This window comes from Pseudomonas sp. Pdm06, assembly GCF_014851795.1.
In the GTDB taxonomy this organism is placed as follows: domain Bacteria; phylum Pseudomonadota; class Gammaproteobacteria; order Pseudomonadales; family Pseudomonadaceae; genus Aquipseudomonas; species Aquipseudomonas fluorescens_AA.
The window spans coordinates 1-49,158 of record NZ_JACVAH010000028.1 but is presented as its reverse complement, the minus strand read 5'-3'; the positions used below and the strand labels follow the sequence as shown (position 1 = coordinate 49,158).

Below are 49,158 nucleotides of genomic sequence, written 5' to 3'. Positions count from 1 at the left end.
CGGCCACTGCAAATCCCTGTGGGAGCAAAGCTTGCTCGCGATAGCAGTGGATCAGCTTGCATCTGCGTTGAATGTACCCTCGCCTTCGCGAGCAAGCTCGCACGCATTGGGTCGCTGACGATCTACAGATTTTCGGCCACTGCAAATCCCTGTGGGAGCAAAGCTTGCTCGCGATAGCGGTGGATCAGCTTGCATCAGCGTTGGATGTACCGCCGTCTTCGCGAGCAAGCTCGCTCCCACAATGGGATCGCACTAGGACCGGAAGAGCCAGGTCGGCTATAAGGCCGCCTCGCGAGCAAGCTTTGCTCCCACAGATCTGACAGGTGTACGAGCGGGAGAGCCAGGCCGGCTGTCAGGCCGCCTCGCTTTTGATCTTGATCTGGGGCGCCCCGTTAACCACGCTGGCCGAACGCAGGCATTGTGGAGTGGGCATCCCGGCATGCATGCCGGGATAGCCGTGGCATTACTCCACAATCCGACTAGAACAGATAACCGATGTAAATCGCAGCGCCACCACCGGCCTGCAGGCCAGCGTTTATACCGGCCATGACCACCGCCCCCTTGGCCGACTTCGCCAGCCGCTGGTTGACCAGGGTGGCAGCGATGAGCGAGGTCGCCGGATTGGAACTCAGTGCCATCGACAACGCCAGCAACTTGGGATCAAGCCCGAACAACAGCGCCGTGGCCGAGCCGCCGATTCCCAGGCCCACCCCTACTTCGGTGTACATGCAAGGTCCGGTGATGTCGTCACTGGTCAGGTCGCGAGCGACCAAGGCATCGCTGACAAACACCTTGCCGGTGCTGGGAAACGCCTCCGCCGCGCCGGCCGCAGCCACACCCTTGCCCTTGATCTGGATATTGATCTTGCCGAAACGCGGCAGCCGCGCGCCAAATCCGGCACCTACTCCAACGCCGCCGTAGCGGTAGCTGACGTCCTCGCCCTCGGGCGAACGCAGGATGATCGAACCGCCACTGCCCGCCACCATGACCACGGTCAGACCGCCGCCGCTGGCGGTCTGATACTGCCAGCGACTTTCATTGACCGGGATCGGGATGTTGTAGCTCATACGTTAAAGTCCTTTATGTGAATGAACCGCACCGCGACCGCGCTGACGGATAGCTTTTGCCAGACCAACAAGCGTGAACACCAGACCGATAAGACCCAGGACCCCGGAAGTGCCCCACAGCGCGGCCGAGTCATCGACGATGGCGCTGTTGGCAGGCTGCTCGGGCAGGTAGTGCACCCGCACCGGCTGACCCTGCTGATAGCCGAAAATGAAGCCGCCCTGGGGGTAGGAGATTTTTTCACCACTGCTCGTAGTGAAGGCGATCTCAGGATGCGAACCACCGGCATTCAAGTGGCTGACGATGCCATCGGCGGTCTGTGCGCGGTCGAGAAACTCGCGTCGCTCAAGCGTGAGATTGATGGCAATGCTCAACAAACCGATACCAATCAGGGCAAACAGCAGGCCCAGCAATATCTTCCCGATGTGTGACGGGGTGTAGTTAGCCATGGTTTGTCTCAGTGTTCGTCCATGAAGAGGGCGACCAGAATAGCAAGAAGCGGCGCTATGCCGCACCTCCCGAAAATCATTCCCGCAATCGTACGATGCCAGGGGAAGGCCTCCCAGTGGCGAGTGGTGATAAACACCCTGATCGACTACCATGCCCAGCGCCGGTTCCCCCACGGGACTAATAGGGAATCCGAGATGCCTCGCACGGCATCAAACGGAACTGCCCCCGCAACTGTAGGTGCTGAGTCTGCTCCTCAATGGCCACTGGGATCGCCCCGGGAAGGCTGGAGCCAGGCGATGACGCATCAGTCAGGAGACCTGCCGGCCAAGTCAATCACTAACCGGCGGGGTGTCCGGGAAGGGCATCCTTGCGTTGCGCGTCACTGGGCCGATCGGCACTTCAGTGCTTCAGCGGCAACGTTCGATGATGTGTTTTCCAGTCCGTCCCCTGCTCCGTGTACGGTCAACTGGAGTTTGCATCATGCTGCTGCCCCGCCTTACCTCCCTCGTCATTGCCCTGGGTCTGCCGAGCCTCGCCCACGCGGCCCCGACTCAATACCCCCTGACCCTCGAGAACTGCGGCAGCACGCTGACTTTCGAGCAATCGCCCAGTCGCACCGTGACCATCGGCCAGGCCGGCACTGAAATGCTCTATGCCATGGGGTTGAGCGACAAGGTGGTCGGCACTTCGCTCTGGTTCAACGATGTGCAGATGAAATACAAGGCGCAGAACGACAAGATCGAACGCCTGGCCGATAACGAGCCGAGCTTCGAGGCGGTGATCGGCAAACGTCCGCAACTGGTGGCGGTGGAACTGGAATGGATGGTCGGGCCGCAAGGCGTGGTCGGTACCCGCCAGCAGTTTCACGAACTGAAGATCCCGACCTACCTGATGCCCTCCGATTGCGAAGCCAAGGATAATCTGGTCGGTGCGGACGGCACGCGGCTGGAGGCGTTTCGCATCGACAGCATCTACAAGAGCATCAGCCAGTTGGCTGAAATCTTCGACGTACAGGAGCGTGGCCAGCAGTTGAACGCCCAACTCAAGGCCAGCCTGGCGAAGTCTATCGCCACGGTGCAGGCCAAGGATCTGAAGCAGACGAGTGCGCTGTTCTGGTTCTCCAGCGCCAGTCTGGACATCGACCCCTATGTGGCCGGGCACAAGGGCATTCCTGACTTCATGCTCAGTACCCTGGGCGTGCGCAACGTGGTCGAGTCCGATGAGGAATGGCCGACCGTCGGCTGGGAAACCATCGCCAAGGCCAACCCAACCTTCCTGGTCATCGCCCGCATGGATCGCCGACGTTTTCCGGCTGATGACCATGAAAAGAAGCTGCAATTCCTGCGCAGTGACCCGGTGACCCGCAATATGGACGCGGTGAAAAACAACCGCATCATCATTCTCGATGCGATGGCCATGCAAGCCAGCATCAGAATGTTCGACGGCCTGGAAACCCTGGCGACGGCCATCAGCGGCTACGACCTGCCGAAATGATTCCGACGCTGATTCGAACGTTGCTGGCGTTGGCGGCGCTGCTCCTGGCAGTGATTGCCGGCGTGGCCATCGGCGAGACGAGTATCGAGCCGAGTGTGGTGTTCCAGGTGCTGGCCAACAAACTGTGGGCCGCAGGTTATGCCCTCGACCCGATAGACGAAGGCATCGTCTGGAACTACCGGCTGACCCGTGCGCTGGTGGCGGCGGCCTGCGGTGCGGGCCTGGCGACCTGCGGGGTGATCTTGCAATCGCTGTTGCGTAACCCGTTGGCCGATCCTTACCTGCTCGGCATCTCCGCCGGCGCCTCGACAGGCGCGGTACTGGTGGCGCTGCTGGGCATTGGGGCGGGGCTGATTTCGTTGTCGGTCGGGGCCTTTGCCGGGGCCGTTGCCGCGTTCGCCGTGGTCGTTTTGCTGGCCCGTGCCAGTCGCTCACCCGCTGGCACCGGGCAGATCATCCTGGCCGGGATTGCCGGCTCGCAGTTGTTCAATGCGCTCACCGCGTTTCTGATTACCAAGTCCGCCAGTTCCGAACAAGCTCGCGGCATCATGTTCTGGTTACTGGGAAATCTCAGTGGGGTCCGTTGGCCGTCGGTGTGGTTGTCGGTGCCCGTGGCATTGATCGGTCTCGCGGTGTGCCTGTGGCACCGGCGGGCGCTGGACGCCTTTACCTTTGGCGCCGACTCGGCCGCCTCCCTTGGCATTCCGGTACGCCGGGTGCAATTTCTGCTGATCAGCTGCGCGGCACTGGTGACAGCGGTGATGGTGTCGATTGTGGGCTCCATCGGTTTCGTCGGGTTGGTCATTCCCCATGCCGTGCGTTTGTTGCTGGGGACCCGGCATGCGCGCCTGTTGCCAGCAAGCGCGTTGGGTGGCGCGGTGTTCCTGATCGCCGCCGATGTCTTCTCGCGAACGCTGATCAAAGGCCAAGTCATCCCGGTCGGCGTCATCACTGCACTGGTGGGTGCTCCGGTGTTCGCGTTGATCCTGATCGGTCGGAGAAATGCCCGATGAATGCCGTCACCTCTGTTATCGGCGAATCCGTGCTGAGTTGTTCCGCCCTCGGGTTCCATGTGCGGGACGCCGAGTTGTTGCACGATATCCACCTGGACATCCGCCGAGGCGAAACCCTGGGCCTCGTCGGGCCCAACGGTTCGGGAAAATCCACACTGCTCAAACTGCTGGCGGGCGTGCGCGCCCCCAGCCGGGGCGACATTCAGCTCAACAACCAGCCCCTCAAGACGCTGGCACGGCGAACCGTCGCGCAGACCCTGGCCGTGGTTGAGCAACAGGCCGACACACTGGATGCGATCAGCGTGTTCGACGCCGTTGCCTTGGGCCGAACGCCGTGGCTATCAGCCTTGAGTCCGTGGTCAAACGAAGACGCCGCCATCGTCCAGCAGGCGCTGTGGGACGTCGATGCGGCGCACTTGAAAAACCGCACCTGGCACAGTCTGTCCGGCGGTGAACGCCAACGCGTTCACATCGCTCGGGCCCTGGCCCAACGCCCGCAGATTCTATTGCTGGACGAACCCACCAATCACCTGGATATCCAGCATCAGCTCGCCATCCTGAAAGTAGTGCAAGCGCTACCTGTCACGACGGTCATCGCCCTGCATGACCTGAACCAGGCGTTGACCTGTGATCGCCTGGCGGTACTGGAACGGGGCCGGCTGGTGGCCCTCGGCAAACCACTGGAGGTGCTGACCCCGCAACGCTTGCAGGATACGTTCGGCGTGCACGCCCATTACCTGATCGACCCTTTCGACGGCGCGCAGATCCTGCGATTTCGTTCCGTTTGACTGAATCTCGGGGTTCGGAAAAAACCGAACCCTATGCAAGTGCTCAGATTCAGCCAAGCGACGGGGCGAGCCCGGAAGATAAAGCCGACACATTGGCCCGCGCCGCGTGCAGTTTTTTGTAGCTGTCGATCAGGCGCAGGTGTCTATCGAGACCCTCCAGCTTCATGCTGGTCGGCGTCAAGCCATGGAAGCGCACGCTGCCGTCCACCGAGCCGATCGCCGCATCCATCCGCTCGTTGCCAAACATCCGACGGAAATTGGCCTCGTAGTCTTCCAGTTCCAGGTCTTCGTCCAGCTTCATCTCCAGCACCACATTCACGGCCTGGTAGAACAACCCGCGCTCAACCGTGTTGTCGTTGTACTGCAAGAAGGTTTCCACCGCTTCCTTCGCCTCTTCGAACTGCTGCAGGGCCAGATAGATCAGCAGCTTCAACTCCAGGATCGTCAACTGGCCCCAAGCCGTGTTGTCATCGAACTCGATGCCGATCAAGGTGGTGATGTCGGTGTAGTCGTCCAGCTCGCTTTCCACCAGACGCTCGACCAGCGCTTGCAGTTCGTCTTCGTCCAGGCGATGCAGGTTCAGGATGTCGGCGCGGAAAAACAGCGCTTTGTTGGTGTTATCCCAGATCAGATCGTCCACGGGATAGATTTCCGAATAGCCCGGCACCAGGATGCGGCACGCTTTCGCGCCGATATGCTCGTAGACCGCCATGTACACTTGCTTGCCCATGCCTTCGAGGATGCCGAACAAGGTCGCGGCCTCCTCGGCATTCGAGTTTTCACCCTGGCCGGAGAAGTCCCACTCCACGAATTCGTAATCTGACTTGGCGCTGAAGAAGCGCCACGACACCACGCCGCTGGAGTCGATGAAGTGCTCGACGAAGTTATTCGGCTCGGTCACCGCATGACCTTCAAACGTCGGCTGGGGCAAGTCGTTGAGGCCTTCGAAACTGCGGCCCTGCAACAATTCGGTCAGGCTGCGTTCCAGCGCCACTTCCAGGCTCGGGTGTGCGCCGAACGAGGCAAACACACCGCCGGTACGCGGGTTCATCAACGTGACGCACATCACCGGGAATTCGCCCCCCAGGGAGGCATCCTTCACCAGGACCGGGAACCCCTGCTCTTCCAGCGCCTGAATACCGGCCATGATTCCCGGGTACTTCGCCAGCACGTTGGCCGGTACATCCGGCAGTGCGAATTCACCTTCGATGATCTCGCGTTTGACCGCGCGCTCGAAAATTTCCGACAGGCATTGCACCTGAGCTTCGGCCAGCGTGTTACCGGCGCTCATGCCGTTGCTCAGGAACAGGTTTTCAATCAGGTTGGACGGAAAATACACCACCTCGCCGTCCGACTGGCGCACGTACGGCAGCGAGCAGATGCCGCGCTCTTCATTACCCGAGTTGGTATCGATCAGGTGGGAGCCTCGCAGCTCGCCGTCGCGGTTGTAGATGTTCAGGCAGTACGCGTCGAGGATTTCCGCTGGCAGCGCATCTTTACGGCCAGGCTTGAACCAGCGCTCGTCCGGGTAATGCACAAACGCCGCGTTGGCGATGTCTTCGCCCCAGAACTGATCGTTGTAGAAAAAATTGCAGTTCAGTCGCTCGATAAACTCGCCCAACGCCGACGCCAGTGCGCTCTCTTTGGTCGCGCCCTTGCCATTGGTAAAACACATCGGCGAGTGGGCATCGCGAATATGCAGCGACCACACATTGGGCACGATATTGCGCCACGAAGCGATCTCGATCTTCATGCCCAGGTCCGCCAAAATGCCCGACATATTGGCGATGGTCTGCTCCAGCGGCAGGTCCTTGCCGGCGATATAGGTGCCGGCTTGGGAAACCAAGTTCGGCATCAGCAACGCCTGGGCATCGGCGTCGAGGTTTTCCACCTCTTCAATGACAAACTCAGGCCCGGCTTGCACGACCTTCTTCACCGTGCAACGGTCGATGGAACGCAAAATGCCTTGGCGGTCTTTGTCGCTGATATCCGCCGGCAGCTCGACCTGGATCTTGAAGATCTGGTTGTAGCGATTTTCGGGATCGACAATATTGTTCTGCGACAGGCGAATGTTATCGGTGGGAATATTGCGTGTCTGGCAATACAACTTCACAAAGTAAGCCGCGCACAACGCCGACGAAGCCAGGAAGTAATCGAACGGCCCGGGGGCCGAGCCGTCGCCCTTGTAGCGGATAGGTTGATCGGCCACCACCGTAAAGTCATCAAACTTGGCTTCAAGTCGAAGGTTGTCGAGAAAGTTGACCTTGATTTCCATACGGGATTACCAGCATCACGAGCAAAAAATAGGCGGCCATTATCCGCTTTTTCAATCGGAAGTCTTGTGCTTTAGCCCACCCCTTTTGACTTTGAAACGTCCCAACACACGCTGCATCAGTGAGGCTCGCTCCGAAAGATCCTTGGCCGCCACCGCGCACTCTTGCGAGTTGGACTGGTTTTTCTGCGTGACTTCATCGATCTGTTCCAAGCCGATGCTGGCCTGCTGCAAACCCGAAGCCTGCTCGCTGGAGGCCTGGTAGATCAGCGAAACCAGGTTGGAAACCGCGCTGGTTCCATGAACGATGTTTTTCAGCGATTCGGCGGTCCGGCCGGCGATGATCATGCCGCGCTGGGTCTTGCTCGATGAATCGGCGATCAATGCCGCCGTCTGCTGGGCGGCCTCGGCGCTGCGGGCGGCCAGGCTGCGTACTTCGTCGGCGACGACGGCAAAACCGCGCCCAAGCTCACCCGCCCGGGCGGCTTCGATGGCCGCGTTCAGCGCCAACAGATTGGTTTGAGCGGCAATATTGTCGATGGTGGTGATGATCGCGGTGATGTCCTTGCCCGAGTTATCGATTTCAGCCATCGCGGCAATCAGCTCGCTCATCAACTTATCGCTCTCCCCCGCATCGGCCCGTGATGCCTGGGATTGCTCATCGGCTTTCTTGGCGTTGGCGGCGTTATCCCGGGTCTGCGCAGCCATTTGCGTCATCACCGCGCTGATTTCGGTAATGGACGACGCGGAGTTCGACGCACCATCGGACAACGACTGGCTCAGATCGGTGACCTGCGCCGAGCTGCCGGTAATCTGGGTGGCGCTGGTCTGCACCTCGGAAATCAGTTGGTTCAGGTTGCTGACCATCTTCTCCAGTGACTTGCCAAGGGTATCGTGGGGCGACGACAAGCGGACCTCCAGGTCCAGATCACCTTCGGAAATACGCTCGGCCACCCTCACCTGCCGTTGCAGGCTTTCGGACATGTCATTGAGTGCGGCAGATAGTTGCCCGACCTCATCCTCGGATTGCTGCACCAAGCGGCGCGAAAAATCGCCCAGGCTGATGTTGGCGGCCAACGCAGCGGCCTCGCGGATCGGCCCGACGATTTTCGCCGTGGCGAACCAGAGGGCGACCAACGCCAACAGGGAAATGCCCAGCCCTACCGACACTTGCCAGATGCTGTTGCTGATACTGCGCGCTTGCAACTCCTGCTCCAAGGCGATGGCCTGGGCCATGACCACGGCCTTGGGCAAACGAATCAACACCGCCCAGGGCTTGCCTGTGCGACCGAGGGCAATGGGCATCAGCACTTCGATATTCTGGGTTTGCGGATTGAGCAGGCCGTCACCCCGACCGCCCTGGATATCGCTGAGCACTTTTTCCCAAGACTCAGGCAACAGAGCCTTGATGGATTGCCCGATCAGGTCGGTGCGCTGGCTGTCCGCGACCACCAAGCCCTGGTTACTCAGGATCGAAACCGTGCCTTTGCCGCCGTAGAGCTCGGCAGACATCTGTTCGCTGAGTTTCTGGATAAAGGCGATATCGAAGTCAGCCCCGACCACACCGTAGAATTTGCCGTTGGCCACAATTGGCACCGACAGGGTGGTCAGCCAGACGTTCTTGCCCTGGACCACATAGGGAATGGGATCGAGCACGCTCTCCTTCAGGGTGTCGCGCGGGCCGCTGTACCAGCCGCCCTTGGGCACGCCGTTGGGATGACGATCCGGGGAGTCATACTCGACCAATGGCTGCACCGCGACATGACCGTCGGCGCTGCGAGTCCAGTAAGGCGTGAAGCGTCCCGTCAGGGGATTATTGCCATCGGTAGCATTACGGAACGCCGGATCCTGGCCGTCCAACGCATTGGGTTCCCAGCAGGAGTAGGTGCCGTTGAAGTCCGGGTTATCCTTGAGGACGCTGAGCAATACGCTGTTGATCTGCTCACGCCCCAACGCCAAGGGACTTTGCGCGGCCTTGCTGGCGGCAAAGGTGTTGGCCATGGTGCGGGCGGCGTCCAGCGCATTCTGCAGCTTGGCCTGGATGGCATTGGCACGGGACTCGGCCAGGTTCTGGATTTCCCGGATCGTTGATTTTTCAACCAGCCCCGAGACTTCGGAAGCGACGAATTGCTCATTGGTTCGAGCGGTAAAGAGCCCGTAGACAACCAGGCTGATGGATGAAACAAACAGGCAAATGCCTGCCGTGACACAAATGCGTGCCTGCAATGACTTGAACTTCATATCATCCCCTGCCTGATTCTATTTATTGCCAACGCTAAAGACGACGGTCTCTAACTTGTGCACGACGCGGCAAATAACAATCGATCACGGCTGTTTACGCTGTCCACAAGACAATCGCCTTGAAAGGGCACAGCGATACAGCGCTTTATAAGTATTTGAATCGTGGCAGGTTGGGGCGTAAATCCGCTCTATCCGCCTGAAAAGCAGCTAGAGGTATTCAAATCAAGAACCGAAGGCCTTAGGTGCCAGGGCAATAAGGGCGATAGGTGGAAAGAATGCGCGATCCCTGCTTTTCCAGTAACCCTGGGGTTACGCTTGAACAATTTCGCAGAATCCATTCAGACCAATAACCACAGCCACAAATTAACACGGTCGAGTTTTATACAAAATCGAACTTAGGCGTTATACAAAACAGTACTTTGGTCGTAATTCAACATCGACGCACGAGGTGTCACGCCGGGCTATTCGCTCCTGAAAAGGCGGGACGCGCCGTCGCGTCACCTGCTGTAGGAAGGTGCCGCCAATGGCACCGGTTGCGGGTTGGCGATGACCCAACGCACGGCCAACTCACAGAGACGATCAGTCTGCTCGGCGTTATCGTTGCCCCCCCGCAAAACAGCAGCCATCGCCCGGGCTTCCGCGAGGTCGGCCTCAGGCAAGGGCACGGCGCTGCCCAGATGGTCAACCAGAGCCACCAACATCGCTTTGAAATCGGCGTCCCAGTTGGCCGATCCGTTGTGGTGAATCTCTCGGGAGATACGGCCACTGATGCGGATCACCTCACCCTGCACCGTCGCTGCGGCACCAGAGGATGGCACCAGCAGCTCCCACAATTGTTGATGCTGGTCTGGCCAACCACTGGCCGTCACGACGATGGCGGCCTGACCGTCGTGAACCTTGCGAGAAGCAACGGGCGCGACGTCGAAAAGGCGATAGAGACGGGTCAGGGCAGCGTCCGTTGCTTCGAGGTAATCCGGGTTGAAAGAGGCCCGGTGAAATTCGAATTCACGGCCGATGCGCTGCACTTCAGCGAGCATACCGTCATCGCATTGCAGCCCTGCCGCCAGCAGCGTCTGGGCGATTTTCGCGGTGGCTTCGATATCGGCATTGCGGGTAGTGGCCAGGGCAATATGCAGGACTCCGTGCCCCTGTCGACTCTTGGCATCGACATTGGCGCCACGGCGGATCAGGGCCGCGATGGCCTCGGCTTTGTGGCTGTTGGCCGCGGCATGCAACGGCGTGTAGCCCTGGTAATCCTGCGCCTCGATATCGGCACCCAGATCCAGCAGCAGGTCGATGCCCCCGATCCAACTCGAACTGCGATGGTGCAGGGGCGTTCGTTGGTAAGTGTCACGGGCATTGATATCGGCGCCCTGCTCCACCAACCAGCGGGCCAGTGCGTCGGGACAGTTGTAAAAGCCCAGCGCGGTGCTTTTGCTGTAGCCGCCAGTGGCTTCAAGCTCGCACGCATCGAACACGGCGACCAGCTCGGCAAACGAGGCCTGTTCCAGCAACTGACCGAAATCCTTCGGCAGTGTCTTGCGTTTACGCTTACCCATGGCGGCGGTCACCGTTCTGATCAAAAGATTTTTCAGCATAAAACCCAGCGGCCATCTGGAGGCGGATCAGACTTTTTTAGTCCTCGGCAAGAAAATCGCCAACACCCCGAGTAACGGCAAGAACGAGCACAACCAATACACGTACTCAATGCCACGGATGTCCGCCAGATGCCCCAGCAGCGCGGCGCCAATCCCGCCGAAGCCGAACATCAGCCCGAAGAACACGCCGGCGATCATCCCGACATTGCCCGGCACCAGCTCCTGGGCGTACACGACGATGGCCGAGAACGCCGAAGCGAGGATGAAGCCGATGACCACGCTGAGGATGCTGGTCCACAGCAGGTCGACGTGAGGCAGAATCAGGGTGAACGGTGCCACACCGAGGATCGAGAACCAGATCACCGCCTTACGCCCGATCCTGTCGCCAATCGGTCCGCCAAAAAAGGTCCCCGCCGCCACTGCGCCGAGGAACAGGAACAGGTGCAACTGCGAAGAGGCCACCGACAGGTCGAACTTCTCGATCAGATAGAACGTGAAGTAGCTGGTAAAACTGGCCATGTAGAAGTACTTGGAAAACACCAGCAGCCCCAGCACCACCAGCGCACTCAAGACCCGGCCCTTGGTTAGGCCATGGGTGGCCGCCTGGCCTTGCTTGAGCTTGAACAGGTTCAAGTGGTTGGCGTACCAGCGGCTGATGCGGTACAGCACGAACAGCGCAAACAGGGCGAACAACCCGAACCAGGCCACATTGCCTTGCCCGTAGGGAATGATGATCGCCGCCGCCAGCAGCGGGCCGAAGGCAGAGCCGGCGTTACCGCCCACCTGGAACGTCGATTGCGCCAGCCCGTAGCGCCCACCCGAAGCCAGTCGTGCCACCCGCGATGCTTCCGGGTGGAAGGTCGACGAGCCGATACCGATCAATGCCGCCGCCAATAGGATCAAGGCAAAACTGCCAACCATGGACATCATCACAATGCCGATCAACGTGCACACCGTCCCGGCCGGCAGCAACCAGGGTTTGGGGTGGCGATCCGTGTGATAGCCGACCCAGGGCTGCAACAAAGATGCGGTCAACTGGAACGTCAGGGTGATCAGGCCAACCTGGGTGAAGGTCAGGCCGTAGCTGTCCTTGAGCATCGGATAGATCGAGGGCAGCACGGCCTGGATCAAATCGTTGATCAGGTGCGCCAGCGCCACGGCGCCGATGATGCGCATGACCAACGGGCTGCTTTGCGTCGGGGCGGCAACGGATGGGGTGGCAGCCTGGGTATTGCTGATAGCCATGGGAGTTTCCATACGACAGAGGGTGCACATGGGCAGGTACGTCAATGTGCCATTTTTCGGTGCGACAAGGATATCCCCTTAGCTTGCTATCGACCTTGAAAAATTTGTCGAATTCCAAAGTGATAGCCCAACGCCATGGTCTGAATCTTGCCTTGTTAATGGGCTACAACGCGGCTCCTTACAAAGGAGACCGAGAATGGGAAGTTTCGCTACAGAGCTGGCCTACCAAGCCGATTTGGACAAACTTTCGAGGCCTTTTAAAAGGGCACCCGTTTTAGCACTGTGTAAAAAACGCACAAAAACAGTGCAGGGGTGTCCAGGGGAGTATGGGCATGCAGGCTTTTCTATCACCGGGAATCAGGTTGTTGGGGCGTTTCGGCTTCGCCCGCAAATTCCAATTGCTGTTCCTGCTTTTTATCCTGCCGCTCATGGGCAGCCTGTGGCTCATCGGCCAGGACTATCGCGACAAGCTCAGCCTGATTTCCGGAGAACGCGCCGGGGTTCGCCAATTGCTGGCCTTGGATAATCTCGACAATCTGCTCGCCGCCCAGCGCAACCGCGCCGCCCGCTGGCGTGCCACCGAGACCAATCGGCAGCCGACACCCGCGACACTGGCTGCGATGGCGGCGTACGAAGCAGTACAACCCACCCTCAACCAGGCCGCCAGTGACCTGGCCAATACCCTGCAAACCGAAGGAGCCGAACCCGATACCCTCGCCCGCTATCAAACCCTGCAAACCAGCCTCAACGGTCTGGATTCGAAAAGCCTGGGCGGCGTGGGCTGGTGGCCAGATGGCTACGACCGCTTCACCACAGCCCTCAGCGCCCTGCAGGCGTTGCGCGAACAGATGGTCATGGACAACCGCCTGACCCTCGCCTCTTGGCTGGAGACTTATCTGCTGACCCAGATTTCCACCCAACAAACACCGGACCTGATCGAACGGGTCGGCCGCCTGGCCAGCGTTGGCCAGGCCTCCGTGGTGTCGGGCCAGTTCACGCTGCAGAGTCGCCTGCAACTGCGGGACCTGCGCAGCCGTATCGGTGACGCCCGGGATCAACTGGTCAAGACCGGCGCATTGCTGGAAACCCGCCTGCCCAGCGATTTGCAAACCTGGGCCGGACAATTCCAAGGCAGCCTCAAGCACTTGGACGCCGGCCTGAAAGTGCTGGATGACGGCGTGTTCGGCGGCGCCATCAACCTGAAGCCGGAAGACTTCGAAAAACACATGGACGCCCTCCTCACCGACCTGGCGACCCTGCGACAACAATCACTGGTGGCACTGGACACGCGGCTGGATCACTACCACGGTTCGGCGATTCGTCAGTTCAGCCTGGTAGCGACGGTGCTGGGCTGCCTGCTGCTGGCGGCGCTGTATCTTTTTGTGTGCCTGCAAGCGTCGATCCGGCGCAGCGCCAGCGGCATCACCCTGCTGGCCGAGGCCCTGCGCGACGGCAATCTCAGCCTGCAAGTGCCGGTACAAGGGCGCGATGAACTGGCGGCCATCAGCACCGCTCTCAATGTCGCCGTGGTGCAGTTGCGCAACAGCCTGCTGGGGGTGGACCACGAAACGTTGCAGTTGAGCAATGCCGTGCGCACCCTCAATACCCACTCCAGTGGCGCCTTGGGAGAAGTCGAAGCCCAGCAGATGCAAATCAGCCAGATCGCCGCCGCCGCGACGCAACTGGCCGCCACCTCCCAGGGCGTGGCCAAGAGTTGTGAACAGGCCTCCGATAGTGCCCAGCAGACCCGCCGCATCGCCGCCGACAGCAGTCGCGACAGCCAGCGCACCACGGCGAGCATCCAGCAGCTCAACCAGCGACTCAACGAAACCGCCGCCGCACTGGGACGCGTCAGCGAACAAGGGCAGCAGATCCAACTGGTGGTCGATACCATTCGTGGCGTGGCCGAGCAGACCAATCTTCTGGCCCTCAATGCCGCCATCGAAGCGGCTCGCGCCGGGGAACAGGGCCGTGGTTTCGCCGTGGTGGCCGATGAGGTGCGCAGCCTGTCGCAACGCACCCAGTCCTCCACGCAACAGATTGCCGGCACCGTCGACAGCCTGCGTGCCACAGTCAACGAAGCGGTCAGCCTGATGGAAGCCGCCTGCGGCCAGGCCCAGACCGACGCCCAAGCTGTCACCGGCCTGGGCGAACGGCTGGGAGAAATTGCCAGCGCCGTGCAAAGTGTCACCGACACCCTGGCGCAAATCGCCACCGCGGTGGATGAACAAGCCAGCACCGCCGACGAGGTCAGCGGCAATATCCAGCAGGTCGACCAGGCGGCCATGCGCTTGCTCGAAGGCGCACGGGCCGTGAACGTGGCGGCGGATACCCTGAGCCAGGGAAGCAAGGCCTTGAGTGCCAACACAGGGAGATTTCAGCTCAACTGACAGGGATTTGCGGCGGGGATTGTTAAGCGGTTGAAAGCGCAGAGAAATATTTCAGATTTACGCTTGACACATCTTCGTTACCGGCGAATAATGCGCGCCACTTGGCTACATAGCTCAGTTGGTTAGAGCATAGCATTCATAATGCTGGGGTCCGGGGTTCAAGTCCCTGTGTAGCCACCAAGTACTAAAAACGGCCTATCGAAAGATAGGCCGTTTTTTTATGCCTCAAAAAAATGGCCGCTCAGCAGACCGGCAGTCGACGTACCTGGCTGAGCTCTCGCAGATACGACTCGACCTCCTCACCCAGCCATTCGGCAAACTGCTGCCGCTTGGCCTCGACGCGCTCGCGGTCTGGCAGCAGTAGCCAATACGGGTAGGCATACGGCACCGCATGCTCGCTCAACTGCACCAACTCACCACGCCCGATGGCGTCATGCACCAGGCTGCGACGCACCAGCGCGATACCCTGCTTGAGTCGCACGGCCTCCAGCACCAGATTCGAATCGTTGCTGCACAGCCCTTTGCGCGTGACCTCGGTGTCCAGCCCCGCCGCCTCGCACCAGGGTTGCCAGGAGTCCATGGTGAAAATGATCGGGCTCGCGACGATCTGCGCCGGCGTATGCGGTAGCTGTCCGCCATTGAAGCCCGGGGAAGCGACAACGATCATTTCGTCGTGAAACAACAGCTGTTTCTCCACCTGCTCCCAGTCGCCCCGCCCCATGCGCACGCTGACGTCCACCGCCTCCTGCGCCAGATTGGTCACGGTGAGACTGGCCTGCAGACGCACCGTGATATGCGGGTAACGCGCCTGGAATCGACCGATACGCGGCAGCAGCCAGGAGAAGCCGAAGGAAGGCATGACCGCCACCACCAGCTCCGAAGCCTTGGGCTGCGCTTTAACCTGACGAGTCGCATCGGCGATGTTCTTCAACGACTCACGCACCTGCAACGAGTACAACCGACCGTCTTCAGTGATGCGCAAGGTACGTCCCTCGCGCACGAACAGTGTCACACCCAGCATCTCTTCCAGCACCTTGAGCTGCTGGCTGACCGCCGAATGAGTGACGTGCAGCTCCGTCGCCGCCAAGGTGACACTGGACAAGCGGCTGACAGCTTCGAAACTGCGCAGACAACTGAGGGGAGGGATCGCCGACATGTAAGCCCCGCTAACAATTACTTCAAGAAATTACTGATGTTTTTACCGAAACCGGCCATTTAATGTAAGCGCAGATGTATTTTCCAATGACTTTTTCAGAAGGAAGACCAAGGTGCGTACGTTGACGGTCTCTTTCAGTGCCAATTCCCAGGGGTCATCCGACGGCGAGCCGGACGGGGTCTACATCTATCTTCGCCCGACCGAGCTGATGTCGTTGCACTTGCGCCAGGACATCATTGCTTACGCCCTGAGCGGCAGTCATTGGGTGAGCTGGGAAGGTCGCGACATGCTCCTGGAGCAGAGCCAGAGCCTCAGGTTGAGCGCCGGCAAAGCGCTGATCGACGGTACCGGGGTGCTGCAGCTTGCCTTGGCGCCGGCGCCACAGGAAACCATCAAACGCTTGGGCCAATGGCGCATCGCCCCCCTGTTACCGAGCCGGGCCCTGCCGCTGCGGATCGAGATCCGCTGATGGCAATGTCAGTGGCTGGCGAGGCGACGGGCCTCCATAGCCGACTGGGTTTCGCTGTCACGATCCTGGCGTCCACATTTCTGATGGGCTCAAGTTTCGTGTCGGGCAAGATATTGCTCGAGCAGGGATTCGATCCCTTGATGCTGGTGGGCTGGCGGTTCTTCCTGGCCGCGCTGGCAACCTTGCCGTTGGTGTTCATGCAAGGTGGCTCCTGGCGTACCAACCTGCTCCCACGCCACTTGGATGCCCGGCAGGTGCTGGTGATCGCCATCATCGGCCTTACCCAGACCACGGCCGTGATGAGCCTGCTGTTCCTGGCAATGCGCACCGTCTCGGCCTCCACGGCAGCGATCCTGCTTTTCACCAACCCCGTGTGGGTCGCGGTAGGCAACCGACTGTTCTTCGCGCAGCCGCTCAAGGCCAACCGCCTGTTGGGCCTGGTTGCAGGCTTGATCGGCGTAGCGCTGGCCATTGGCGCTGACTTTGCAAAAGACCCACAGCCTGGCGCCTGGATCGGCATAACGCTGGGTTTGGGCGCCGCCGTCAGTTGGGCCACCGCGACACTGATCATCAAGCGCAACCCGGTGGCGGTCGGCACGTGGACCTTGAGTTTCTGGCAACTGTTCATCGGCGCCCTGGGGGCACTCGCCTGCGCCCTCCTGGCCGGCGAACACTGGCCCGATCACCTCTCGATCCAGCAGTGGGGCTGGTTTGCGTGGCTGGCCATACCGGCCTCGACCGGCTCGTTCGGGCTGTGGTTCGTCGCGCTGAAACAGGCAGACGCTACCAGCACCAGTGGCTGGCTGTTCCTGGCGCCAATGTTCGCGGTGCTGCTGTCCTGGGCCGTACTGGATATCCAACTCTCCGTTTGGCAATGCCTTGGAGGTCTGTTGGTCGCGGCTTCGATCTGGCTGATGAACCGTTGATCCGCATCCTGCGAGCTGAGCCGGCAATCATTGAAAAGGAAATGAATGATGTTATCGCAAGCGCTTGAGTTTCTTCTGGACGGCCCCGGCATCTCGACCAGCAGCGATCTGTTCGATCGCTTGAAAGAACCGGTTCTGCAACTGGGCTTTGGCCGCTATGAACTGCGCCTCAAACCAGACCGAAACGCACGGGAGCGCAGCGAGCTGGTTATTGGCGATTACCCACAAGCCTGGCATGAGGCCTACGAACAGGCAGGCTACGTCAGGATCGACCCGGTCATGTTGCACTGCATGCATAACGTCACGCCCATCGTCTGGACCGAGCGACTGTACAGCTCACCGCAACAACACAGCCTGCGAGCACTGGCCGTGGCGCACGGCCTGGAACATGGCGTCACCTTCGCCCTGCACGGCCCGCAAGGCCAGTTCGGGACATTGGGCCTCAATCTCCAGGCACGCGACGCTGATCAGGCGCAAGCGATGATCAGGCACCACATGGGTACGCTATCGATGCTCAGGGACGCCGCCCTGCAAGCCGCCCTGGCCCTGATGGTTCCGCCAGCGCCCGTCACCCAGGTCAAGCTGACCCGGCGTGAAAAGGAAATACTGCGCTGGAGTGCCTTTGGCAAGACCAGTTGGGAGATCTCGAATATCTGCTGCTGTTCGGAAGCCAACGTGGACTATCACTTCAAGAATATCCGCCGAAAGTTCAGCGTGACGACGCGTAGCGCTGCCGTTGTCCAGGCCCTGTCGATGCACCTCATTCAGATCTGACACAGCAAGGCATCCGGCCAGGCGCCTGGTGCCAGCTGAAATCGAGTTCTGGCGACCACTCACCGCACAGGGCCAACCGTGAAGGCAACAGATCGGCTGTAAGCACCTCACCGGTGAGTGTGCCGACCCCTCCGGCCAGGTTGAAACTGCGCTGGGAAGGGGCGGCATCTTCGGGGCGACATAAGCACCGCGTATCACCGCGTATCCCACTGCCCCTGTATTTGAGCAGACTCTCGCGCCGGGTCCACAACCACACAAAGTCGGCTTCCCGCGTCCCCTCATCGCGACTCTGGAGCCAGCGACGCTCACTCTCGCAAAAGTATCGACGCACAGCACTGCGCCAGAAGACCGGGGCGGCACCGTCCTCGTAATCAAGGCCCACACGGGACGACCCCACGGCCAGCAGGCCCAGGCGCTGTGCATAAGTCACACTGGCGAATAGCCGGGGATGGGTACAAATGCGCAATTGCCCCGAGGCCTGCTGTTCGATCACCACTCGTTGCGGATCGTACTGCACAAGCCCGGCCACCGTCAGGCGCAGGGCAATGCGTGCGTTGAGGTAACGAACTCGCTGACGCTCGCCCAAGGTCGCGGCGTGGCGCATCTGCTGTGCATCCAGCACGGTATGCCAAGCGGCATCAGCCTGTGCATGGACCGGGAAGACAACCAACTGCAACGCGCTCATGCAGATTGTTCACGGGCATTGTGACGGACCTGCAACCGGGCATAGAACAAAGCATAGGCTCCCGCCAGGCCCAATACCGGGAGCAGGGTCAGCACCGGATCCGGCGTGCCGATCATCGTGTGCACGCTCAGCAGCACAGCCGCATAGATCACCATCGCCCAAGCGGCCACTCGCACCGCCACGGCCTGGTGCGGGCTGCGGCCGATCCGGCGGCTGATGAATGCCGAGAACGCGAAAGTAGCCGCGAAACTGAGCAGCCACTGCGCCAAGGCCGATTGCGCCATGGCCATCCAGGGTAACTGACGGGCGCAGAATGCTACCCAACCGGCGTACAGGGTGGCCGACGCGGTGGAGCTGACAAGCCTCACGACCGAAGGGTTAACCCATGAGTTTCTTGAGCGCACGCGCGATCCCCCGCTTGACCCGTATTCCCGTGGCCGACACCCGGAATTGAGCGGCCAGCTGGCTAATGTGCTGGCGATGCACGCTGTGCCCGATGGTCGGACCGAAAACAAACAGCCACTGGGGCAAATGCCAGTCGAGACGGCTCAGAAGACGGCCAACGTCGAAATACATCACGCGCACGGTTTCACCGCTGTAGGGGTGTTTTTTGCTGATCGGCAGGCATTGCGCCCCTAGTCGGGTGTAGATCGGCACCAGGATATCGATGGCGTCCAGCACGATGTACCGGCTCTGCAAATGCAGGGTAATCCTGCCCAGTTCGCGCAGCAGTGCCAGCATCACGTGATGCCCGGCGTACTCGGGCAAAATGGCGACCCGGGACATCTCGACAAAGCCCCCCGCCCACAACCATTGAGGCAAGGGCGTCGACATCTCGATCTCGCAGCGCTCACGATAGCCGCTGTTGACGACGACACGCCCCGCCCCCACACATTTGTTGCCCAGCCGCGCGCAGACCTGGATGGCGTAAGGGTCCCATTCATCCCACAAGACTCGCGGATCCTGCACGTCCTCCAGACGACCGTAGTGACGGTTGGCAGCCAGGCGGCACGTCAGCAAATCGTCCATGGCGCCGGTCCCTTCGATAATCGCGACATGGATCAGGCGATCGATGGCCGGACTCTTGCGTAGCGCCACGGGCAGGCTGTCGAAGGAGAAGTGCCGACGCTGGCACAGCAGCATCAACGCCACCGCGGTGCTCGAGGGGTTGTCCAGCACCCGGAAATGACAGAGGAAGCGGCCCTGGTCCTCGAAACGCCCCAGGACCTGCACACGCACCATGGCCAGGCCACTCCAGGGACAGTTGAACTGCAGTTCCAGATCCATGCCCGGCACGATCACTACATCTCGGTCCAGTACCTCGAAGGCGCCGTTGAGCGGGCTGAGGTAATGCAACTGTACGGTCAGGCGACGATTGAACAGTATGGGGCTTCGCGCCGCCGCCCTGAGTGACGCGTCAGCGCGATCGCGCTCATTCAGGTACGCCGGCCTGGAGCCGCAGCTCACCAGTTCCAGGCAGGGTCGATCATTGCCTGACCACCGTCCCTGCATGTTCACCGGCACTTGCGGGCGATGCAGGCACTGCTGGAAACACAGCGCCACGGTGAAAGGCTCGGGGTTGGCACTGTAGAGACCGGCCGGCACTTCAAGCACGCAATGCGCCTCGTCCCGGACCGCCAACGTGGCCGGCACACTGTGCCCTTCAAATCGGGCATGCACCGGGATACGGTGGCACTGCCCCTGCGCAACCCCTCGAACCGATGGCGATAATGCGGCGCCAAGCTCATCGCCCGGCAGCACAGACACGGCATTAGCTGACATAGCATCGTCCTGATGGCTTAAAGAAATACAGGCCGCCGTGGGCAGCCTGTGTTCAATCGTCACTCAGTGGCTCAGTGACTGGGCAAAGGATTGCAAAAGGTTGTAGCCCTGATCCCAGTACCCCAACTGCGACTTCCCATTGATGTGGCCCAGCTCGCCCAGGTTGGTGCAGCCGCAACCCAACTGGCGGGCGCTGCGCTGCACGTAATCCAGGTCCCCGTAGGGATCGTTCTGGCTGGTGATCACCGTGACCGGAAAGTCGACGCTCAGTTGGTCGGCCGGTCGGAAGCCACGGGCCTGCTCCGGGAACTGCTTGCCATTGGGGTCCGGCACCGCGACCAGAAACGCGCCGCGCATCAGGTCCGAGCGATGTCGCGCCGCCCACTCCAGGAGCAACAGGCACCCCAGGCTATGGGCGACCACGACCACCGGTCGTTGTTGCCCGGACAACAGCGCCTGCAAATCCGCGACCCACTCCTCGCAGTCCGGGTTATCCCAGTCACGGTGCTCCAGCCACAATGAATCGGGATGCTCGGTGTTCCAATGCCGCTGCCAGTGGGTATCGCCGGAATTGCCGACGCCCGCCAGGAAAAGCCAACTGAACCCCTCGTCATACTTCATATTCGACACCTACCCCATCGAAGCGCAGGCGATCCTGCACCAGCACTCGTTGCCCATGCTTGTCGAAACCATCGAGCAAACCGGCCTCCATCAGCCGGATCACGAACTGCGAGGAGTTCACCTCCCCCACTTCGTTGAGGCGCACCATCAACTCCTTGTAGCCGAATTTCTGTTCGTAGAGGTCCTTGAACAGTTGCACCAGGGCTTCGCTCACGGTGTACTTGGTCATGTCCTTGCCGGCCCCGTTGGACAGGATCCGCTTGAGGCTCAGCTTGAAGCTCAGGGGCTCGATCTTGAAATAGTCGGCGGTCTCGACCCGGTCGCCCAACCAGTTGAAGCTGGCGATGCGGTTCAACTGTTTGGTCAAGTCGGAGATCCAGCGCACGCGAGCCGGGTTAAGCTCGGCATCCATGAACTCGTCGGTCAACTCATTGCGCTGGTGCCGGCCGATGGCAATCATGGTGGAGGCGCGGTCCTTGAAGTCGCCAATCTGCGGGCGGTTCTGTTTTTCCCCGTTGACCAATTGCTCGAACCATTCCTTGCGCTTCAAACGTTCGTCGGCCGACTCACTGATGCGACGCTTGGTCCAGAACTCGGATTCCGGCTCAGTGAACGAGGCAAACGTATAGAAGGACGCCAGAAACTCGTGGTACTGGTTGTAGGTCTCGCTGTAGCTGCGGTTGTACCAGGCGTGGACCTTTTCGTTCTGCTCCGGATGCTGCATCAGGTAGTCAATGCTGCTGGCTGCGCTGACCGCCGACTGCGAGGCCAAGTGCACCCCTTGGGAGAACAATGGGTCGGTGAAGCAGGCCGAATCGCCACACAGGAAAAAGCGGTTGCGGGAGAAGTATTTGGTTTCGTAGGACCAGTCACGCACCAGCTTCACATCCTCGCAACGCTCCACACCGTTGAGGATCGACAGGGCTCGCTCGCTCTTGGCCAGGGTCTTGTCATAGAAAGCATTGAGCCCCATGGCCTTGATATCGGCCAGCTTGCTCTGGTCGACAATGGTACCCACGCTGTAGATACCGTCCTTGAGCGGGATCATCCAGATCCAGCCATCTTCGAAGGTGATCGAGAAAGTGGTGCCATTGAGGTCGTTCTTGAACGGGTCCGGGGTCTTGAAGTACGACCACAAGGCCACGCTTTTGTAGAACTCGTCGTACTCACGCAGATCCAGCTTGCGCACCAGCGGGCTATTGCTGCCTGAAGCGTCGATCAGGTAATCGGCCGTGAATTCGCTGGTCTCGTCCTTGTGCCGTACCGTTACGCTGACTTTGTCGGCCTGCTCGGCATCCACATCGATGACCGCCGCCTCCTCGAACACGCGCACGCCGCGCTCACGGCAGGTGTCGAGCAGCATCTGGTCAAAGTCCGAGCGCAGAACCTGGATGGCGTGGTCGAACACCCAGTCTTCGGTCTTGGGCGTGCTGAACGAGAAGGTCCACGGCGCTTCGGTCTTGCCCCACAGGAAGGTGGCGGAAGGCTTGAGCACATAGCCGGCCTGCGCAATCTTTTCACTCAGCCCGAGGCGGTGCAGGATCGACAACGTGCCAGGCAAGAAAGATTCGCCTACGCGGTAGCGCGGGAACTTCTCTTTTTCGAACACCGTCACCTGGTGCCCAAGTTTTTGCAAGGTCAACGCTGCGATGCTGCCAGCTGGACCACCGCCCATGATAATGACGTGTGCAGACTTGTTCATGCGGGTACTACTCCTTTAGACCAGTTGAAGGATTTTCTGGCGGGCCGTGGATGTGCAGTGCGAATGCGCCGGGATGCACTCGCTGAGGGTGCAACCGGCCTGGATCGTCACATCGTCTTCAATCACCGTCTGGGGCGTGACCACGGTACTGAGCCCGATGAAGCAACGATTACCGAGGGTCACGCTGTTACCGGCATTGAAATGCGGTGACAGGAAGTTGTTGTCGCCCAACTGCGAATGGTGGCCCACGCTGCAGTGGTAATTGATCATGTTCCAGGAACCGATCCGGGTGTTGACACCCACGTGGCAATCGGCGGCGATGACATTGCCGCGGCTGGTGCGCAGGTCCAACCGATGACGGACGCTGGGGTGGATGAAGTTGGGCGCCAACAAGCGGCCATCGCTGAAGTACGCGTCGATCAGTTGCTGGCGCAAGGCAATATCGGCCACCCCCAGCACGTAGCGATAACGCGGGTCCAGGCCTTGGGCGGGCCACGGCGCGGCAGGGGCGGCATCGCCCCCGGCCTCATCCGGCACGATCAGGTGACGCACCACTGCCAACGGCTCGATGTCTTGCAGGTAAGTCGCCAGTTCCAGCGCGAAGCGCCCGGCGCCGAGGATCACGATATCGCTCATGAGAGCACCGCCCGGGTCTTCTTGAACCGATTGGAAAAAGCGATTTCGTCGACCTTGTTGACTTTGACGGGCAACTTGTAGGCTTCCAGGCAACTGCCCAGATGCTCGAGCACATGCTGTTTGAGGGCCTTCTTGCTCTCCACGCCTGCGGCCATGACATCCATGTGTACAGCCTGGCCAGTGATCGCATTCGGCATGCCGTACACCACGCAGTCGTCGATCAGCGAGCTGCGCAGCATCACGTCCTCGATTTCGGTGGGAAGCACCTTGAGCCCTCCGACGTTGATCAGCTCCTTTTGCCGTCCCTGGATCCGCAGATAACCCTCTTCGTTCTGCTCCACCAGATCACCGGTACGGAACCAGCCATCTTCGGTGACGTTATCGGTGTCCTGGTTCAGGTAGCCGACAAACTGGCTGCGGGTCTTGAGCTGCAACTCGCCATCGACAATGCGGTACTGAGTGTTCGCATCGGCCAGCTTGAAAAAGGTGCTGGCCGAGGACTGGCTGACCGTAGCGCTGATACCCGTTTCACTGGTGCCGAATGTTTGCAGCATCTTGGCCTTGGGGAACGCCTGCTGGACCCGTTTGAGCAGGCTTTGCTGCATGCTTTCAGTGCCATAGGTGATCAGCCGTACCGAGGACAGGTCATGCTGTTCGTGATGCCGCCCCATCAGGATCAGGTTAAGGAAGGTAGGGCTGACCGGCAGCACCTTCACCCCATGCCGCGCCACCAGCGCGCAGATCGATTCGGGGGCCCGATCGACCGGCATCACCGCGCACCCGCCCACCGCCAGCGTGTTGAGCAATGAGTTCAAGCCGCCGATGTGGTCGAACAACAGGAACATCAGGATCGAAAGGGGCTTCTTGCGCTCCTTGCCCAGCTTGGTGTCGATCAGGTCATCCAGGTCATGCAGGATCGCCTTGGGCGCGCCGGTACTGCCGCTGCTCAACAACACCAGGCCTGAGCGCCCCTTCTCCCGCAGCGCGCTGTAGTACTCAGGGCTTTCGTCGGCGACCGGTTGTGCCAGCGAGTGATGCACCCAGGCATCGTCGACGATCTCGATCCGATACTGACACCGGGCGGCACCTTGCAGGGTTTGCAGGGAACGCTCACTGAGATCGACCAGCGGCGCCACAATATTGCGGTTCAGGTACAAGGCCAACAGCGCAGCGACGCCAGACACGCTGTAGTCACTGTTGAGGATGACCGCATCCCCCGGCTTGACGCCGTGGTCGACCAGCCAGGCCAGGCACTGCTGCACCTTGGCATGCAGATCGCTGTAGGTGCACTGCTGCTCGCCGTGCAACAGCGCCACGCGTTGCCCCGGTTCGGCCAGCGTTGCCAGCAAGGCATCGCGGCTCATTGCACACCTCCCAGGCTGAGGGTTTCACCCGTCACAAAAGCCGACTGGCTGGAGATAAGAAACGTCAAGGGTCCGATCAGGTCGGTAAACACACAGGGCCTGGCTATCGTCTGGCGCTCAATCATCTTCTGTCTGATCTCTTGAGGAAGTGTGCGGGTCAAAGAGCTTCGGTACAGCGGTAACACCAGGTTATTGATGCGAATGCCAAAAACCGAAAGTTCCTTGCTCAACGTCCGGGTCAGCTGTTCGACAGCGGCTTTGCTGGCGGCATATATCGATTGGCCTGGAATGGCCCAATGGGTCGCCACGGTAGATATATTCACGATGACACCCGGATGCTCGTTCTTCTGCATTAACTTGACGGCTTCGCGGGTAACATTCATCAAGCCAAATACATTGCTCGCAAATAAACCCTGGACCGTCTCGGCAGGCGTCAACTGAAAAGGCGCCATATTGGCTTCGCCGGCATTATTGATCAGCACATCCAGTTGCGCATGACTCAAGCGAATATGCTTGATCATTTTCCTGACCGCACTGGCGTCGTTCAAATCCAGACAGAAGTGCGTATAGCGCTCATGTTCAATTGAACCTTCACCGCGACTGCAACCAATGACGACGTGGCCCTGTTCCAGAAAATACAGCGCCGCTTCTTTACCAACGCCTTTGCGGGTACCGGTCAACAATATAATCATATCAATGCAACTTATATCCGATGAGTAGCGGCAGGCTGTACAGCGGCTTTATCGGTGCACTTGCCAAACTGCCAGAAGCAGGTTTTACCAGTGACGGAACTTCGCGCTTGATCAACCGCACACCGCTCAGGGGATACCCTGCCAGTTCCGCCGCATTACTCACCAGGCACTGAACGCGCATTTGCAGGCATAAGGACAATCGCCAACTGTCGAGACTGCGTGCAAACAACTGCGGGTTGCCGATGAACAGTACCCGACCGATCGGCTCGAACCAGCGCCGGGTCATGCGCTTGACTATCAGGTAGCAGGACTCGCCGGTCACTGAATCGACGATCATCAGGTGCCGACACTCGACCCCCGCGTGATCCCGGAAGACCACGCTTTCCTGCTCGCTCAGCCAGCCCGCGACTCGATGGACATCGGTTTCCAGGCGATAGCGCCGACGTATTTTCAGCGGATTGGGGAAGGGATACATCAGCACCAGCTCGGTTTCCAGGTCGATAAAGCCGAACTTCTTGCTGATCTCGTACACATCCGGCGTGGGCGTATAGTTGAGCAGCGTGACTTTGCGCATCGACAGTACCGGCAACAACAGCTTCAGGCTTTCCTTGCGGTATTCGACCTGCACGTACCAACTATGCAATTCGCAGAAGCGCTGCTGCCCGTTGCAAGGCTGGGTGGTAAACAGCAAACCGAGAAAACCCACCACCACGTCGCCGTCGAGCATCACATAGCCGAAGTAGTCCTCTCCCCCGGACCAGATATCGGCAAACATGCGCTTGCGCACATTTACGCCTATCCAGTTGGAGTTCAAGGTGGACTCGCGCAACAGCTTGCACACCGGGTACATGTCACTGCTCAGCGCTTTACGGACCGTCACGTTCACGTCAATGCTCCCTGCGTGGCGTTCATTCAGGCAGAGGCCAGTTGAGGAACCTGCTGCTCGGCGATAATGAAATCAATCAAACAGGCAACACTGCTGAACGGGCTGACGGTCTGTGACACCGCTTTTTCCGACGTCAACGAGATTTCAATATCCAGTTCGTCGTCCAGGCCTTCTTCTACCGCAGCCAGAAAGCTGACCAATTGCATGGAATCGAACACCCCGGTAGTACCATAAAGCGCCAACGTATCGATATTCTGCAAATCGATCTTCTCTTTACGCGTGGCATTAACTTCAATCAGGGCTTGATGAATGATCGTAAATATCGCGTCTTTCATAATCGACCTTCTGAATTATCGGCAAACATGAGTCGGGCACGACTAACAAGCCGCACAACAACGAAGCGAGGAAAATCTAACAGGTTCATCTCATCAAAAAATACTACCAGATCTGATAGTTTTTTTATCCCTGCGCGCTCCGCTAACATCCTCTGCCTATCTGCCAGCACGGTATATAGAGCCCGATGGCGGCGTACCCTCAATTCTCGGACAAGGTAACCCCATGCTCTTCTTGCAAATCGTTTTTATAATATTAACGGCCAAGGTTGCGGGTGCCTTTCTAAAAAGACTAGGGCAACCAGAAGTGGTTGGCGAGATGATCGCCGGGTTTGTATTGGGTCCTTTAGTACTTGGTTTTTTCTTTCCCGACTTCCACCACGCACTATTTAAGGGCGACGCTGTTACACAATTAAAGGTGCTCAGCGACCTCGGCATTCTGCTGTTCATGTTTGTCGTCGGCGCCGAGTTCCGTATGCCTGAACAGCACTCCCCCTACGCCCATGGCAAAGTGCTGCTGATCGCCGGCTGCAGCATTGCCTTGCCCTTCATTCTGGGCGTTGCGATCGCCCCTCTTCTCTACAGTACCTTCGCACCTGCCGGCGTCCCCCACTTAGGCTTCAACCTGTTCATTGCAACGCTGTTTTCGGTCACCGCGTTCCCGGTCCTGGCGCGCATTCTGAAGGAGCGACGGATGCTCGACAGTGAGGTTGGTGCGCTCTCGCTGATGGCTGCCGCCGTGAGTGATGTCTGTGCCTGGGTGTTGCTGGCGATCACCGCGATGAGTTTGCAATTGGACCGTCAATGGCAGGAGTTGGCTCTGCGATTGTGTGGCCTGGCAGCCTTGTGCGGCGCTTCATTCTGGTGCGTGCGTCCCTTGTTGAGGCGCTGGATAGCTCACCTTGAGGGCAGGCGTACCTTGACCCTGCTCGCGGTACTTGTGTGTGGTGCGCTGGTGTACGGCAGCATCACCGAATGGCTGCAAGTTCATGCAGTGTTCGGTGCTTTTCTGTTCGGCGCATGCCTGCCGCGAGACCAACGGCTGCTGAACATGCTGGTCGAGCGAGTGGAGCACATTGCGGTCATCGTGCTGATGCCCGGCTTCTTCGCCCTCGCCGGGCTCAACACCACCGCTGCGACGTTTTCGGCCGTCGGTGTAAGCCTGCTAGGCCTGGTGCTGCTGGTGGCAATCGCCGGCAAACTGTTGGGCGGTGCATTGGGCGCCCGCTTCGCCGGTTATTCGACACCGGTCGCCATTGACATCGGCGTATTGATGAACACCAGGGGCCTTATGGAACTGGTCGTACTGAAAATCGGCCTCGACCTGGGGATTATCGGCAAAGAGCTCTTTACCCTTTTTGTCATCATGACCGTGGTCACCACGGTCATGACCGGCCCCTTGCTCAACCTGCTGCAACGGTTGCGTCACGCTCGCCAAAGGCTGGGTGTGCAATGACCGCCCTCAACATCCCCCTGCCCCCCACGCCCCTTGCAAAACCACGCACGCTCAAGCGCATCGGCGTCTTCGTTGCGGCGGCGCTGCTGATCGGCGTTACCGTGATCGCCATCTACCTCTATGGCAAGCAACCGCAGCGACAGGGGCTGGCCAGCCTGCCTGGACTACAGTCGCCAGTCGAGGTGCGGTTCGATGAGCGTGGCGTACCGCATATCACTGCCGGCAACGAGCCCGACGCATACCGAGCCTTGGGTTACGTGCATGCCCAGGACCGCCTGTTCCAGATGGAAATGCTCCGGCGCCTGGCCCGCGGTGAACTGGCCGCCGTACTGGGCAGCAAGCTGCTGCCCACCGACAGACTGTTCCGCACCCTGCGTATCCGTGAACAAGCAGACTGGCAGGTGGCGCATGCCGATCACCAGAGCGCGACCTGGCAGGCGTTGCAGGCGTACCTGGACGGTATCAACGCCTATCAGATGGAAAATCCACGCCCTGTAGAGTTCGACTTGCTCGGTATTGAGAAGAGGCCGTTCACCGCCCAGGACGTCTACAGCGTGGTCGGCTATATGGCCTACAGCTTCGCGGCTGCGTTTCGTACCGAACCCATGCTGACCTACGTCAAGGACACGCTGGGGGCGCCCTACCTGGCCATTTTCGATCGCAGTTGGGACCCAAGAGGCGCCCTTGGCAGCCAGGCACTGAACGCCACCGACTGGCAATCGATGGCGGCGCTGGCGCAGCTCAGTGAACAGGCCGTGAAGCATTCCGGGCTACCGCAGATGGAGGGCAGCAACGCCTGGGTTGTCTCGGGCCGGCGCACACAAAGCGGCAAGCCACTGTTGGCGGGTGACCCGCATATCCGTTTTTCCGTACCATCGGTGTGGTACGAAGCCCACCTCAACGCCCCCGGTTTCGAACTCTACGGCGATTACGAAAGCCTCGTGCCGTTCGCCTTGCTGGGGCACAGCAACGACTTCGCCTGGACCCTCACGATGTTCCAGAACGATGACATTGACTTGATTGGCGAAACCACCAATCCCGACAACCCCGATGAAGTCTGGTACCAGGGCCGTTGGGTCGCCATGCAGGAAGAACAGCAGAGTATCGAGGTGCGTGATGCCGAACCGGTCATGCTGCGCCTGCGCCGCTCCCCCCACGGCCCGATCATCAATGATGCGCTGGGCGACAATGCCCCTGGCCGGCCCATCGCCCTCTGGTGGTCGTACCTGGACGGCGATAACCCGGTGGTGGATGCCTTTTATCAGCTCAACCGCGCCAACACGCTGGACAAGGCTCGCACGGCGGCGTCATTGATCAAGGCCCCGGGGCTCAACGTGGTGTACGCCAATGCCCAAGGCGACATCGCCTGGTGGGCGGCTGCGCGCTTGCCCAGGCGCCCGTCCCAGGTCACCGCGGATTTCATTCTCGACGGCAGCACCCCCGACGCCGACAAGGACGGCTACTACCCGTTCAGCGCCAACCCGCATGAAGAAAACCCGGCCAGGGGCTACATCGTCTCCGCCAACGCCCAGCCCGTCTCGCCAGATGGCATGGCGATACCCGGTTATTACAACCTGCCCGACCGAGGTCGACGCCTGACCCGACAACTGGACCGGGACGATCAGTGGAACATCGAAAAAAGCACCCGGCTGCAACTCGACACCCAGACCGGCTATGCCCAACGTGTGTTGCAACCGGTGCTGCCGATCCTGCGCGCGGCGATTGCCGACCCGCGTCAACGCCAGTGGCTGGAGAAGCTTGCGCAGTGGCAGGGCGACTACCCGCTGGACTCGGTCGACGCCACGCTGTTCACACAGTTCCTTTATGACCTGAGCTATGGCGCCCTGCACGATGAGCTGGGCGATATGATGTTCCAGAACCTGTTGAGCACCCGCGTAATAGACGCTGCGCTGCCGCGTCTGGTCGCCGACGAGTACTCGCCCTGGTGGAAGGACAGGACACAACCGGACGTGCAGACCCGGGCCGACGTTATCGTTCGTGCCTGGAACACCAGCATCGCCCATCTGCGGGCCACCCTGGGTGACGACGCCACGCAGTGGCAATGGGGCAAGGTGCATCAACTGACGCAGGGGCATCCGCTTGGCAGCCAGAAATGGCTGGCACCGCTGCTCAACGCAGGCCCTTACCCGGCCCCCGGGAGCCACGAAGTGCCGAACAACTTCTCCGCACCGCTGAGTCCGGCGCCCTGGTCGGTCACCTACGGTCCCTCGACGCGACGGGTCATCGACCTGGCCACGCCGGACAAAGCCCTCGGCATACTCCCGGTGGGCCAGAGCGGCGTTCCGTTCAACAGCCACTATGAGGATCAGGTCCTGCCCTTCATGCGCGGCGAGTACCAGGCCTTGCACCTTTCATCGACGGACGTGGCCCGGCATACCCAAGGCACCCTGACACTGACGCCCGCCCCTTAGGTTCATCGGCCCTGGATGCCACGCCACACTGCGGCGTGGCAAATGCGCTGTCGAGCCCTCAAGACTGGGGATGGCGCGTGAACAATTCGGCTTCTGGTTTGCGCCCTACACCTCCCATCGCTACAGTCGTTCTCTATATTCCACACCACGGATGGAGCGACACGTGCCTACAGACCTCAAACCGAATTTTCATCGCCTGTCAGCCGTTTCGCTGCTGGCTGTCGCTCTAACACTCGCGGCCTGTAAGGCGCCACCCTCCTCCACAGCGACACCGGCATTGCCCGCCCCACCGGAGGTCATTTCCGGCTTCCGCACCGATCTGCAGACCCGCTACGCCGAGAAGCACATGGCCGCTGCGGCCAATCCTTTGGCGGCCGATGCCGGGCGCGAGATGTTGCGGCGCGGCGGCTCGGCCATCGACGCGGCCATCGCGATGCAGGCCGTGCTGACCCTGGTGGAGCCGCAATCCTCGGGCATCGGTGGCGGTGCGTTCATTGTGCTGTGGGATGGCAAGGCCGTGCGCACCTACGACGGGCGCGAAACGGCACCGGCTGGCGCCACCGAAAGACTTTTCCTGCAAGCCGACGGCAAACCCATGCCGTTTACCGCCGCCCAGATCGGCGGTCGCTCCGTGGGGACACCGGGGGTGTTGCGTGGGCTGGAACTGGCCCATCGCAAACATGGCCGCCTCAAATGGGCGACGCTGTTCGAGCCAGCCATCACGCTGGCGGAACAAGGCTTTGCGATTTCACCCCGCCTGCACACGTTGATCGCTACCGACCCGTCCTTGCCGGGCTCGCCAGACATGGCCGCCTACTTTCTCAATGCCGATGGCAGCCCGAAGGCGGTTGGCACGGTGCTGAAGAATCCAGCCTTGGCCGGCGTGCTCAAGCGCATCGCCAACGAAGGCCCCGATGCGCTGTACAAAGGCCCGATCGCCGAGGAGATCGTCGCCAAGGTACAAAACCACGCCAACCCCGGCAGTCTTTCGCTCAATGACCTCCAAGGCTACACCGCACGGGAGCGGCCAGCGTTGTGCACCGACTACAAGCGCTGGCAAGTCTGCGGCATGCCACCACCGTCTTCGGGCGGGGTTGCCGTGGCGCAGATCCTCGGGACGTTGCAGGCCCTGGAACAGCGCGACAGCCACGCGGCCCTCGCGCCTTTGAAACCGGTCAAGACCGACAAGCCCGCCGGCATTGAACCCACCCCCGAAGCGGTGCACCTGATCGCCGAAGCCGAGCGCCTGGCCTATGCTGACCGCGCCCAATACATTGCCGACCCCAATTTTGTCGCCGTGCCGCTCAAAGGCTTGGTCGATGCCGGCTACCTGGCCAGCCGCGCCAGCCTGATCGGCCCTCGTAGCATGGGCGTCGCCAAGCCCGGCACGCCACCGGGCATCCAGGTGGCCTACGCCCCGGACCGTTCACCCCTGCGTATTTCCACCTCGCAAGTGGTGGCCGTGGATGATCAGGGTGGCGCCGTGTCCATGACCACGACCGTGGAATCGGCGTTCGGCTCACACTTGATGGTCCAGGGCTTCATGCTCAACAACCAGATGACCGATTTCTCGTTCATCCCCGAAGAAAATGGGCAAAAAGTCGCCAACCGCGTCGAACCGGGCAAGCGCCCACGCTCGTCCATGGCACCGACGCTGATCTTCGACCGTCGGGGAGAACTGGTGGCCGCTGTCGGCTCCCCCGGCGGCTCTCAAATCATCGAATACGTCGCCAAGTCAATGATTGGCCTGTTGGATTGGGACCTCGACCCGCAAACCGCCATCAACCTTCCCAACTTCGGCAGCCGCAACGGCCCAACCGAACTGGAGAAAGGACAGTTCAGCCCGGCACTGATCCAGGCGCTGAAAGACAAAGGCCATGAGGTGAGCGAGATCGACATGAACAGCGGCACCCAGGCGATTGTCCGGGTGCGTGATGCGCAAGGGAAAACCTCGTTGGCCGGCGGTGCGGATCCGCGGCGGGAAGGCGCCGCGCTGGGAGATTAAGCACTCGCCGATCAGCATTTGTGGGAGCGGGGCCACAAGGGGGTTGTGGCGTACGCGAGGTTTTTGAACGGCTTGGTAAAACTGTGGGAGCGAGCTTGCTCACGATGGCGGCTCGCTCAGCAGTTTTTTCAAGTCGATAGCTGATTGGCAAACTGGCTCACGGCATCGACCACCTTCTTCGCCCCGTCCTGGATCTCGACGATCACCGTCCCCGCCTCGGCGGCCAGGGCCAGGCCATGTTCGGCCTGGTGCTGGCCGTCGGTCATCAGCGCCACGGCGTTACGGGCCATGTCCTGGTTCTGGCGGACCACGCCGACGATTTCCTCGGTCGCCTGGCTGGTACGCGATGCCAGTTGGCGCACCTCATCGGCCACCACCGCAAAGCCCCGTCCTTGCTCGCCGGCCCGGGCCGCTTCGATGGCGGCGTTGAGCGCCAGCAGGTTGGTCTGTTCGGCGATGCCGCTGATGGTCTTGACGATGGTACCGATCACCTGGGATTGCTCGTTCAACGCCTCGATGCCTTCGCCAGCGGTTTGCATGTGCCGGGCCAGGTCGCGCATCACGTCCACGGCCTGGGTCACCACAGTCGTGCCGCGCTGGGCGCTGTTGTCGGTCTGCAACGAGGTGCTGTAGGCAATGTTGGCCGCTTCGGCGACGGCTTTTTCCTGGTTGACCTGGTCCGTGATGTTGGTGGCGAACTTGACCACTTTGTACAGTCGCTCGTTGGCATCGAGCACCGGGTTGTAGGAGGCTTCCAGCCAGACCTCGCGGCCGTTGCTGTCGATGCGCTTGAAGCGCCCGGCCACGAACTCGCCACTGTTCAGGCGCTTCCAGAATTGTTGGTATTCCGCGCTGTTGTACTCCTCGGGCTCACAAAACATGCGGTGATGCTTGCCCTTGATCTGCGCGAGGTTATAGCCCATGGCATTGAGGAAGCGATCGTTGGCCGTCAGTACGTGACCGCCCAGATCGAACTCGATCACCGCCGTTGAACGCACCAACGCACCGATGAGGTTTTCATGTTCGCGGGAAGCCTCGATGGTGCGGGTCAGGTCATTGGCATACATCGAAAAATAGCGGATCCGCCCATCAGCACTTCGTACCGGCTGAAGGATCGAACGCAGCCAGGCCTCCTGGCCATTGCCCCGCAGCAGGCGCACGGCACCGGAGAAGTGCTCGCCACGGGTCAGCGCCGACTTGAAGCGAACCTGGAATTCATTGGATTTCAAATACGCGGGAACCAACTCATCCACAGGCCGGCCGATCAGGTCCTGGCTCTTGTAGCGCATCTCGTCGAGAAAATTCTGATTGACCGATTGAATCCGTCCATCGGCATCCAGGGTGAGACCAAGCATTTCACGGTCCAGGCTTTCCTTGACTTGCACAAGGCTGGACAGTTCTTGGCGAAGAGCCAGTAGCTCCTGCTTCAGGCGGTTGTTGAACATGGGCAGCTCCAGGAACAGCAGAAGAATTAATAGGCTGTTCCCTTGCCATCGGCCCGGCATTTTTTTTCTAAAGAGCGCCGCGAGCCCATTGAAAATATTCCCGGTGACCTCGAACCCGATAAACCTCCCACGGTCACTCGATTGTTCTACTGTTGCCCTGACCTTTGAGCCTTGCCGCCATCAATACCCCATAACCATAAAAACGAGGTAATTGCCGTGACCACTGACATCGAAGACAGCCGTTCCGCCCGCTTCGCCTTGCGCTGCTCCAGTTTCGCCGAGCGCTGGTTCCCCGACTCCTGGGTCTTCGCCGCACTGGCGGTGCTGGTGGTCGCCGTGGCGACGCAATTCATCGGCGCCACGCCCACGGCAGCGGCCATGGCGTTCGGCGACGGCTTCTGGAGCCTGATCCCGTTCACCATGCAAATGGCCTTCGTGGTGATTGGCGGTTACGTGGTTGCCAGCTCGCCGCCCGCCGTCAAGTTGATCGATCGCCTGGCGCGTATTCCGACCAACGGTCGCTCCGCGGTGGCGTGGGTGGCACTGATTTCCATGGTCGCGTCGTTGCTCAACTGGGGCCTGTCGTTAGTGTTTGGCGGTTTGCTGGTGCGCGCCCTCGCCCGCCGCACCGACCTGAAGATGGATTACCGCGCCGCCGGTGCCGCCGCCTACCTGGGCCTGGGCGCGGTGTGGGCGCTGGGGTTGTCTTCGTCGGCGGCGCAACTGCAAGCCAACCCGGCCAGCCTGCCGCCTTCGATCCTGTCGATTACCGGCGTCATTCCGTTCACCCAGACGATTTTCCTCTGGCAGTCGGGCGTGATGCTGCTGGCGCTGATCGTGATCTCGTTGATTGTCGCCTACGCCACCGCTCCCGGCCCCAACAGTGCCCGTGACGCCGCCGCCTGCGGGATCGACCCGAGTTTCAGCATGCCCGCGTTGCAGCCCCGCACACGGCCGGGAGAATGGCTGGAACACAGTCCGCTGCTGACCATCGCCCTGGTACTGCTGGCCGCCGGCTGGCTGTTCCACGAGTTTTCGACCAAGCCTGCGATCAGTGCCATTTCCGGGCTCAACACCTATAACTTCCTGTTCATCATGCTGGGCGCCTTGCTGCACTGGCGGCCGCGCAGCTTCCTCGACGCCGTGGCCCGCGCGGTGCCGACCACCACGGGCGTGTTGATCCAGTTCCCGTTGTACGGCTCGATCGCCGCGCTGCTGACCACGGTCAAGGGCAGCGATACCCAGACCCTGGCCCACCATATCTCGACCTTTTTCGTCCAGATCGCCTCCCATGACACCTACGCCTTGCTGATGGGCGTCTATTCGGCGGTGCTGGGTTTTTTCATTCCTTCCGGCGGCGGCAAGTGGATCATCGAAGCGCCCTACGTCATGCAGGTGGCCAACGACCTGAACTATCACCTGGGCTGGGCCGTGCAGATCTACAACGCCGCCGAAGCGCTGCCCAACCTCATCAACCCGTTCTACATGCTGCCGTTGTTGGGGGTGTTGGGGCTGAAGGCGAGGGACTTGATCGGTTTTTCCTTCGTACAGTTGCTGGTGCATACACCACTGGTGCTGGCGCTGCTGTGGGCGCTGGGGACGACCTTGAGTTATTTGCCGCCAGTGATGCCATAAAGCCATAAAAAAGGGCCGATATTTCCATCGGCCCACTTCTTCTTCGGCTCGGTCTGTTTCAGTATGGATACGCCCTGCTTTTGAGGGTCCCTCACGCTGAAAAGGATCTGAGCATGTTCAAACTCGCAGTGCTTCCTCTTGCCGCCCTTACCCTGAGCGCCACCGTCCACGCCGCCGACGTTACCAAGATCGACGTACAGCTGGGCAGCACCGAACGCGTCACCCGCCTCTTCGCCTACCCCAACAACTGCAACGTCATTTGTTTTCGCGACTGGACCCTGGAGCAGACCGTCCAGCATTACCTGACCCAAAGTGTGCAGCGCGACGGCTACGAAAACGCCAAGGTCCAGGTCAACATTGACAACGATAAGGTCTATGCCAGCATCGACGGCGTGCCCAAGAACTACGGCCAACCGCTGAGGGCACTGCTCGACGCCGGAGACCTGGCATACAACGGTGCCTCGAAACTCAACAGCGACAAGAAATGGTCCTACAACTGGTACCTGTTCCTGCCGCTGGGCATGGCCCTGGAAAACCGCAAGAGTGTCGAGTTGCTGCACTTCCCACCGGATTACTCCCTGACCCAGGCCCAGGATTACCTGGAGTCGGCGACCACTGATCGCTGGGCCACGCTGCTGACCGTCAACGGCATTGCCGTTGAACAGACGCCGGCCTACCAGACCATCATCGACATCGCGCCCATCGCAGCGCCGTCCAATGCTGGCAGCACATTGGAGGGGCTCTACAGCTACTTCAACGATTACCAGACCACCATGGTCACACAGGTCACCCAAACCGCCAGCGGCGCCGCATTGCCGATGGTGGCCTTCGGAGCGCCCGTTCGGAACTGGATCAAGACCCAGTACGGCCAGACCGTTGGCGTGCTCGGCCTGGCGACCATCACGCCGACCGCGGGGGTCAAGGTCCCGGTCCTGGGCTCCAACCACCCGAGCTATATCTGGTATGCCGCTGACAAGGAAAACTACGACGGTGACGAAGCCAAGGCCGATGCCGCCGGCTTGAAAGTCATGGGCCAGGACCTGAGCGCCGCCTGCTGGCAAGCCGGCATGGGCAGCAAGCCGGGCACCGACCCGAGCACCCTGCTGAACCAGTGCACGCAGACCTGGCAGGTCACGCAAAAGGAAAAGACCTGCGAGTTGTTCTACACCTCGGTGCGCAAGCTGAGCGAAGCAGATGCAGCGAAAAAATGCGAAACGCCAGCGATCAAGTCGCAACTTCCGCAACTGAAAGTGCCCATGCCGCTGCCTGCCGAGGCGGTGTAAACCTTGAGGCGCCTTCCCGCGTAAGCTTGCGCTGACACGGGAAAGCGCTTTTGGCTCCTGTCAGACTCGACAGTAGATACGGCCCTCGACTTGGGCGAAGCTATCAAAAGCTTTTTCAACGACCGCCGGCAGGATCGCCGGCGCCAGCAAGTCGAGTGTCTATCACCGACAAGGACTGTCATGAGCCTGTTCATCCGCGATGACACCTGTTCCCAACGCCGGGACTGCATCTATCCGGAGAAACAACTCAGCACCCGCCTGGGCTACCCCTCTGTGCACGATTTTGAAGTGCACCAGACGACCGACGGGCGCGGCCACGGCATCATCGCCCGCAAGTCCTTCGCGCCCATGACGAGGATGTGCAGGGTGTCGGGGTTGCTGGTGAGCCGACGGCGCCTGCACACGTTGCAGATCCTGCCGGACGTGCACATGTATGACCCACGCTTCGCCGGATTGCTGCTGCACTCCTGCAACCCGAATGTGTTTCTCGACATGAGCGAACTGTGGCTGTGGTCACTGGCCCGTATCGATGAAGGCGATTGCCTGACGATGGACTACGCCAGTACCGAACAGAAACTGTACCGCCAGTTCGCCTGCCGGTGCGGTTCGTACAATTGTCATGGCTGGATTACCGGCTATGACGAACCGCCCAATGAGCAGGGAATGACATTTCTACGGCACTGGCGTCGTCAGTGTCACCGCGACTGACGAGCCGGCGTCAGGGCGCGCCGACCGGACGCAGCCGATACTGCGGCGGCAATTGCTCGAACCCGCTGATCGTGGTGTCCAGGCTCTTCCAGCGTCCGTCCTTGATGCCGTAGATGCAGCCATGAATCGACAGTTTCTGCCCACGGTGCCAGGCGTTCTGCACGATGCTGGTATGGCCGACGTTGGCCACCTGCTGGATCACGTTGAGTTCGCACAGGCGGTCGACCCGCTCTTCTTCGGTCGGCAACTGGCCCAACGCCTCGCGATGCTCGTAGTACAGGTCGCGAATCGAGCGCAGCCAGCCGTCGATCAGGCCCAGTTGGCGGTCCTGCATCGAGGCACGCACACCGCCACAGCCGTAATGGCCGGTGACCAGGATGTGTTTGACCTTGAGCACGTCCACTGCGTACTGGATCACCGACAGGCAGTTGAGGTCGGTGTGCAGCACCACGTTGGCCACGTTGCGGTGCACGAACAGATCGCCCGGCAGCATGCCGACGATCTCGTTGGCCGGCACCCGCGCATCGGAACAGCCGATCCACAGATACTCCGGGGTTTGCTGACGAGCCAGCTTGGCGAAAAAGTCAGGATCCTCCTGCTTGATCGCATCGGCCCAGCGCGCGTTGTTATCAATCAGATCTTGTAATTCGTTCATGCTGTCTAGCCTCGATAGAGAGTGCGCAACTGTGACAGACGAGCGCCGGTCGAGGTCACGTCGGCGATGCATTGGAATTCCTGGCTGCGCTGTCGGTCGACACCAGTAAGGCCCACAGTATGAGGAATTGCCATGAATGATTCACGACGCCCTTTCGATGCGACGCAACCGGAACCCATCGACGACAATGAAGATCGCATGGGCTCGATGCATGAGTTGGAGTTCGACGACGAGCAGCCCAGCGCGAAAATCGGCGACGAATTGCCGCAAGACGAACGCGAGCAGTTGATGCCTCGTGAACGCGTGCGTGAAGCGGGCATGACAGGCGCCTCGACGGATGATCACGAACCGACCGACGACGACATGAGCCCGGAAACCCTCATCCACGAAGACGGCGCCCGGGATGCCTTTGAGGCCGGCGACGACGAACGGGCTGACTGGGACCTGAGCATCGTGCACGAAAATGACATCGGTGGAGGCGACGGGCTGGACGAAGCGGAGATGGCCGATATCGACCCGTTGGATGGCAAGCGTTGACCCGGCAATCGCCATCGCGAGCAAGCTCGCTCCCACATGGTTTTGTGTTGATCACAAACTTGATGCACACCGCCAAGCCCCTGTGGGAGCGAGCTCGCTCGCGATAGCGGTGGATCAGTTTGCATCGATGTCGAATATACCGCCGTCTTCGCGAGCAAGCTCACTCCCACATGGGGTCACGGCGCGTCAGTCCACCAAGGTGCAAGCCATGACCACCGCATCCTCACGGCCCCCCACCGCCGGGTAGTAATCCCGGCGCCGACCCACTTCGTTGAAGCCATAGCGCTCATACAAGCGGAACGCCGTGCGGTTGCTGTCGCGCACCTCCAGGAAACATTCCCGGGCCTCGGCCTTGTAGGCGATGGACATGAGGTGTTCCAACAGGCGCAACCCCAGGCCACGGCCCTGGTTTTCCGGTTTGACGGTAATGTTGAGCAGGTGCGCCTCATCCAGGATGATCTGCACCACGCCATGGCCCACTTGCTGCTGGCCTTCGAACATCAGCCAGATCTGGTATTTGCCCAGCCCGTCGAGAAATATCCCGCGGGTCCAGGGGTGGCTGTAGGCCGCGTATTCGATTTTCAGTACAGCGTCGAGGTCCGCCTCGGTCATCGGGCGGAACGATACAGCGTCACTCATTCGATTCTTTCCAGCGCGCCATCAGCCGGCGCATGGCTTGCCAGACATCAGCCTTGCGCTGTGGCGTTTCCATTAACAGTTCCAACCCGGGCAATGCCCAGGCCGAGCCCAGGCCTTCGACCTGCAGTTCGCGATTGAACGCTTCGGCATCCGCTTCGCCGGCAAACTTCACCGCCGGCAGGCCGATCAGCCACAGGCACACGCAGGGCTCGTCTTCGAGCCGCGCCGAAACGAAGCCCTGGACAAAATCCCGCGCCGCTTCCGGCCCCTGGTCCATAGTGCCGCGTGACAACAACGGCCAACGCACCGGCTCGCCGATGATTTGCGGGCTGTCCGGCAGACCGGCGGCGCGCAGCATGTCCTTGAGCAACAAGTAGGCCGGATCGCGGCTTTGGAACGGCTCGCCCGTGGGCAACTCCACCAACAGCAGGCAACGCCCGGCCCGCAGCAGTTGCAGGGCGAAACGCGGCGGGGCGACGTAGGGAGCCTTGGGCGGCGCTTCGACCACCTCTTCCACCGGCTTGGCATTGGTGCGGGTCGAGGCCAGGCTCGGGCGCGGCACTTCGATCTTTGGTCGCTCGGGGGCTGGCGCTGGCGGCTCGGCGACTGTCTTGGCCACAGGCGCCGTCACGGCCGGCGCGATGTACTCGGGCTCGGGCGCTTCCAACAGCTCGGGCCGCGACGGGGCGGCGAACGGCAATTCGGTACGCGGCAGCCAGTTGACCACCTGCATGGCGGTCAGATAGGCGCGGCGACGGGACTCGATAAGCAAGGGTCGGCCACTTGTGGATAACTGAAAGTGGAAGCGATTCTACCGCCCTTCGGCGCGGATCGCTTCCCTGTTGGAGCAATTGTTGATCGATCGAGAACGACAGTCCGTCCAAGGGGTGAATCGCAACCGGCTCGATGCAGTACAATCGCCGCTTTTAATTGCCAACCCGACGGCCATTGCGATGATCGAACCCAAGCGCGTCTTGCGCGCCCTCGCTGAACACTGGGCATTGCTGGAACCTTTGTGCGAGCACTTCGACCAGGGCACCCTGAGCCTCAACGAATTGCGTTCACAGCTGGCCGCCCAACAACTGGACAGCACGCCCCAGGACATCACCAACCTGCTGGACGTGTGGATCCGCCTGGACATCCTCGTACCGGTGGCGAAAAGCCCGAACCGCTTCGAGCTCAACGCCCAGATCCACGACTTCCTCGCCTACCTGCGCCGCGAACACCGCCTGGGCCTGTGCCTGGAGATCGAAGCCTACCTGCGTCACCTCGAACGCCTGGCCGGTTACATCCAGGACGCCTTCGACATTCGCGACGGCAACGACCTGGCCCGCCAGTTGCGCCTGCTGGACATGCGCGTGCGCGACGTCCTCAAGAAACTCGCCAACGACGAACAGGCCCTGGTGGCCGTGGCCGAACGGGCCAAGACCAGCGACCGACAGATCCCCCTGCGTCAACGCTACGCCGAAGTGTTGGCGACCTGGGACGAATACGTCGAGCCGATGATCCAATTGGTGAACGCCGACGGCGCCTTCGAGCAAGGCGTACGCAAGGTCGAGAACGTGCTGTTGCGCATGCTCACCGAACAGCAGCGCCTCGGGCACCTGGTGGACGACGACATGCTGCTGCGCACCCACGCGCGCATCCTCGAGATGCAGACCAGCGCCCAGCTGACCTTGCGCCATGCCCGTGAATTACTCCTGCCGCTGCGCGAAGAAGCCCGCCGCCACAACGCCGTGACCCGTGGCGCCGCGCTGGCCCTGGCCGCCATTCGCCGCAAAGGCATCGATGCCGTGCCGCAAGCCGCCATGCCGCTGTTCACCCGGCCGCAAAGCACCTTTCTGGGCAGTGCCAGCCAAGTTGAAGCCTACGTCTATGCCCTGGCCCGCTTCGAACCGAAACCGGCGCGCTTCCCCAAGTCTCACAAGACCCACAAGGGTGGCGAGGCACCGCGCGCGCCACGCACCGTGCGCGAGATGGTCGAGCGTTGCGAAGACGCCCTGCCGATGCCGGACCTGATGACCTGGCTGCTGGAACAGGAACCGGACGGCGCCACCGACGAATTGCTGTACTGGTTCTCGCGCCTGTCGCGGGAAAAACGCTTCAAGCGCGAGCGCCTGGAGCGCCGCGACTACCACACTCACGAGCATCAGGTCAGCCTGCGCTCCTTCGCCCTGCTCTCGGCCGGCGACACCGCCGCCGAGGATTCTGCGAGCATCCCCCATGCATCTTGATCTATCCGAACTGTCCCAGCTGGCGCCGATCTTCCGCGAGCTGTTCAAGGGTTACCACGTCAGCCGCCGCGACCCGGAGCTGTACGCCCAACTGTCGAACTTCCAGGACCAGTACCGCACGCTGTTCAAGGCCCTGGGCTTCGAGCTGGTGTGCGACACCCGTGGCTTCTACTACTTCGTGCCAGACCTGGCCGCCGCGGCGGTGAACAAGACCGCCCAGCGCCTGGCCCTGTTCACCTTCATCCTGGTCGAGCACCTGGCCGACCAGGGCCGCGACCCGATTGCCGTGCTCGACGGCGGCAGCCTGGGCCGCGATGAGCTGCCTTCGCTGCTGGAAAAATACCGCGACCTGTTCATCCAGGCCGAAGTACAGACCCAGGAAGAGCTGGAAGAAAAAATCATGCGCCGCATGACCCAGTTGGGTTTTGCCAGCGAAGAAAACGGCGTGTACCGCTTCCTGCCGCCGATGCACCGCTTCCTCGACGTCTGCCTGTCGGTCCAGCAGGACCGCGACCTGGCCGCCAGCCTGCACAGCGTGCTGCCGTTGCCGGTACCGGTATTGATCGACGAAGACAGCGACGAAAAACTGCTGCAGACCGATGATCCGCTGGACCTCAGCGAATTCGAAGGTGAAAGCGAAGAAGACGCCCTGGCCCGCGCCATTGCCGAAGAACAGGAGACCGACGCATGAGCAAGGAACGCTACGGCATCCGCCGCTTTGCCCTTTTGAACACCGCCGGCTACAGCCTTGGCTTGTTCCCGCTGGAAGAACCGCTGTCGGTGTACGGCGCGAACAACCTGGGTAAATCCGCCTCGATCAACGCCTTGCAGTTCCCGATCCTGGCACGCATGTCGGACATGAGCTTCGGCAAGTACAGCCTGGAGCAGTCCCGGCGTTTCTACTTCGCCTCGGACACCAGCTACATCCTGGTGGAAGTCGCCCTGCCCCACGGCCCGCACGTCATTGGCGTGGTCGGTCGCGGTCCCGGCGGCGGTTTCGGGCACCAGTTCTTTGCCTATGCCGGTAAACTGGACCTGGCCCACTATCAGAAAAATGACACCTGCCTGCGGCAGAAAGAGCTGTTCACCAACCTGGAGCGCGAAGGCCTGAAAGCCTACGAACTCAAGCCAGATGAACTGCGACGCCTGCTGGTGGGTGGTCACACCTCGATCCCGCTGGACCTGACGCTGATCCCGCTGCGTTCCACCAGCGAACAAAGCCTCAAGACCTTCCGTGCACTGTTCATCAACCTGCTGCACATGCGTGAAATCACCGCGGCCAAGCTCAAGCAATTGTTCCTCGATGCGTTCGAGCACAGCCTGCGTTCCGGCAGCGTGGACTACATCGCCGCGTGCGAAGAAGCCTTCCGTGACGTACGCCGCATGGAACAGGACTACAACTCCCTCGTGGCCGCCGGCCCGCTGGTGGAAGCCCTGGCCAATGGCGTGAAGCAGCGCGATGTCCTGCGCGGCAGATTGCATCGCCTCTCGCCATTGCTCGATTCGTTGCTCGGCACCTGGTCGGACTACGCCAGTGCGCGCAAGGAAGAGCTGACCATCCAGGCCGAACACTACCGCAACGAGCAGGACTCACTGCAGAACGACCAGCGCGGTGGCACCCAGGAGCTGATGCGCCTGGAACGGGAAATCAGCGGCATCCAGCGCTGGCTCGGCGAGCTGTCGGTGCTCAAGCATCATTTTGCCCTGGTGGATGACGTCAAGGTCCTGGAACAGCAACTGCTCGCCGCCAAGGACGCCCACGACGAACTGGCCGGTGCCCTGGCCCAGTCCCGGCAATTCAGCGCCGAAGACCTGGAAGAGCGCCTGCGGGACCTGGAAAAACGCCTGAAGTCGGTCAAGCAGCAACTCGATCACGCCGACAACAACAGCTACGCCCGCCTGCGAGAGGAGTTCTCGCAGCAAGATGTCGAACGCCTGATGCGTTTGTTCAACAGCGCCCTGTTCAGCCTGCCCCTGGGCGAACACGGCATCGCGCTGGACGAGAACGGTGAGTGGGTCAAATCCATGGAGCTGATCCTCGACGGCTTCAAGGGTGAGCGTTTCGAAGTGCCGGGGCTGTCCATCGACCTGTCCCACATCGAGCCACCCGCCCTGCAAGCCCTGGCCGACCGTGCCGCGCTGCGGGACCAGAAAGAGCGTCTGGAAAAAGAACTCAAGCAGCTCAAGACCCAGCAAGCCGTGGCCGCCGACCGTGCCGCGAGCAAGACCCAGACCGAGGCGCTGTACCAGCAGGTACTGGATGCGCAAAAAGCCTTGGAAGACTTCCGTCGCAGCCAGACCCTGAGCGCCGAGGAAGGCGAGAAGCTCGAGCAACTGGCGCAGATGGAAGCCGCCCAGGACGAACTCAAGCGCTCCAGCGATGCCTTCACCGAACGCGTCCAGCAATTGTCCGCCAAGTTGCAGCTGGTGGGCCGACAGATCGCCGACATGGAAGCCAAGCAACGCACCCTCGACGACGCCCTGCGCCGTCGTCAATTGCTCCCGGCGGACCTGCCATTCGGCACGCCGTTCATGGACCCGGTCGACGACTCCATGGACAACCTGCTGCCGCTGCTCAACGACTACCAGGACAGCTGGCAAGGGCTGCTGCGCGTCGATGGCCAGATCGAAGCGTTGTATGCCCAGGTGCGCCTCAAGGGCGTAGCCAAGTTCGACAGCGAAGATGACATGGAGCGGCGCCTGCAACTGCTGATCAACGCCTATGCCCACCGCACCGACGAGGCCTTGACCCTGGGCAAGGCGCGCCGTGCAGCCGTGACCGACATCGCCCGGACCCTGCGCAACATCCGCAGCGACTACGACAGCCTCGAGCATCAACTGGCGCTGTTCAACCGCGAGATCAACAAGCGCCAGGTGTCCAACCTGCAGAGCTTCCGCATCGTCCTGGCGCCGAACAAGGAAGCGCTCAAGCACATCGACCAGATCATCCACAGCGCTGGCCAGTACGAGGAAGGCGAGACGCTGTCGGTGTTCGACCTCAGCCAGAGCGCCGAGCAGGACAACAAGAACGAAGAAGCCAAGGAGTACCTGGCGCGGCTGGTGGCGGCGAATCACAACCAGCTCGGCCTCAAGGACCTGTTCGAACTGGCGTTCGAGATCACCAAGGTCAACGGTCAACCCGTGATCCACACCGACATCGACGGCGCGGCGTCCAACGGCACCACCATGACCATCAAGGCGCTGACCAACATGTACTTGTTGCTGCACCTGATGGACCGCGAACAGGCCGGTCGCGTGCGCCTGCCTTACTACCTGGACGAAGCGGCGGACATCGACGAGAAAAACCAGGCGGCATTGCTGGAAACCAGCCTGCAACTGGGCTTCGTGCCGATCCTCGCCAGTGTGAAACCGCAAGTCTGCGCCAGTGTCGCCATCGACCTGGAAGGCGGCAGCGGCCCGAACGGCATCTACATCGACGAAGCGGACTGGAAATACATCCGTCGTCACGATGCGGTGAAGGCCACGGTGAATGTGCAGGCCGATGAGCCGGAGCTGGATCCGGTGTGAAGTGAATAGCCGGGCATGAAAAAGGCCGCGGTCCAAATGGACCGCGGCCTTTTTTTATTGCGCCAGTTTTGAGTCTTCAGTGCAACGTTTGTCCTCATCGCGAGCAAGCTCGCTCCCACATTGGACTGCTTCTGGATGAACGATCCTGCATTCCTGTGGGAGCGAGCTTGCTCGCGATAGCGCCACAACTACTTGCCAAGACTGATCTTCGGCGCCCAGGTCAGCCATTCGTCTTCAAACTTATCGAACAACGGGAAGGTCTGCTCCGCTCGGGCCGGATTGCCCATTCGTTCACCGTCCGGCGTTGCGAACGCAATACCGCCCTGGATCAGCGTTTCAAGCGACTCGGTTCGCACCGTCGCACCCTTGAACAGACCGAAGTCCAAACCGAAGCCACTGCTGTTCCAGAAGCGCGTGCCGCTGCGCACCAGTGGCGCATACTTGGGCTCGATCAGGATATGGATCAACACCCGGTCCGCCGTCTGGCCCAGTTCATAACCGGTGACCTTGCCCACCGTGATCTCGCGATAGGTGACCGGCACGCCGATCTTCAACGAACCACGGCGGGCCGCACTCAGCACCAGGCTCAGACCCGCTTCGGGTACAGCGCTTTCCGGTGGGTTGGCCAAGGCCACGAAGCTTTTTTGTGGCCCGAGGTTTTTCGCCGAAGGCTGCACTTCAATGTATTGGCCTGTGACCAGCGTCTCCAGGTTGGAGGTCTTCATCAACCCCAACTCAGGCTTGACCACCCAGAACTGAGACCCGACCCGGGCGATACGCTCCGGCACTTCGGTGATACGCGCGGTGAGCAGCACTGATTGCATGTCAGCGCTGAGATCGACGTCTTCGATCTTGCCCACATCCAGCCCTTTGAAACGGATCGGCGTACCGCTGCGCAAGCCATCGGCGCGGTCGACCTTGATCGTCACGACCGTGCCCCTCTGCTGTGCGGCTTCGCGATCTGCATGCAAACGAAAGCGTGGGATGCGCCTTTTCAACGGCACGTTCGGTTCCGGCGTTTCGAAGGCGATCCCGCCGGCCATCAGGCTTTGCAGGGACTCGCTCTTGACCTGTATCCCGCCGGTCAAGCCGCCCGTGAGGGTAACGCCGCTGGCATTCCAGAATCGCGTCGAACCGTTGACCAGCCCTTCATATTCCTTCTCGATGTGCACACCAATGATCAATTGCTTTTTCTTGCGGGAAAACTGATAGCTCTGCACCGAGCCGACCTTGACCTGCTTATAGAGAATCGGACTGCCGACCTCCAGCGATCCGAGGTTTTCGGTCAGCAAGACCAGGTGCAGCCCCGGCGAGCGCAAGTCCAGTGGCGGGGCCTTCGCCCTGGCTTCGAATTCCCGTTGCGGCGCACCGCCCTTATCGCCTGGACGTATGGCAATGTAGTTACCCTTGACCAGCGCTTCCAGGCCGGTGATACCTGCCAGGGAGATCGATGGCTTGACGACCCAGAACTGTGTGCCGGTGACTAGGTAATCTTCGGCCAAGGGGTCCAGGGTCAGTTCAGCCGTCGCGCTGGCCAGGTCCGGATCGACCTTGAGGTTCTTCAGACTGCCGACCTGGATGCCTTTGTACATCACCGGCGTACGCCCGGCCTGCAATCCCTCGAAGTCGCTGAGTTTGACTTTCACCCGGATTCCCGCAGCGGCCGCATCAAAGTCTTCGTAGAGACGAAACGGCAGGCTCGGATCCGTTGGAGGACTGTCCTTGCGGCTTTCCGGTGTGGCGAATGCAATACCGCCAGCCACGATGCTGGCCAGGGACTCGCTGCGCACTTTCACACCCGACAGGTTGGCATCGATGCTGATGCCGCTGGCGTTCCAGAAACGCGTGTGTTTACGAACCAGGCTGGCATAGGTCGGCTCGATGAAGACTTTGACCTCGACTTTGCTCTGATCCTCGGACAGCAGGTAACTTTTCACCTGGCCGACCTGGATCTGTTTGTAGAACACCGGGCTGCCGCGGTTCAGCGAACCCAGCCGGTCAGCCTTGAGGGTCAGGTGCAAACCCGGTTTGGCGTCCGACAGCGGCGGCTCTTCGGCCAGGGCCTTGAATTTACGGGTCGACTCCCCCTCACCCGGGTTGATCGCCACATAGTTACCCGACACCAGGGTTTCCAAACCGGTGATCCCAGCCAGGCTCACGCTCGGCTTGACCAGCCAGAAACGTGTGCCGGTCTTGAGATACTGATCGACGTCCTTGTTCATCTCGACCGTCGCGACCACGCCCTTGGAACTGCCTTCGTCATCGAGTGTGAGCGCCGTCACCTTACCGACTGTCATCCCTTTGTAGACGACTTCGGTTTTGTTGACCTGGATGCCTTCGCCACTCTCAAAGCGCACAGTGATCTCGATTCCGGTCTCGTTATAAGCCCGCCAGCCGAGCCAGCCGCCGATGATCAATGCAATCAGCGGCAAGACCCAGATGGCTGACCAATTCGAGGCCGGTCGGGTTTTAGCGGTAGGCAAATCAGTCATGGTCGTTATCCGACTCCGTGTTATCCCAAATCAGTCGGGGATCAAAGGTTACTGCGGCAATCATTGTCAAAATCACTACGCTGGCGAAAGCAATCGCGCCGAGACCGGCTTCGACACTGGCGAGCCGCCCAAAATTCACCACCGCCACCAGAATGGCGATCACGAAAATATCCAGCATCGACCAACGACCAATGAACTCGATGAAACGGTACATAAGAATGCGCTGCCGCGCCGACATGGGCTGGTGCCGCTGCACGGAAAACAATAACAAAGCGATGCCCACCAGCTTGAAGGTCGGCACAAGGATACTGGCGATGAACACCACGGAGGCGATAGGAATCATGCCGTGGTGAACCAACTCGATGACGCCGGCCATGATGGTGCTCGGGGCGCCCTGGCCCAGTGAGTTGATGGTCATGATCGGCAGCATATTGGCCGGGATATAAAGAATCGCGGCCGTGATCAACAATGCCCAGGTTCGCATCAAGCTGTTCGGGCGCCGGGGATGGATCAGCGCGCCGCAGCGAGTACAGGTTTGTTTGTCGGCCTCAGCGTCCTGCCGATTCAATTCATGGCATTCCGTACAAACCAGAATGCCGGCATCAATCGCCCGCATGGGCATCTTCTCCTGATAACGCCTGCCAGATCTGATGCGGTGACATCACCACCTCCAGCCAGACCTGGACCAGCAACAAACTGATGAAACACACCAAGCCAAGGCCTACGGTGATGGCTGCCATGTCTGCCAACTTGACGATGGCCACCAGCACGCCCATGAGGTAAACCTCGAGCATTCCCCAGTCCCGTAGATGGTGATAAATGCGGTACAGCAACAAACCGTAGCTACGGCCAACGTCCAGGCGAATGGTCAGCAGCACAGCCAACTGACAAAGCAACTTGAGTAACGGAATGCCCATGCTGCACAGGAACACGACTACCGAGACGCCTTGCATGCCGGTATCGAACAGACCCACTACTCCACTCCAGACGGTGTCCTGGGAGGACTGCCCAAGCAGATTGAGTTGCATGATGGGTAAAAAGTTGGCCGGCACATATAACAGCAGGGCGGCGATCACCAACGCAAGACTGCGTTCGACTACATTGTGCCGGTGAGCATAAAGCTCATAACCGCAGCGGGGGCACTCGGCTTTTTCGCCATGGGCCAGTTGGGGCTTGCGCATCAACAAGTCGCACTCATGACACGCAACCAAATCGCCCAGGGGGAGATCTGGCAACCTATCAGTGTCTGACGGATCGGGCATAAACAGCTCTGGCTCAGCTAAGGTGGGGCTATTCTAGTGCTCCAGCTCGAAAATAACTGTGCAAATTTATTACGAGCGTTCGCAGACTTTTATGACGGACAAAACAAAACCCCTACCTGCATCAGCAGATAGGGGTTTTGGAATTTAATCTTGACGATGACCTACTCTCACATGGGGAAACCCCACACTACCATCGGCGATGCATCGTTTCACTTCTGAGTTCGGGATGGGATCAGGTGGTTCCAATGCTCTATGGTCGTCAAGAA

40 protein-coding genes, 1 tRNA gene, 1 rRNA gene, 3 pseudogenes and 1 riboswitch are annotated in these 49,158 nt (G+C 60.5%); of the genes and pseudogenes, 18 read left to right on the top strand and 27 right to left on the bottom strand.

Features of this window, described 5'->3' with window-relative positions; all coding sequences use genetic code 11:
• Positions 1-479: 479 nt before the first annotated feature.
• Both IB266_RS30150 and IB266_RS30145 read right to left on the bottom strand, forming a co-directional pair.
• On the bottom strand, positions 480-1,067 hold the full coding sequence (locus IB266_RS30150) for a hypothetical protein (protein WP_192264383.1): 588 nt from the start codon (positions 1,065-1,067) through the stop codon (positions 480-482).
• 3 nt (positions 1,068-1,070) lie between these two features.
• On the bottom strand, positions 1,071-1,514 hold the full coding sequence (locus tag IB266_RS30145; protein ID WP_192264380.1) for a DUF3592 domain-containing protein: 444 nt from the start codon (positions 1,512-1,514) through the stop codon (positions 1,071-1,073).
• A gap of 145 nt (positions 1,515-1,659) precedes the next feature.
• A riboswitch (cobalamin riboswitch) is annotated at positions 1,660-1,855 on the top strand.
• Between the two features lie 140 nt (positions 1,856-1,995).
• On the opposite strand from IB266_RS30145, the gene IB266_RS30140 reads away from it, so the two are divergent.
• Genes IB266_RS30140 through IB266_RS30130 form a run of 3 tightly spaced genes read left to right on the top strand, consistent with a single transcriptional unit; the run spans position 1,996 to position 4,810 of the window.
• The gene (locus IB266_RS30140; protein ID WP_192264377.1) at positions 1,996-3,009 is read left to right on the top strand and encodes an ABC transporter substrate-binding protein; all 1,014 of its coding nucleotides are present in this window, start codon (positions 1,996-1,998) and stop codon (positions 3,007-3,009) included.
• Entirely contained in the window at positions 3,006-4,022 is a 1,017-nt protein-coding gene (locus tag IB266_RS30135) for a FecCD family ABC transporter permease (RefSeq protein WP_060740642.1), read from the top strand. The genes IB266_RS30140 and IB266_RS30135 overlap by 4 nt, the downstream gene beginning before the upstream one ends.
• Positions 4,019-4,810 (top strand): ABC transporter ATP-binding protein, encoded by a 792-nt coding sequence (locus IB266_RS30130; protein WP_192264373.1) that lies wholly within the window; start codon positions 4,019-4,021, stop codon positions 4,808-4,810. The genes IB266_RS30135 and IB266_RS30130 overlap by 4 nt, the downstream gene beginning before the upstream one ends.
• Before the next feature lie 49 nt (positions 4,811-4,859).
• Here IB266_RS30130 and IB266_RS30125 read toward each other — a convergent pair whose 3' ends face one another.
• The 5 genes and pseudogenes from IB266_RS30125 to IB266_RS30110 all read right to left on the bottom strand — a co-directional run bounded on the left by IB266_RS30125 (position 4,860) and on the right by IB266_RS30110 (position 12,166).
• Positions 4,860-7,085: an OsmC domain/YcaO domain-containing protein gene (locus IB266_RS30125; RefSeq protein ID WP_192264370.1), complete on the bottom strand. Its 2,226-nt coding sequence runs from the start codon at positions 7,083-7,085 to the stop codon at positions 4,860-4,862.
• Between the two features lie 51 nt (positions 7,086-7,136).
• Positions 7,137-7,949, bottom strand: a complete 813-nt coding sequence (locus IB266_RS31340) for a methyl-accepting chemotaxis protein (protein WP_404942838.1) — start codon at positions 7,947-7,949, stop codon at positions 7,137-7,139.
• Positions 7,950-8,060: 111 nt separating this feature from the next.
• Positions 8,061-9,083 (bottom strand): annotated as a pseudogene (locus IB266_RS31335) (HAMP domain-containing protein); the annotation flags it as partial.
• Positions 9,084-9,820: 737 nt separating this feature from the next.
• Entirely contained in the window at positions 9,821-10,882 is a 1,062-nt protein-coding gene (locus IB266_RS30115) for an ankyrin repeat domain-containing protein (RefSeq protein WP_192264365.1), read from the bottom strand.
• A 66-nt stretch (positions 10,883-10,948) separates the two neighbouring features.
• On the bottom strand, positions 10,949-12,166 hold the full coding sequence (locus IB266_RS30110; RefSeq protein WP_192264362.1) for an MFS transporter: 1,218 nt from the start codon (positions 12,164-12,166) through the stop codon (positions 10,949-10,951).
• Between the two features lie 332 nt (positions 12,167-12,498).
• Here IB266_RS30110 and IB266_RS30105 point away from each other — a divergent pair, with 332 nt between their 5' ends.
• Positions 12,499-14,556, top strand: a complete 2,058-nt coding sequence (locus IB266_RS30105; RefSeq protein ID WP_192264358.1) for a methyl-accepting chemotaxis protein — start codon at positions 12,499-12,501, stop codon at positions 14,554-14,556.
• Positions 14,557-14,659: 103 nt separating this feature from the next.
• Positions 14,660-14,736 (top strand) — tRNA-Met (locus IB266_RS30100).
• 61 nt (positions 14,737-14,797) lie between these two features.
• Here the strand turns inward: IB266_RS30100 and IB266_RS30095 are convergent.
• Complete coding sequence (locus tag IB266_RS30095; protein ID WP_192264355.1) at positions 14,798-15,712, bottom strand: LysR substrate-binding domain-containing protein; 915 nt, start codon at positions 15,710-15,712, stop codon at positions 14,798-14,800.
• Positions 15,713-15,824: 112 nt separating this feature from the next.
• Here IB266_RS30095 and IB266_RS30090 point away from each other — a divergent pair, with 112 nt between their 5' ends.
• The 3 genes from IB266_RS30090 to IB266_RS30080 are packed head-to-tail and all read left to right on the top strand — an operon-like array spanning position 15,825 to position 17,881.
• A complete protein-coding gene (locus IB266_RS30090) occupies positions 15,825-16,181 on the top strand; it encodes a hypothetical protein (protein ID WP_192264352.1) in 357 nt (118 codons plus the stop codon).
• Positions 16,181-17,107 (top strand): DMT family transporter, encoded by a 927-nt coding sequence (locus tag IB266_RS30085; RefSeq protein ID WP_192264349.1) that lies wholly within the window; start codon positions 16,181-16,183, stop codon positions 17,105-17,107. Before IB266_RS30090 ends, IB266_RS30085 begins: the two co-directional genes overlap by 1 nt.
• A gap of 45 nt (positions 17,108-17,152) precedes the next feature.
• On the top strand, positions 17,153-17,881 hold the full coding sequence (locus tag IB266_RS30080) for a helix-turn-helix transcriptional regulator (protein ID WP_192264347.1): 729 nt from the start codon (positions 17,153-17,155) through the stop codon (positions 17,879-17,881).
• Here IB266_RS30080 and IB266_RS30075 read toward each other — a convergent pair.
• The 10 genes from IB266_RS30075 to IB266_RS30030 all read right to left on the bottom strand — a co-directional run bounded on the left by IB266_RS30075 (position 17,868) and on the right by IB266_RS30030 (position 26,584).
• Positions 17,868-18,566 (bottom strand): 4'-phosphopantetheinyl transferase family protein, encoded by a 699-nt coding sequence (locus IB266_RS30075; RefSeq protein ID WP_192264345.1) that lies wholly within the window; start codon positions 18,564-18,566, stop codon positions 17,868-17,870. The two genes, IB266_RS30080 and IB266_RS30075, sit on opposite strands and share 14 nt — an antisense overlap.
• Positions 18,563-18,934: a hypothetical protein gene (locus IB266_RS30070; RefSeq protein WP_152032426.1), complete on the bottom strand. Its 372-nt coding sequence runs from the start codon at positions 18,932-18,934 to the stop codon at positions 18,563-18,565. The genes IB266_RS30075 and IB266_RS30070 overlap by 4 nt, the downstream gene beginning before the upstream one ends.
• A 10-nt stretch (positions 18,935-18,944) precedes the next feature.
• Positions 18,945-20,348 carry a hypothetical protein gene (locus IB266_RS30065; protein ID WP_192264343.1) on the bottom strand — a complete coding sequence of 468 codons (1,404 nt, stop codon included), beginning with the start codon at positions 20,346-20,348 and terminating at the stop codon, positions 18,945-18,947.
• A gap of 63 nt (positions 20,349-20,411) precedes the next feature.
• Positions 20,412-20,969: an RBBP9/YdeN family alpha/beta hydrolase gene (locus tag IB266_RS30060; RefSeq protein WP_192264341.1), complete on the bottom strand. Its 558-nt coding sequence runs from the start codon at positions 20,967-20,969 to the stop codon at positions 20,412-20,414.
• Entirely contained in the window at positions 20,959-22,671 is a 1,713-nt protein-coding gene (cmlS, locus tag IB266_RS30055; protein ID WP_060740628.1) for a chloramphenicol-biosynthetic FADH2-dependent halogenase CmlS, read from the bottom strand. The genes IB266_RS30060 and cmlS overlap by 11 nt, the downstream gene beginning before the upstream one ends.
• A gap of 15 nt (positions 22,672-22,686) precedes the next feature.
• On the bottom strand, positions 22,687-23,307 hold the full coding sequence (locus IB266_RS30050; protein WP_060740627.1) for a hypothetical protein: 621 nt from the start codon (positions 23,305-23,307) through the stop codon (positions 22,687-22,689).
• Complete coding sequence (locus IB266_RS30045; RefSeq protein WP_192264339.1) at positions 23,304-24,671, bottom strand: ANL family adenylate-forming protein; 1,368 nt, start codon at positions 24,669-24,671, stop codon at positions 23,304-23,306. Before IB266_RS30045 ends, IB266_RS30050 begins: the two co-directional genes overlap by 4 nt.
• Positions 24,668-25,351, bottom strand: a complete 684-nt coding sequence (locus IB266_RS30040; RefSeq protein WP_203225754.1) for an SDR family NAD(P)-dependent oxidoreductase — start codon at positions 25,349-25,351, stop codon at positions 24,668-24,670. Before IB266_RS30040 ends, IB266_RS30045 begins: the two co-directional genes overlap by 4 nt.
• A 13-nt stretch (positions 25,352-25,364) precedes the next feature.
• Positions 25,365-26,249, bottom strand: a complete 885-nt coding sequence (locus tag IB266_RS30035) for a hypothetical protein (RefSeq protein WP_092475713.1) — start codon at positions 26,247-26,249, stop codon at positions 25,365-25,367.
• Between the two features lie 26 nt (positions 26,250-26,275).
• Complete coding sequence (locus IB266_RS30030; protein WP_060740623.1) at positions 26,276-26,584, bottom strand: hypothetical protein; 309 nt, start codon at positions 26,582-26,584, stop codon at positions 26,276-26,278.
• Positions 26,585-26,807: 223 nt separating this feature from the next.
• On the opposite strand from IB266_RS30030, the gene IB266_RS30025 reads away from it, so the two are divergent.
• The 3 genes from IB266_RS30025 (at position 26,808) to ggt (ending at position 32,474) form a co-directional block, all read left to right on the top strand.
• On the top strand, positions 26,808-28,037 hold the full coding sequence (locus tag IB266_RS30025; protein WP_192264337.1) for a cation:proton antiporter: 1,230 nt from the start codon (positions 26,808-26,810) through the stop codon (positions 28,035-28,037).
• A complete protein-coding gene (locus tag IB266_RS30020; protein WP_192264335.1) occupies positions 28,034-30,469 on the top strand; it encodes a penicillin acylase family protein in 2,436 nt (811 codons plus the stop codon). The genes IB266_RS30025 and IB266_RS30020 overlap by 4 nt, the downstream gene beginning before the upstream one ends.
• Positions 30,470-30,620: 151 nt before the next feature.
• Positions 30,621-32,474, top strand: a complete 1,854-nt coding sequence (ggt, locus tag IB266_RS30015) for a gamma-glutamyltransferase (RefSeq protein ID WP_192264386.1) — start codon at positions 30,621-30,623, stop codon at positions 32,472-32,474.
• Between the two features lie 128 nt (positions 32,475-32,602).
• Here ggt and IB266_RS31330 read toward each other — a convergent pair.
• Both IB266_RS31330 and IB266_RS31325 read right to left on the bottom strand, forming a co-directional pair.
• Positions 32,603-33,034, bottom strand: a pseudogene (locus IB266_RS31330) (methyl-accepting chemotaxis protein); the annotation flags it as partial.
• 108 nt (positions 33,035-33,142) lie between these two features.
• Positions 33,143-33,829, bottom strand: a pseudogene (locus tag IB266_RS31325) (PAS domain-containing protein); the annotation flags it as partial.
• A gap of 306 nt (positions 33,830-34,135) precedes the next feature.
• Here IB266_RS31325 and IB266_RS30005 point away from each other — a divergent pair.
• The 3 genes from IB266_RS30005 to IB266_RS29995 all read left to right on the top strand — a co-directional run bounded on the left by IB266_RS30005 (position 34,136) and on the right by IB266_RS29995 (position 37,545).
• Entirely contained in the window at positions 34,136-35,554 is a 1,419-nt protein-coding gene (locus IB266_RS30005; protein ID WP_192264329.1) for a short-chain fatty acid transporter, read from the top strand.
• A gap of 113 nt (positions 35,555-35,667) precedes the next feature.
• Positions 35,668-36,837, top strand: coding sequence for a hypothetical protein (locus IB266_RS30000; RefSeq protein WP_192264326.1), 1,170 nt, complete (start codon positions 35,668-35,670; stop codon positions 36,835-36,837).
• Positions 36,838-37,017: 180 nt separating this feature from the next.
• Positions 37,018-37,545, top strand: coding sequence for a lysine methyltransferase (locus IB266_RS29995; RefSeq protein ID WP_192264323.1), 528 nt, complete (start codon positions 37,018-37,020; stop codon positions 37,543-37,545).
• A 10-nt stretch (positions 37,546-37,555) separates the two neighbouring features.
• Here the strand turns inward: IB266_RS29995 and can are convergent, their stop codons facing one another.
• Complete coding sequence (gene can, locus IB266_RS29990; RefSeq protein ID WP_003185433.1) at positions 37,556-38,200, bottom strand: carbonate dehydratase; 645 nt, start codon at positions 38,198-38,200, stop codon at positions 37,556-37,558.
• A 132-nt stretch (positions 38,201-38,332) separates the two neighbouring features.
• Here can and IB266_RS29985 point away from each other — a divergent pair, with 132 nt between their 5' ends.
• Entirely contained in the window at positions 38,333-38,737 is a 405-nt protein-coding gene (locus tag IB266_RS29985) for a serine kinase/phosphatase (protein WP_192264320.1), read from the top strand.
• A gap of 186 nt (positions 38,738-38,923) precedes the next feature.
• Here IB266_RS29985 and rimI read toward each other — a convergent pair whose 3' ends face one another.
• A complete protein-coding gene (gene rimI, locus IB266_RS29980) occupies positions 38,924-39,376 on the bottom strand; it encodes a ribosomal protein S18-alanine N-acetyltransferase (protein ID WP_047229376.1) in 453 nt (150 codons plus the stop codon).
• Complete coding sequence (locus IB266_RS29975) at positions 39,369-40,148, bottom strand: energy transducer TonB (protein ID WP_192264316.1); 780 nt, start codon at positions 40,146-40,148, stop codon at positions 39,369-39,371. Before IB266_RS29975 ends, rimI begins: the two co-directional genes overlap by 8 nt.
• 181 nt (positions 40,149-40,329) lie before the next feature.
• On the opposite strand from IB266_RS29975, the gene mksB reads away from it, so the two are divergent.
• The 3 genes from mksB to mksF are packed head-to-tail and all read left to right on the top strand — an operon-like array spanning position 40,330 to position 45,138.
• The gene (gene mksB, locus IB266_RS29970) at positions 40,330-41,610 is read left to right on the top strand and encodes an Mks condensin complex protein MksB (RefSeq protein WP_060743131.1); all 1,281 of its coding nucleotides are present in this window, start codon (positions 40,330-40,332) and stop codon (positions 41,608-41,610) included.
• Positions 41,600-42,301: an Mks condensin complex protein MksE gene (gene mksE, locus IB266_RS29965; protein WP_003205590.1), complete on the top strand. Its 702-nt coding sequence runs from the start codon at positions 41,600-41,602 to the stop codon at positions 42,299-42,301. The genes mksB and mksE overlap by 11 nt, the downstream gene beginning before the upstream one ends.
• A complete protein-coding gene (mksF, locus tag IB266_RS29960; protein ID WP_192264313.1) occupies positions 42,298-45,138 on the top strand; it encodes an Mks condensin complex protein MksF in 2,841 nt (946 codons plus the stop codon). Before mksE ends, mksF begins: the two co-directional genes overlap by 4 nt.
• Positions 45,139-45,326: 188 nt before the next feature.
• On the opposite strand, the gene IB266_RS29955 is transcribed toward mksF, so the two are convergent.
• From IB266_RS29955 to rrf, 4 genes are all read right to left on the bottom strand, one after another.
• Positions 45,327-47,630 carry a PqiB family protein gene (locus tag IB266_RS29955; protein WP_192264309.1) on the bottom strand — a complete coding sequence of 768 codons (2,304 nt, stop codon included), beginning with the start codon at positions 47,628-47,630 and terminating at the stop codon, positions 45,327-45,329.
• A complete protein-coding gene (locus IB266_RS29950; protein ID WP_060740610.1) occupies positions 47,623-48,246 on the bottom strand; it encodes a paraquat-inducible protein A in 624 nt (207 codons plus the stop codon). The genes IB266_RS29955 and IB266_RS29950 overlap by 8 nt, the downstream gene beginning before the upstream one ends.
• Positions 48,233-48,892 (bottom strand): paraquat-inducible protein A, encoded by a 660-nt coding sequence (locus IB266_RS29945; RefSeq protein ID WP_072412160.1) that lies wholly within the window; start codon positions 48,890-48,892, stop codon positions 48,233-48,235. Before IB266_RS29945 ends, IB266_RS29950 begins: the two co-directional genes overlap by 14 nt.
• A 148-nt stretch (positions 48,893-49,040) precedes the next feature.
• Positions 49,041-49,156 (bottom strand): 5S ribosomal RNA (gene rrf / locus IB266_RS29940).
• Positions 49,157-49,158: the final 2 nt, after the last annotated feature.

Excerpts from the sequence above, each read along its gene's own strand:
- IB266_RS30130 (WP_192264373.1), top strand. The coding sequence starts at position 4,019 with ATGAATGCCGTCACCTCTGTTATCGGCGAATCCGTGCTGAGTTGTTCC.
- mksB (WP_060743131.1), top strand. The coding sequence starts at position 40,330 with ATGATCGAACCCAAGCGCGTCTTGCGCGCCCTCGCTGAACACTGGGCA.
- IB266_RS30060 (WP_192264341.1), bottom strand. The coding sequence starts at position 20,969 with ATGAAGTATGACGAGGGGTTCAGTTGGCTTTTCCTGGCGGGCGTCGGC.
- IB266_RS30085 (WP_192264349.1), top strand. The coding sequence starts at position 16,181 with ATGGCAATGTCAGTGGCTGGCGAGGCGACGGGCCTCCATAGCCGACTG.
- IB266_RS30150 (WP_192264383.1), bottom strand. The coding sequence starts at position 1,067 with ATGAGCTACAACATCCCGATCCCGGTCAATGAAAGTCGCTGGCAGTAT.
- IB266_RS30105 (WP_192264358.1), top strand. The coding sequence starts at position 12,499 with ATGCAGGCTTTTCTATCACCGGGAATCAGGTTGTTGGGGCGTTTCGGC.
- IB266_RS30020 (WP_192264335.1), top strand. The coding sequence starts at position 28,034 with ATGACCGCCCTCAACATCCCCCTGCCCCCCACGCCCCTTGCAAAACCA.
- IB266_RS29955 (WP_192264309.1), bottom strand. The coding sequence starts at position 47,630 with ATGACTGATTTGCCTACCGCTAAAACCCGACCGGCCTCGAATTGGTCA.
- IB266_RS30080 (WP_192264347.1), top strand. The coding sequence starts at position 17,153 with ATGATGTTATCGCAAGCGCTTGAGTTTCTTCTGGACGGCCCCGGCATC.
- IB266_RS30075 (WP_192264345.1), bottom strand. The coding sequence starts at position 18,566 with ATGAGCGCGTTGCAGTTGGTTGTCTTCCCGGTCCATGCACAGGCTGAT.
- IB266_RS30095 (WP_192264355.1), bottom strand. The coding sequence starts at position 15,712 with ATGTCGGCGATCCCTCCCCTCAGTTGTCTGCGCAGTTTCGAAGCTGTC.
- IB266_RS30125 (WP_192264370.1), bottom strand. The coding sequence starts at position 7,085 with ATGGAAATCAAGGTCAACTTTCTCGACAACCTTCGACTTGAAGCCAAG.
- cmlS (WP_060740628.1), bottom strand. The coding sequence starts at position 22,671 with ATGAACAAGTCTGCACACGTCATTATCATGGGCGGTGGTCCAGCTGGC.
- IB266_RS30145 (WP_192264380.1), bottom strand. The coding sequence starts at position 1,514 with ATGGCTAACTACACCCCGTCACACATCGGGAAGATATTGCTGGGCCTG.
- IB266_RS29950 (WP_060740610.1), bottom strand. The coding sequence starts at position 48,246 with ATGCGGGCGATTGATGCCGGCATTCTGGTTTGTACGGAATGCCATGAA.
- IB266_RS29985 (WP_192264320.1), top strand. The coding sequence starts at position 38,333 with ATGAATGATTCACGACGCCCTTTCGATGCGACGCAACCGGAACCCATC.
- IB266_RS30030 (WP_060740623.1), bottom strand. The coding sequence starts at position 26,584 with ATGAAAGACGCGATATTTACGATCATTCATCAAGCCCTGATTGAAGTT.
- IB266_RS30025 (WP_192264337.1), top strand. The coding sequence starts at position 26,808 with ATGCTCTTCTTGCAAATCGTTTTTATAATATTAACGGCCAAGGTTGCG.
- IB266_RS29945 (WP_072412160.1), bottom strand. The coding sequence starts at position 48,892 with ATGCCCGATCCGTCAGACACTGATAGGTTGCCAGATCTCCCCCTGGGC.
- IB266_RS30110 (WP_192264362.1), bottom strand. The coding sequence starts at position 12,166 with ATGGCTATCAGCAATACCCAGGCTGCCACCCCATCCGTTGCCGCCCCG.
- IB266_RS29995 (WP_192264323.1), top strand. The coding sequence starts at position 37,018 with ATGAGCCTGTTCATCCGCGATGACACCTGTTCCCAACGCCGGGACTGC.
- IB266_RS30115 (WP_192264365.1), bottom strand. The coding sequence starts at position 10,882 with ATGGGTAAGCGTAAACGCAAGACACTGCCGAAGGATTTCGGTCAGTTG.
- IB266_RS30065 (WP_192264343.1), bottom strand. The coding sequence starts at position 20,348 with ATGTCAGCTAATGCCGTGTCTGTGCTGCCGGGCGATGAGCTTGGCGCC.
- IB266_RS30140 (WP_192264377.1), top strand. The coding sequence starts at position 1,996 with ATGCTGCTGCCCCGCCTTACCTCCCTCGTCATTGCCCTGGGTCTGCCG.
- IB266_RS30000 (WP_192264326.1), top strand. The coding sequence starts at position 35,668 with ATGTTCAAACTCGCAGTGCTTCCTCTTGCCGCCCTTACCCTGAGCGCC.
- IB266_RS30045 (WP_192264339.1), bottom strand. The coding sequence starts at position 24,671 with ATGAGCCGCGATGCCTTGCTGGCAACGCTGGCCGAACCGGGGCAACGC.
- can (WP_003185433.1), bottom strand. The coding sequence starts at position 38,200 with ATGAACGAATTACAAGATCTGATTGATAACAACGCGCGCTGGGCCGAT.
- ggt (WP_192264386.1), top strand. The coding sequence starts at position 30,621 with ATGGAGCGACACGTGCCTACAGACCTCAAACCGAATTTTCATCGCCTG.
- mksF (WP_192264313.1), top strand. The coding sequence starts at position 42,298 with ATGAGCAAGGAACGCTACGGCATCCGCCGCTTTGCCCTTTTGAACACC.
- rimI (WP_047229376.1), bottom strand. The coding sequence starts at position 39,376 with ATGAGTGACGCTGTATCGTTCCGCCCGATGACCGAGGCGGACCTCGAC.
- IB266_RS30050 (WP_060740627.1), bottom strand. The coding sequence starts at position 23,307 with ATGAGCGATATCGTGATCCTCGGCGCCGGGCGCTTCGCGCTGGAACTG.
- mksE (WP_003205590.1), top strand. The coding sequence starts at position 41,600 with ATGCATCTTGATCTATCCGAACTGTCCCAGCTGGCGCCGATCTTCCGC.
- IB266_RS30135 (WP_060740642.1), top strand. The coding sequence starts at position 3,006 with ATGATTCCGACGCTGATTCGAACGTTGCTGGCGTTGGCGGCGCTGCTC.
- IB266_RS31340 (WP_404942838.1), bottom strand. The coding sequence starts at position 7,949 with ATGGTCAGCAACCTGAACCAACTGATTTCCGAGGTGCAGACCAGCGCC.